Annotated in this window: 68 protein-coding genes and 5 pseudogenes (2 of these 73 cut by a window edge); 65 read left to right on the plus strand and 8 right to left on the minus strand. The window is 27.8% G+C overall.

Going from position 1 to position 57671, the window contains the following annotated elements:
• The 3 genes from LEQ07_RS04695 to LEQ07_RS04705 form a co-directional block, all read left to right on the plus strand.
• Positions 1–682, plus strand: the 3' portion of a protein-coding gene (locus LEQ07_RS04695) for a 5'-3' exonuclease (RefSeq protein WP_263329710.1). Its footprint begins 593 nt before the window's first position; 682 of the gene's 1275 nt are visible here — the last part of the coding sequence; its start codon lies off the left edge, out of view; the stop codon is at positions 680–682.
• Between the two features lie 99 nt (positions 683–781).
• The gene (gene mobA, locus LEQ07_RS04700) at positions 782–1393 is read left to right on the plus strand and encodes a molybdenum cofactor guanylyltransferase (protein WP_046821705.1); all 612 of its coding nucleotides are present in this window, start codon (positions 782–784) and stop codon (positions 1391–1393) included.
• On the plus strand, positions 1384–1539 hold the full coding sequence (locus tag LEQ07_RS04705; RefSeq protein ID WP_332840831.1) for a hypothetical protein: 156 nt from the start codon (positions 1384–1386) through the stop codon (positions 1537–1539). The genes mobA and LEQ07_RS04705 overlap by 10 nt, the downstream gene beginning before the upstream one ends.
• A 142-nt stretch (positions 1540–1681) precedes the next feature.
• On the opposite strand, the gene brnQ is transcribed toward LEQ07_RS04705, so the two are convergent.
• The gene (brnQ, locus tag LEQ07_RS04710) at positions 1682–2965 is read right to left on the minus strand and encodes a branched-chain amino acid transport system II carrier protein (RefSeq protein WP_263329711.1); all 1284 of its coding nucleotides are present in this window, start codon (positions 2963–2965) and stop codon (positions 1682–1684) included.
• 900 nt (positions 2966–3865) lie between these two features.
• Between brnQ and yjeM the strand changes: the two genes are divergently transcribed.
• The 10 genes and pseudogenes from yjeM to LEQ07_RS20050 all read left to right on the plus strand — a co-directional run bounded on the left by yjeM (position 3866) and on the right by LEQ07_RS20050 (position 11954).
• On the plus strand, positions 3866–5410 hold the full coding sequence (yjeM, locus tag LEQ07_RS04715; RefSeq protein WP_046824154.1) for a glutamate/gamma-aminobutyrate family transporter YjeM: 1545 nt from the start codon (positions 3866–3868) through the stop codon (positions 5408–5410).
• 306 nt (positions 5411–5716) lie between these two features.
• Positions 5717–6154 (plus strand): hypothetical protein, encoded by a 438-nt coding sequence (locus LEQ07_RS04720; protein WP_263329712.1) that lies wholly within the window; start codon positions 5717–5719, stop codon positions 6152–6154.
• A 101-nt stretch (positions 6155–6255) separates the two neighbouring features.
• Entirely contained in the window at positions 6256–6453 is a 198-nt protein-coding gene (locus tag LEQ07_RS04725) for a hypothetical protein (RefSeq protein WP_263329713.1), read from the plus strand.
• 117 nt (positions 6454–6570) lie between these two features.
• A complete protein-coding gene (locus LEQ07_RS04730; protein WP_046824152.1) occupies positions 6571–7758 on the plus strand; it encodes a trans-sulfuration enzyme family protein in 1188 nt (395 codons plus the stop codon).
• A gap of 340 nt (positions 7759–8098) precedes the next feature.
• Positions 8099–8521, plus strand: coding sequence for an RNA polymerase sigma factor (locus LEQ07_RS04735; protein WP_442952399.1), 423 nt, complete (start codon positions 8099–8101; stop codon positions 8519–8521).
• A gap of 116 nt (positions 8522–8637) precedes the next feature.
• Positions 8638–9033: pseudogene (locus LEQ07_RS22395) on the plus strand (DUF4179 domain-containing protein); the annotation flags it as partial.
• Between the two features lie 84 nt (positions 9034–9117).
• On the plus strand, positions 9118–9393 hold the full coding sequence (locus tag LEQ07_RS04745) for an RsiV family protein (protein ID WP_263329714.1): 276 nt from the start codon (positions 9118–9120) through the stop codon (positions 9391–9393).
• A gap of 378 nt (positions 9394–9771) precedes the next feature.
• A pseudogene (locus tag LEQ07_RS04750) lies at positions 9772–11219 on the plus strand (phosphoenolpyruvate carboxykinase (ATP)).
• A 197-nt stretch (positions 11220–11416) separates the two neighbouring features.
• Positions 11417–11710 (plus strand): ribosome hibernation-promoting factor, HPF/YfiA family, encoded by a 294-nt coding sequence (hpf, locus tag LEQ07_RS20045; protein ID WP_317852014.1) that lies wholly within the window; start codon positions 11417–11419, stop codon positions 11708–11710.
• A 106-nt stretch (positions 11711–11816) separates the two neighbouring features.
• Complete coding sequence (locus LEQ07_RS20050; protein ID WP_317852015.1) at positions 11817–11954, plus strand: sigma 54 modulation/S30EA ribosomal C-terminal domain-containing protein; 138 nt, start codon at positions 11817–11819, stop codon at positions 11952–11954.
• 425 nt (positions 11955–12379) lie between these two features.
• On the opposite strand, the gene LEQ07_RS04760 is transcribed toward LEQ07_RS20050, so the two are convergent.
• Positions 12380–13186 carry a DUF308 domain-containing protein gene (locus tag LEQ07_RS04760; protein ID WP_263329715.1) on the minus strand — a complete coding sequence of 269 codons (807 nt, stop codon included), beginning with the start codon at positions 13184–13186 and terminating at the stop codon, positions 12380–12382.
• Between the two features lie 307 nt (positions 13187–13493).
• Here LEQ07_RS04760 and LEQ07_RS04765 point away from each other — a divergent pair, with 307 nt between their 5' ends.
• The 12 genes and pseudogenes from LEQ07_RS04765 to LEQ07_RS04820 all read left to right on the plus strand — a co-directional run bounded on the left by LEQ07_RS04765 (position 13494) and on the right by LEQ07_RS04820 (position 22172).
• On the plus strand, positions 13494–13694 hold the full coding sequence (locus LEQ07_RS04765; protein ID WP_263329716.1) for a YjgN family protein: 201 nt from the start codon (positions 13494–13496) through the stop codon (positions 13692–13694).
• Between the two features lie 138 nt (positions 13695–13832).
• On the plus strand, positions 13833–14270 hold the full coding sequence (locus LEQ07_RS04770; protein WP_263329717.1) for a biotin/lipoyl-binding protein: 438 nt from the start codon (positions 13833–13835) through the stop codon (positions 14268–14270).
• A 101-nt stretch (positions 14271–14371) separates the two neighbouring features.
• Positions 14372–14902 carry an efflux RND transporter periplasmic adaptor subunit gene (locus LEQ07_RS04775; RefSeq protein WP_263329718.1) on the plus strand — a complete coding sequence of 177 codons (531 nt, stop codon included), beginning with the start codon at positions 14372–14374 and terminating at the stop codon, positions 14900–14902.
• A gap of 130 nt (positions 14903–15032) precedes the next feature.
• Positions 15033–15506, plus strand: coding sequence for a hypothetical protein (locus tag LEQ07_RS04780; protein ID WP_263329719.1), 474 nt, complete (start codon positions 15033–15035; stop codon positions 15504–15506).
• Positions 15507–15956: 450 nt separating this feature from the next.
• Entirely contained in the window at positions 15957–16649 is a 693-nt protein-coding gene (locus LEQ07_RS04785) for an iron-sulfur cluster assembly scaffold protein (RefSeq protein ID WP_046824144.1), read from the plus strand.
• A gap of 22 nt (positions 16650–16671) precedes the next feature.
• Positions 16672–17669 (plus strand): annotated as a pseudogene (locus LEQ07_RS04790) (GGGtGRT protein).
• A gap of 214 nt (positions 17670–17883) precedes the next feature.
• The gene (locus tag LEQ07_RS04795) at positions 17884–18300 is read left to right on the plus strand and encodes a hypothetical protein (protein WP_052952114.1); all 417 of its coding nucleotides are present in this window, start codon (positions 17884–17886) and stop codon (positions 18298–18300) included.
• Between the two features lie 322 nt (positions 18301–18622).
• The gene (locus LEQ07_RS04800; protein ID WP_263329720.1) at positions 18623–19063 is read left to right on the plus strand and encodes a nitrogenase component 1; all 441 of its coding nucleotides are present in this window, start codon (positions 18623–18625) and stop codon (positions 19061–19063) included.
• A complete protein-coding gene (locus LEQ07_RS04805; RefSeq protein ID WP_263329778.1) occupies positions 19060–19851 on the plus strand; it encodes a nitrogenase component 1 in 792 nt (263 codons plus the stop codon). The genes LEQ07_RS04800 and LEQ07_RS04805 overlap by 4 nt, the downstream gene beginning before the upstream one ends.
• A 116-nt stretch (positions 19852–19967) precedes the next feature.
• A complete protein-coding gene (locus tag LEQ07_RS04810) occupies positions 19968–20492 on the plus strand; it encodes a hypothetical protein (RefSeq protein ID WP_046821735.1) in 525 nt (174 codons plus the stop codon).
• A 134-nt stretch (positions 20493–20626) separates the two neighbouring features.
• Entirely contained in the window at positions 20627–21163 is a 537-nt protein-coding gene (locus LEQ07_RS04815; protein WP_263329721.1) for a hypothetical protein, read from the plus strand.
• Between the two features lie 187 nt (positions 21164–21350).
• Positions 21351–22172, plus strand: a complete 822-nt coding sequence (locus LEQ07_RS04820; protein WP_052951945.1) for an N-acetylmuramoyl-L-alanine amidase — start codon at positions 21351–21353, stop codon at positions 22170–22172.
• Positions 22173–22687: 515 nt separating this feature from the next.
• Here LEQ07_RS04820 and LEQ07_RS04825 read toward each other — a convergent pair.
• On the minus strand, positions 22688–23107 hold the full coding sequence (locus LEQ07_RS04825; protein WP_046821737.1) for a flavodoxin: 420 nt from the start codon (positions 23105–23107) through the stop codon (positions 22688–22690).
• 196 nt (positions 23108–23303) lie between these two features.
• On the opposite strand from LEQ07_RS04825, the gene LEQ07_RS04830 reads away from it, so the two are divergent.
• From LEQ07_RS04830 to LEQ07_RS04845, 4 genes are all read left to right on the plus strand, one after another.
• Positions 23304–24023: a ribonuclease H1 domain-containing protein gene (locus LEQ07_RS04830; RefSeq protein WP_046821738.1), complete on the plus strand. Its 720-nt coding sequence runs from the start codon at positions 23304–23306 to the stop codon at positions 24021–24023.
• A 297-nt stretch (positions 24024–24320) separates the two neighbouring features.
• Positions 24321–25526, plus strand: a complete 1206-nt coding sequence (locus tag LEQ07_RS04835) for an MFS transporter (RefSeq protein WP_263329723.1) — start codon at positions 24321–24323, stop codon at positions 25524–25526.
• 105 nt (positions 25527–25631) lie between these two features.
• On the plus strand, positions 25632–25862 hold the full coding sequence (locus tag LEQ07_RS04840; protein ID WP_263329724.1) for an alpha/beta-type small acid-soluble spore protein: 231 nt from the start codon (positions 25632–25634) through the stop codon (positions 25860–25862).
• Positions 25863–26062: 200 nt separating this feature from the next.
• On the plus strand, positions 26063–27961 hold the full coding sequence (locus LEQ07_RS04845; protein WP_263329726.1) for a sensor histidine kinase: 1899 nt from the start codon (positions 26063–26065) through the stop codon (positions 27959–27961).
• A gap of 52 nt (positions 27962–28013) precedes the next feature.
• Here the strand turns inward: LEQ07_RS04845 and tnpA are convergent, their stop codons facing one another.
• The 5 genes and pseudogenes from tnpA to LEQ07_RS20800 form a co-directional block, all read right to left on the minus strand.
• Positions 28014–28415 carry an IS200/IS605 family transposase gene (tnpA, locus tag LEQ07_RS04850; RefSeq protein WP_263329727.1) on the minus strand — a complete coding sequence of 134 codons (402 nt, stop codon included), beginning with the start codon at positions 28413–28415 and terminating at the stop codon, positions 28014–28016.
• Positions 28416–28858: 443 nt separating this feature from the next.
• On the minus strand, positions 28859–29104 hold the full coding sequence (locus LEQ07_RS04855) for a hypothetical protein (RefSeq protein ID WP_263329728.1): 246 nt from the start codon (positions 29102–29104) through the stop codon (positions 28859–28861).
• Entirely contained in the window at positions 29101–29490 is a 390-nt protein-coding gene (locus tag LEQ07_RS04860) for an aromatic acid exporter family protein (protein WP_263329729.1), read from the minus strand. Before LEQ07_RS04860 ends, LEQ07_RS04855 begins: the two co-directional genes overlap by 4 nt.
• A gap of 123 nt (positions 29491–29613) precedes the next feature.
• A pseudogene (locus tag LEQ07_RS22865) lies at positions 29614–30404 on the minus strand (MATE family efflux transporter).
• A complete protein-coding gene (locus tag LEQ07_RS20800; RefSeq protein WP_332842929.1) occupies positions 30371–30964 on the minus strand; it encodes an MATE family efflux transporter in 594 nt (197 codons plus the stop codon). Before LEQ07_RS20800 ends, LEQ07_RS22865 begins: the two are co-directional and overlap by 34 nt.
• Positions 30965–31248: 284 nt before the next feature.
• On the opposite strand from LEQ07_RS20800, the gene LEQ07_RS04870 reads away from it, so the two are divergent.
• From LEQ07_RS04870 to LEQ07_RS05035, 36 genes and pseudogenes are all read left to right on the plus strand, one after another.
• Complete coding sequence (locus LEQ07_RS04870) at positions 31249–31701, plus strand: accessory gene regulator B family protein (RefSeq protein ID WP_263329730.1); 453 nt, start codon at positions 31249–31251, stop codon at positions 31699–31701.
• Positions 31689–31832, plus strand: a complete 144-nt coding sequence (locus tag LEQ07_RS04875; RefSeq protein ID WP_263329732.1) for a hypothetical protein — start codon at positions 31689–31691, stop codon at positions 31830–31832. The genes LEQ07_RS04870 and LEQ07_RS04875 overlap by 13 nt, the downstream gene beginning before the upstream one ends.
• Positions 31833–32001: 169 nt before the next feature.
• The gene (cax, locus tag LEQ07_RS04880) at positions 32002–33051 is read left to right on the plus strand and encodes a calcium/proton exchanger (RefSeq protein ID WP_263329733.1); all 1050 of its coding nucleotides are present in this window, start codon (positions 32002–32004) and stop codon (positions 33049–33051) included.
• A gap of 112 nt (positions 33052–33163) precedes the next feature.
• Entirely contained in the window at positions 33164–33829 is a 666-nt protein-coding gene (locus tag LEQ07_RS04885) for a response regulator transcription factor (RefSeq protein WP_046823912.1), read from the plus strand.
• A complete protein-coding gene (locus tag LEQ07_RS04890) occupies positions 33813–35270 on the plus strand; it encodes a sensor histidine kinase (RefSeq protein ID WP_052952087.1) in 1458 nt (485 codons plus the stop codon). Before LEQ07_RS04885 ends, LEQ07_RS04890 begins: the two co-directional genes overlap by 17 nt.
• 78 nt (positions 35271–35348) lie before the next feature.
• Positions 35349–35762 (plus strand): hypothetical protein, encoded by a 414-nt coding sequence (locus LEQ07_RS04895; RefSeq protein WP_046823913.1) that lies wholly within the window; start codon positions 35349–35351, stop codon positions 35760–35762.
• A gap of 720 nt (positions 35763–36482) precedes the next feature.
• Positions 36483–37412, plus strand: coding sequence for an SH3 domain-containing protein (locus LEQ07_RS04900; RefSeq protein ID WP_052952088.1), 930 nt, complete (start codon positions 36483–36485; stop codon positions 37410–37412).
• Between the two features lie 359 nt (positions 37413–37771).
• Positions 37772–38200 carry a hypothetical protein gene (locus LEQ07_RS04905; protein WP_263329737.1) on the plus strand — a complete coding sequence of 143 codons (429 nt, stop codon included), beginning with the start codon at positions 37772–37774 and terminating at the stop codon, positions 38198–38200.
• Positions 38191–38610 (plus strand): DUF2520 domain-containing protein, encoded by a 420-nt coding sequence (locus LEQ07_RS04910; RefSeq protein ID WP_263329738.1) that lies wholly within the window; start codon positions 38191–38193, stop codon positions 38608–38610. Before LEQ07_RS04905 ends, LEQ07_RS04910 begins: the two co-directional genes overlap by 10 nt.
• Positions 38585–39412: a 3-methyl-2-oxobutanoate hydroxymethyltransferase gene (gene panB, locus LEQ07_RS04915; RefSeq protein ID WP_046823915.1), complete on the plus strand. Its 828-nt coding sequence runs from the start codon at positions 38585–38587 to the stop codon at positions 39410–39412. Before LEQ07_RS04910 ends, panB begins: the two co-directional genes overlap by 26 nt.
• 99 nt (positions 39413–39511) lie before the next feature.
• Positions 39512–40265, plus strand: a pseudogene (gene panC / locus LEQ07_RS04920) (pantoate--beta-alanine ligase).
• Between the two features lie 154 nt (positions 40266–40419).
• Positions 40420–41532 (plus strand): FtsW/RodA/SpoVE family cell cycle protein, encoded by a 1113-nt coding sequence (locus LEQ07_RS04925; protein ID WP_263329740.1) that lies wholly within the window; start codon positions 40420–40422, stop codon positions 41530–41532.
• Positions 41533–41560: 28 nt separating this feature from the next.
• Complete coding sequence (locus LEQ07_RS04930; RefSeq protein WP_332842930.1) at positions 41561–42100, plus strand: response regulator transcription factor; 540 nt, start codon at positions 41561–41563, stop codon at positions 42098–42100.
• Positions 42076–42249 carry a winged helix-turn-helix domain-containing protein gene (locus tag LEQ07_RS22400; RefSeq protein ID WP_334307499.1) on the plus strand — a complete coding sequence of 58 codons (174 nt, stop codon included), beginning with the start codon at positions 42076–42078 and terminating at the stop codon, positions 42247–42249. The genes LEQ07_RS04930 and LEQ07_RS22400 overlap by 25 nt, the downstream gene beginning before the upstream one ends.
• Positions 42236–43261: a histidine kinase dimerization/phospho-acceptor domain-containing protein gene (locus tag LEQ07_RS04935; protein WP_263329742.1), complete on the plus strand. Its 1026-nt coding sequence runs from the start codon at positions 42236–42238 to the stop codon at positions 43259–43261. The genes LEQ07_RS22400 and LEQ07_RS04935 overlap by 14 nt, the downstream gene beginning before the upstream one ends.
• An 85-nt stretch (positions 43262–43346) precedes the next feature.
• The gene (locus LEQ07_RS22870; RefSeq protein WP_263329779.1) at positions 43347–43634 is read left to right on the plus strand and encodes a sensor histidine kinase; all 288 of its coding nucleotides are present in this window, start codon (positions 43347–43349) and stop codon (positions 43632–43634) included.
• A gap of 249 nt (positions 43635–43883) precedes the next feature.
• Positions 43884–44006: a hypothetical protein gene (locus tag LEQ07_RS20805; protein ID WP_332842489.1), complete on the plus strand. Its 123-nt coding sequence runs from the start codon at positions 43884–43886 to the stop codon at positions 44004–44006.
• Between the two features lie 47 nt (positions 44007–44053).
• Positions 44054–44908 (plus strand): iron-containing alcohol dehydrogenase, encoded by an 855-nt coding sequence (locus LEQ07_RS04945; RefSeq protein ID WP_332842938.1) that lies wholly within the window; start codon positions 44054–44056, stop codon positions 44906–44908.
• A gap of 187 nt (positions 44909–45095) precedes the next feature.
• Positions 45096–45446 (plus strand): ethanolamine utilization microcompartment protein EutS, encoded by a 351-nt coding sequence (gene eutS, locus LEQ07_RS04950; RefSeq protein WP_142730291.1) that lies wholly within the window; start codon positions 45096–45098, stop codon positions 45444–45446.
• Between the two features lie 3 nt (positions 45447–45449).
• Positions 45450–45875: a EutP/PduV family microcompartment system protein gene (locus tag LEQ07_RS04955; RefSeq protein WP_046823920.1), complete on the plus strand. Its 426-nt coding sequence runs from the start codon at positions 45450–45452 to the stop codon at positions 45873–45875.
• 20 nt (positions 45876–45895) lie between these two features.
• Complete coding sequence (locus LEQ07_RS04960; protein WP_263329743.1) at positions 45896–46183, plus strand: response regulator; 288 nt, start codon at positions 45896–45898, stop codon at positions 46181–46183.
• Between the two features lie 17 nt (positions 46184–46200).
• Positions 46201–46470, plus strand: a complete 270-nt coding sequence (locus LEQ07_RS04965) for an ANTAR domain-containing response regulator (RefSeq protein WP_263329744.1) — start codon at positions 46201–46203, stop codon at positions 46468–46470.
• A 4-nt stretch (positions 46471–46474) separates the two neighbouring features.
• On the plus strand, positions 46475–47317 hold the full coding sequence (locus tag LEQ07_RS04970; RefSeq protein ID WP_263329746.1) for a histidine kinase N-terminal domain-containing protein: 843 nt from the start codon (positions 46475–46477) through the stop codon (positions 47315–47317).
• Between the two features lie 5 nt (positions 47318–47322).
• A complete protein-coding gene (locus tag LEQ07_RS04975; RefSeq protein WP_263329747.1) occupies positions 47323–47850 on the plus strand; it encodes an ATP-binding protein in 528 nt (175 codons plus the stop codon).
• Between the two features lie 160 nt (positions 47851–48010).
• Positions 48011–49444 carry an ethanolamine ammonia-lyase reactivating factor EutA gene (gene eutA / locus LEQ07_RS04980; protein WP_263329748.1) on the plus strand — a complete coding sequence of 478 codons (1434 nt, stop codon included), beginning with the start codon at positions 48011–48013 and terminating at the stop codon, positions 49442–49444.
• A 17-nt stretch (positions 49445–49461) separates the two neighbouring features.
• Complete coding sequence (locus LEQ07_RS04985; RefSeq protein WP_021429282.1) at positions 49462–50826, plus strand: ethanolamine ammonia-lyase subunit EutB; 1365 nt, start codon at positions 49462–49464, stop codon at positions 50824–50826.
• 11 nt (positions 50827–50837) lie between these two features.
• On the plus strand, positions 50838–51719 hold the full coding sequence (eutC, locus tag LEQ07_RS04990) for an ethanolamine ammonia-lyase subunit EutC (protein ID WP_046823923.1): 882 nt from the start codon (positions 50838–50840) through the stop codon (positions 51717–51719).
• A gap of 22 nt (positions 51720–51741) precedes the next feature.
• Entirely contained in the window at positions 51742–52395 is a 654-nt protein-coding gene (gene eutL / locus LEQ07_RS04995) for an ethanolamine utilization microcompartment protein EutL (protein WP_046823924.1), read from the plus strand.
• Between the two features lie 9 nt (positions 52396–52404).
• Positions 52405–52977, plus strand: a complete 573-nt coding sequence (locus LEQ07_RS20055) for a BMC domain-containing protein (RefSeq protein WP_317852016.1) — start codon at positions 52405–52407, stop codon at positions 52975–52977.
• Between the two features lie 2 nt (positions 52978–52979).
• The gene (locus LEQ07_RS05005; protein ID WP_046823926.1) at positions 52980–54449 is read left to right on the plus strand and encodes an acetaldehyde dehydrogenase (acetylating); all 1470 of its coding nucleotides are present in this window, start codon (positions 52980–52982) and stop codon (positions 54447–54449) included.
• Between the two features lie 60 nt (positions 54450–54509).
• On the plus strand, positions 54510–54797 hold the full coding sequence (eutM, locus tag LEQ07_RS05010) for an ethanolamine utilization microcompartment protein EutM (RefSeq protein WP_021429341.1): 288 nt from the start codon (positions 54510–54512) through the stop codon (positions 54795–54797).
• Between the two features lie 334 nt (positions 54798–55131).
• A complete protein-coding gene (locus LEQ07_RS05015) occupies positions 55132–55629 on the plus strand; it encodes a hypothetical protein (RefSeq protein WP_263329749.1) in 498 nt (165 codons plus the stop codon).
• 12 nt (positions 55630–55641) lie between these two features.
• Positions 55642–56274: an ethanolamine utilization phosphate acetyltransferase EutD gene (gene eutD, locus LEQ07_RS05020; RefSeq protein ID WP_046823928.1), complete on the plus strand. Its 633-nt coding sequence runs from the start codon at positions 55642–55644 to the stop codon at positions 56272–56274.
• A gap of 14 nt (positions 56275–56288) precedes the next feature.
• On the plus strand, positions 56289–56969 hold the full coding sequence (locus LEQ07_RS05025) for a TIGR02536 family ethanolamine utilization protein (protein WP_263329750.1): 681 nt from the start codon (positions 56289–56291) through the stop codon (positions 56967–56969).
• 13 nt (positions 56970–56982) lie between these two features.
• Complete coding sequence (locus tag LEQ07_RS05030; protein WP_021429325.1) at positions 56983–57255, plus strand: EutN/CcmL family microcompartment protein; 273 nt, start codon at positions 56983–56985, stop codon at positions 57253–57255.
• A protein-coding gene (locus LEQ07_RS05035) for a BMC domain-containing protein (RefSeq protein ID WP_046823930.1) crosses the window boundary here: on the plus strand, positions 57248–57671 show its 5' portion. The gene runs 134 nt beyond the window's last position; the window shows 424 of its 558 coding nt (coding positions 1–424); the start codon lies at positions 57248–57250; the stop codon falls past the right edge of the window. The genes LEQ07_RS05030 and LEQ07_RS05035 overlap by 8 nt, the downstream gene beginning before the upstream one ends.

A 57671-nucleotide genomic window follows, 5' to 3' on the forward strand; every position in this document is an offset into this window, starting at 1 on the left:
TGAAACTATAGGGGTTAAGGTTTTAATTTCAACTCCAAGTGAAGACTATAGCAATGTATTTGAAGCTGATGACTTTGCAGGAAGTTTATCAAAGCAATTCCAAGATCAAATTCCAGTTGCTCTATACACTAAAGATGAAGATTATTTACAATTAGTTGATCACAATACAGTTGTATGGATGAACACATCAAAAGCAACTGACATAGCTAAAACTTGTGATATAAACTTAAAAGAGTGTAACTTACCAAACAATACTTTTGAGTATACAGTTGATTTATTAAAGCAAGTTAAAAACTTAAAACCTCATCAAATAATTGACTATAAAGCTATATCTGGGGATTCTTCAGATAACATTCCAGGTATAAAAGGATTAGGAGATACAACAAGTATACCTCTACTTCAAAAATATAATACACTAGAAGATATATATAAAGATATAGAAGGCTTAGATGATAAAGGGTTAAAGTTAAAAGCAACAGATTGGAAAAATGAATTAGGAATAAGAAATCCTATGAAAAAGTTAGTTGCAGAAAAAGACAATGCATTCATGTCTAAACAGTTAGCAACAATAAAAACTGATATAGATGTAGGTTTAACTTTAGATGACCTAAAAATAAATATAGACAAAGATATATTAAGAGAACAACTAGATAAGTACGAAATGAAAAGTATAAAATTATAAAAAACAAAACCTCAAAATCGTAGAATGAATAGCGAAGGGTAGAGTTGTAAATTTTAGAGACCTTTAAAGCATCTTTCTAGCTTTGGGAGGGAAGGTATTATGAGCGTATGTAAAAGTGCAGTTATATTAGCTGGTGGGAAGAGTAGTAGGATGAAATTTGATAAGCAGCTTTTAGTAATAGATGAAAAAAGGCTTATATACGATTTAGCCAATAAATTAGAAAATCATTTTAATGAAATTATAATTGTTACAAACAAACCTGAATTTTACAATGATTGTAGTTATAAAGTTGTTGTAGATGAGATAAAAGAATGTGGACCTTTAAGTGGGATACATATAGGTCTTAAAAGTGCTAGTAGCGAATATGTTTACTTCTTAGCGTGTGATATGCCTAATATTGATAACAATTATATTAAGTTTTTAAAAGAAAACATAAGTACATTATATGATGTTTATATCACTAAGGTAGATAAATTTGCAGAACCATTTCATGGAGTTTACAAAAAAAGCTTATATGAAGATATAGAAAAATTTCTATTAATGAGTGAGAAAAAATCTATAAATAGATTTTTAGATAATAAAGTTGTTTTTTATTTAAATGAAGATGATTTTAATAGAAATCATTTTGATTTAAATATTTTTACTAATTTAAATAATCAGGAAGACTTAAAAAATTTTATAAATGAAGTTGGTTTAAATAGATGTTACTAAGAAATAGGTGGAAAAAGTGTCATGCAGGATGTGCTATAAAAAATCAAGTAGGAGATTGTGTAATGCCTAGAGAAGGTATATTTACAAAAATTATTAAAGGTGGAGAAGTAAGACCTGGAGATACAATAGAAGTAATAGAAGAATAATTATAAGGGTAAGTTTTAAATATTAAGACGCGTAAGACAAATATATAAGTTTTGCTTCCAAAGCTGAAAAGATGCTTTGAAGGTCGCTAAAACTTATACATTTATCTTTTGCTATCTATTTAAAACCTACCCTTATTTTATGTTAAAGAGATGGGGTAGTGGTAGCTTTTGATTTAGTTGGAATGAAGCTAAATACTATTCCTCCTATTATAGCTGGTAAAATCCAGTTAAATCCTAAGCTTGCAAGTGGAATTTGATGAACAAATTGTATGCTTAATCCTAAGCTATCTATAACATTAAGTAAACTTATTAAAAGTGTTGCATAAGCTGCACCTTTTAATGTCATATCATTAGGAATAATCTTTTTAAATATATTCATAACTACTAAAACTATAGTTACAGGATAGATTAAACTTAATATAGGTATTGCTATTTGTATAATTTTATCAACACCAAAGTTTGAAACTATTGCACTGAATACACAAATAAATATAACTATATGCTCATATTTTAACTTTTGATTAGTAAAATCTTCGAAAAACTTACCTGTAACAGAAGTTAAGCCTATTGAAGTCGTAAGACATGCAAATCCAACTACAACAGCTAACATAATAGTTCCGGTACTTCCTAATAACTGATGAGTAATATTTATAAGTAAAGCTGTTTGAGATATATTTGTATCGTATAAGCTAGAAGCTGTAGCCCCTAAGTATGTTAATCCTCCGTAAACAACTGTAAGTCCAACACATGCTATTAAAGCAGATTTTATTGCTAGTGATATATTTTCATTTTTATCTGTATAACCTTTACTAACAAGAGAAGTCATAATTAAGGCTACTATTCCGCCTATTCCTAAGGCATCCATTGTTTGGTATCCTTGAGTAACTCCTGTTATAAAAAGATCTGAAGAATTAACATCTTCTAAATTTCCTATAGGAGATACTATGCCCTTTACTATTAAAAATGCAAGTGATAGTAATAAAATTGGAGTTAAAAATTTACCTATTATATCCATAACTTTAGTAGGTTTTATTGTAAGTAAAAGTGTTATAGAGAAAAATATCACAGAGAATAAAACAGGGTTAAAATTTTTTGTAAGTGGTAATACACTCATTTCAAATGTTGTTGCTCCAGTTCTTGGAATAACTAATATAGGACCAAGGCATAACATCATTAAAAATTCCAAGGTAATTCCAAACTTCTTACCAGCTCTACCTATTACATTTTGAAGACTTCCAGCTTTAGAAATTGCAATTATTGATAATAAAATTATTCCAACATCAGCGAATATGAAACCTAAAAAGCTTATTAACCAGCTACTTCCAGAGGAAATACCTATATATGGTGGGAATATTAAATTTCCTGCTCCAAAGAACATCGAGAATAGAGCAAATCCTATTATTAAAATATCTTTATTTTTATTCATAATTAAACCTCTTTTCTTAATAATTTATAAAGTATATGCAAAAGGCCACATAGTGGATACTATGCAGCCTTTTTTGCCTAGGATTAAAAAAGCCACATAGTATATCTATGTGGCCTAAGTACAAGCTAAATTTAGCCATCATAGATACAAACAATTTTCCGTTTGTACCTATGATTTTCGATTTATATCATAAATACAAACTTAACTATAATAGCTAAAATAAAATTTATTAAATTGTAAGTTGTTAGTTAAGTTTATATTAATCATTTTCATTTAATCTCCTCATTAAAATTTGTTTTTGTTAGAACTAATTATATGAGTTAATTATAAAAAATGCAATAGTGAATTTAAAAAAATTAAAAAATTAAAAAACTTTAAAAACTTTAAAAAATAAGAATTAAAAGAAAAATAAAAATTAAAAAAACTTTAAAAAATTTTAATACTAAGTTTAGAGAAATTTGAAGGAAAGAAATTAAAAATCTATAAAATTGATTAAAAATAATATAGAACTAGTACATTAAAAATAAAAAATCGTCTAAAAATTAAAAGTAAAAATTTGAACATGATAAATTTAAATAAAAAATATAATTTTATGAAAAGTATAATAGAAATATGTAGAAAAATGAAAAAAACACTAGTTTTTTATTAAAATCACTCAATATATAGTCGAAAACAATAAAAAATAACGAAATTTGGGATATAAATGTTTTAAAGAAACATTTTCAAATGTCGTATTTTTTAGAATAGTAGAAAAAATTACAATATTTAAACAAAACTAAAATCTATTGAAAAGCAAAAATAATGATGATAATCTAACAATAAATAAGGGGCTGATAAACTAATGACATAAGTGTTATTAATTTGTCAAAAATAAAGAAAACATATTTAAGGGGGATTTACATGTCACAACCAAGCAATAATAATGTTAAAAAGCTTACGCTAGTACCATTAATACTTATGATATTTACATCAGTATTTGGATTTAGTAATATGCCAAGAGCATTTTACCTAATGGGCTACGCAGCTATACCATGGTACGTATTAAGTGCTGTACTATTTTTTATTCCATATGCATTTATGATGGCGGAATATGGGTCTGCATTTAAAAAAGAAAGTGGAGGTATGTATTCATGGATGGAAAAATCTGTAGGAGCTAAGTATGCTTTTATAGGTACATTTATGTGGTATGCTTCTTATGTAATTTGGATGGTGAGTGTTTCTTCAAGTTTATGGATACCATTGTCAAATGCTATATTTGGAACAGATGTTACAGGAAGTTGGAGTTTATTTGGATTAACATCAGTTCAAACTTTAGGGATATTAGGGGTAATATGGATAGCCGTTGTTACATTTATAGGGGCTAAAGGTGTTGATAAAATAAGTAAAATAACTTCTATAGGTGGAACAGCTGTTGCATTACTTAATATAGTATTACTTGTTGGAGGAGTTTTAGTAGTTGTTTTAACAGGAGAATTAGCACAACCGATAAGTAATGTAGCTCAATCCTTTACTGTATCACCAAGTCCTGATTACCAAGGATTTATACCTGTTTTATCATTCTTAACATTTGCAGTATTTGCATTTGGAGGGCTAGAAGTTTTAGGAGGACTTGTTGATCAAACTGAAAATGCTGAAAAAACTTTCCCTAAAGGCCTTGCAATATCTGCAGTAGTTATTTCTGTAGGATATGCAATAGGTATATTTGCATGTGGTATGTTTACGAACTGGAGTGAAGTATTATCTGGAGAAAATGTAAATATGGCAAACGCTACATATGTATTAATGGCAAACTTAGGATATAAAATGGGTATAGGGTTTGGATTATCTGAAAGTATATCTTTAACAATGGGAGCTTGGATTGCTAGATTTGTTGGACTTTCAATGTTCTTAGCATTAACAGGAGCATTCTTTACATTAACTTATTCTCCGCTTAAAACTTTAATACAAGGAGCACCAAAAGAGTTATGGCCTGGTAAATTAGGAGAATTGAAAAATGGTATGCCTGTAAATGCTATGAAAGTTCAAGCTATTATAGTAATATGTATTATTTTATTAGTATCTTTTGGCGGAAGTAATGCAAAACAATTCTTTACAATATTAACTTTAATGACAAATGTTGCAATGACCATAACATATATGTTCTTATCAGCAGCATTCCCAGCATTTAAGAAAAAGCAATTAAAGGGAGAAATACCAAAGGAATATGTTGTGTTTAAAACTCAAGCTAGTGCTACTATATCAGCTATAATAGTAACTGGAATAGTAGGATTTGCTAATGTATTTACTATAATAGAACCTTTAATGGATTCTCCTGCAAGAGTAAGTGATACATTAACTATGGTAGGTGGACCATTAGTATTTGCATTGATAGGATTTGTATTGTTTACAGTGTATGAGAGAAAACATAGTTTAAAAGAAAGTAAAAACGAAAAAGTTGTAGGATAGATAAAAAAGGAGAGGTGATTACTCTCCTTTTTCTACGCTTAATAAAATTACACACACTAAGGAATTGTTGATAATTTATTAAACCTAGTTAGAACAATAGATTGTACTTTAGCAACGGTTGAAGTATCTCAAGCAAAGCAAATTTTTTGTAAATAGTTTTAGAAAATTTAAAATTATTGTATAATAAATTGAAACTATAATTTAGTATTTAAGGATGTGTGTAAATGAGTGTAAAAATATATGATAAGGATAACCCGAGTTTAGTGAACTCTATGGTATGTGCAATAGACATACTTGGATTTCTCAATGATAGTAGATTCTTGTGAAGAAGGATATGGAGATAAACTACTTAAAGAAATCAATTATCTTATAAATAAAAATAAACAATGCATAATCCCTAATAAATATAGTAAAGGAAAGATTAAAATATTTACTGATAATATGGTTGTTGCATATCCTATAAATGGAGATGGAGAAGAAGAATTAGATGAGATATTAGAAAATGTATCAGAGTATCAGTTTAACTTATCTTTAGAAGGTTTATTTGTAAGAGGCGGAGTTAGCGTTGGAGATTTTTATATAAATGATGATATAGTATTTGGCCCAGCTCTTCTTGATGCACATAATACAGAAAGTAAGGTATCTTGTTATCCAAGGATAGTATTAGATGATAAGACTGTAAAAAGGCTACAAAAATATATAAACTATTATGATGTAGCTCCACAAAAAATAAGATACTTATAGATAGTGATGGGCAGTGGTTTTTAAATTACTTAAATACTATATTTAAATATTACACAGAGTGTAGTAATGAATATGAATTTGAGAGAGTTCAACAAGAGCTATTGTTTAGACATAAAAAGAAGCTTGAAGAACTATTAAACAAGCATAAAACAAATATAGTAGTTTGGGATAAGTATGTTTGGACAGCTAATTATCATAATTACTTCTGTGATTTACATTTCCCAGAGGAAAAATGGCTTAAAATAGCTAAAAAAGATTTATTATCATGGCCAAGACAAATTTTAAATAGCGATATATAATATAAAAATAGCTGTATTTAGTATAAAATGGACTAAATACAGCTATTTTTAATTTTTAAAAGGATATGCACATAAATGCATCAAACTTTATAAATAAGTTTGTTTAGGAGGGGTTTTATGAGAGAAAGTAATTACTATGAAACTATGCTTTTGCACTATGGTGAGGATAAAAAAGATTATGAAGGAGCAGTAGTACCACCTATCTATCAAAATAGTTTATTTACTTTTGAGGACTGGGATTCTATAGATAAAGCTTTCGATGATCCTGTAAATAATTGCATATATACAAGAGGAAAAAATCCTACTGTATCAATTGTTGAAGAAAAGCTATCTAAATTGGCAGGTGGAGAAAAAGCAAAGCTATTTACATCAGGAATGGCGGCCATATCTTCTGCCATTATGCACTTTGTAAAACCAAATGGACATATAATTACATTAAAAAATATATATGGACCTGCGAATAACTTCATGGGGAGTTATTTAAAAGAAAAAATGAATATAGAAATTACATACATATCAGGAAAAGACATAAATGAGTTTAGGGAAAATATAAAAGAAAATACTTGTTTAATATACCTAGAAAGCCCTTCAAGTGTAGTCTTTAGTTTACAAGATATAAATGAAATTTCAAAACTTGCAAAAGAACATAATATAAAAACTATTATAGATAACACTTGGGCCACACCTATATATCAAAAACCTTTAAAAATGGGAATAGATTTAGAGGTTCATTCTTGTTCTAAATATATAGGAGGACACAGTGATATAGTAGCAGGAGTTGTAATAGGGAGTAAAAAAGATATAAAAGATATATTTGAAAAGGAACATGCTTTGTATGGTGGGAAAATAGCTCCATTCGAAGCATGGTTAATAATGAGAAGTTTAAGGACATTGCCTATAAGATTAGCTAAACATCAAGAAAATGCACTACAAGTTGCAAAATTTTTAGAAAGTCATCCAAAAGTAAAAAAAGTATATTATCCAGGAATTAAAAGTTTTGAGCAATATGAATTAGGAAAAAAACAAATGGATGGATATACAGGACTAATGGCTATAGATTTAGATTGTAAAGACCTTGATAAGATAAAAGGATTTGTAAATAGATTAGAGTATTTTTACATAGGCGTAAGTTGGGGAGGATTTGAAAGCTTAGTTTATGCTCCGGCTATAAGTTATTTAAAAGAGATGACTCCGGACAAGTTTGATGCTATGGGAATTAGTTTAGGAAGCATAAGACTTTCTATAGGATTAGAAAATTATAATGACTTAATATGTGATTTAGAAAAAGCGCTTAGCATATTATAAATTAAAATTAGAAAAACTATTAAAAATGAAAGTGAAGTTTTTAGAGTATCATTACATAATGATACTTTTTACGCAACGGACGGAGTCGTTGGCGACATAAAGTGGTTCCCAGACGTAGTCGCTCAAGGAAGCAAATTTTTTATTGATGAAAACTAAGCTAAATAACAAATTATATATTAAATTAAAAAAATTAAAACTTTTTAGTATGTATAAAGCGTCTATATATATGTAAGGTGAAAGGAGGTCTATAGATTTAGATGAAATTATTGAGCTCAAATAAAAAATTAAAGAAAAGAAAGTTAAAGACTATATAGTAAATAATCAAGAAGGTTTTTACAAGATAGCATATAGTTATGTAAAAAATCAAGATGATGCATTAGATATAGTACATGATTCTATATGCAAAGCACTTTCAAAATTAGATTCTCTTAAAGATGAAGAAGCTATTAAACCATGGTTTTATAAAATTTTAATAAATAGTTCTATAGACTACATAAGAAAAAATAGTAAGTATGTAACTTTAGAAGAAGAGTTGTTATTTGATGAACGCAATTCAAATGACACATATACGGATATAGATCTTCAAAGAGCATTAGAAAAACTGCCAGAAGAATATAGAGTTATTATAGTTTTAAGATACTTTGAAGATATGAAAATAGATGAGATAGCAAATGTACTGTCACAAAATACAAATACAATAAAAACTAAACTTTATACTGGACTTAGAAGACTTAAGATGAAAATAAAAACAGAAGATTATTAAGGAGTGAAGTTTATGAAGGATATAGATAAAATAAAAAATTAAAACAAAATTATAATGATATAAAAATACCTGAAAATTTAAATGAAGTTGTAAATGATGCTATAAATTCAAAACACATAAATAAGAGGTTTAATAAAAAATGGATAGTAGCTGTAGCATCTGTATGTGTTGTTATAGGAGCAGTTAATATAAATAAATCATTTGCACAAAACTTAGAAGAAATACCTGTAATAGGCAGTGTAATAAAGATAATAAACTTTTCTAATTATCAAATAAAAGAAGATGGATACGAGGCATCTATAAAAGTACCAAAAATTGAAGGTTTAGATAATAAAGATTTAGAGTATAAATTAAATAAAGAATTTGAATCGGAAGGTAAAAAATTATACGATCAATATCTACAAGAGGTTAAATCTTTAAAAGATTCTAACTCAGCAGGTCATAAAGCAGCAGAATCATGGTATGAAGTTAAAACGGATAATGATAAAATACTATCTTTAGTAATATACAATTATGAAGCACAAGGTTCTTCTAACACTACAAGAAAATTCTATAATATAGACAAGAAAAATCAGGTTATATTAACACTAGAAGGTATGTTTAAAAATGACAAATATATAGATGCTATAAGCGATAATATAAAAGAGCAAATGAAAAATCAAATGAAGCAAGATGAAAATAAAATATATTGGTTAGATGATAAAGAAATGGGAGATGAAAATTTTAAATCTATAAATAAGAATCAAGATTTTTATATAAACAAAGATGGAGAGCTTGTTATTTGCTTTGATAAATACGAAGTAGCACCAGGGTACATGGGATTAGTTGAATTTACAATTCCAAATGATATTGTACAGCCACTGATGAATTAGGGAGGATAATAATGGAAACGAGAGCTTATATTAGGGTTTTGTTTATTATAGGGTGTATAGGACTATTTTTAACCATATTTATGATGGTTCCTAGTTTAACTATTTAAAATTAAGGTATTAATATGTAAAGGGTCTATTAAGGAATGGGCTCTTTTTTTATGTAAAATAATAGTTAGAAAATAAATTGTATGAAAGAATATAAAAAATATGTAAAATTAGTAGACATTTTGGAAAAAATGATATACTAATAATGTAAAAAAGATACACTAATTAAAGGTGGAGGGGACGTATGTTTAGTATAAATAATATAATGATGGGTTATTTGGAAAGGTTATAGTAAATCCAACTAGAAAAGAATTAAGAGATTTAGCAAAAGATATGGAAAAAACAACAGAGTTTAAAAGTGCTAGTTATATAAGTGAAGTTAGAAGTAGAAGTGCTAAAAATACTTATATAGTGGATGAAATAAAAACTGGCGTAGATCAACAAGAAATAAGTAAAGCTAAAGCTGATGAAATTGCAGCTAAAGTATTTGAATATATAAAAGATAAAGAAATGATAAGAGTAGATAGAAAAATGGGTATGAGCGATAAATTTTCATATAACTGTAGATTATATATATCTAAAAAATATGCAAGAATAGCTCACATGTGGAACAATACATTATTTAATCCAACTGATAGTGAAAATCCAGATTTAGTAAGTATATATGTTCCAGAATGGCCAGAAAGAATAATGTTTGCATACCCAGAAAGTGGAGTTACGTTTATACTAGGAAGTGACTACTTTGGAGAATCTAAAAAATCTTTCTTAAGAATGGCTATGTATAAGGTAAAACAAGCTGGAGGATTAGGATTCCATGCAGGTAGTAAAGTCCTTAGAGTATATGATAAAAACAAAAAATTAAAAGATGTTGGTTTCATAATGTTTGGACTAAGTGGAACAGGAAAAACAACATTAACTATACATGATCATGAATTAACTGGAGAAGAAAAAGCTATAGTAAGACAAGATGACGTTGTATTCATGGATGAAAAAGGATATTGCGTAGGAACTGAAAATGGATTTTATATAAAAACTGAAGGATTAAATCCAGAACAACAAAGTGTTTTATACAAAGCCGCTACTAGTGAAAATGCAGCATTGGAGAATATTAAAGTTTATGAAGATGGAAAAGTAGATTTTTATGATACAAGTTTAACTTCAATGGTAGAGGAGTTATATTAAGAGAAGAAATAGATACAACAGATGACACTGTTAATTTAGAAAAGGCAAATAAGATAATATTTATAACTAGAAGAAAAGATGTAGTACCGCCTGTAGTTAAGTTAGATCCAAAACAAGCTTTAGATACATTTATGTTAGGAGAGTCTATAGAAACTTCAGCAGGAGATCCAACAAAAGCAGGTCAATCAAAAAGATGTGTTGGAACAAATCCATTTATAATGGGACCTGAAATAGAAGAAGGTATAAAACTTAGAGAAATATTACAAAACAACCCTGATATGGAATGTTTCATACTAAATACAGGAAGTGTAGGAGCTAAAGGTGATTTTGATGGTGAAAAATTAACTATCAAAGTATCTACTACTATAATGAAAGAAATAGCAAGAGATAACATAGATTGGGTAGAAGATGAAGAATGGGGTTATATGGTTCCTTCAAAAGTAGATGGAATAGATATAAATAAATATAATCCAAGAAATTATTACACTAAAGAAGAATATGATAAAATTGCAAATAAATTAAAATTAGAAAGAAAAGTGTGGTTAGCTAAATACGAAGGGTCTCCAGAAGAAAAAATAGCTGCTACTGTTTCAATATAATAAAGAAAGAGCTGTCTTTTTAAGATAGCTCTTTTTACATTTGGTAAAATACCCCACAATTAATATTATACCACGAAAAAATATAAAATATAGAATGGAAATCTGGAAGAAGTTGCTATAGAATTAAGGTAAGTTAAATATAAAACCTTACAAAAGATTAAGTATTTAACAATTGTTTATACAAGGAGGTACTACTTATGAATATAAGAGTAATCGGTAAAAATATAAATCCAACAGAAAGCATCAACGCTAAGATTGAGAGTAAGATGGAGAAATTACAACAGTACCTAAACGTAGATACAGATGTAAAAGTTACTATAAGCACTGAAAAAGAAAAACAAACAGTTGAAGTAACTGTATTACCAATAAAAGGACCTATAATAAGAGCAGAAGAAGGTCAAAAAGATTTATACTCAGCTATAGATGGAGTTTATGATAAGTTATATAAACAACTTAGAAAGTATAAAACTAGATCAAAAATAGAAAAATAGTCATCAAAGTATAAGATTTGAAAACATAGAAGATTATAATTTTGAAAGTAATATAGATGAAAAAGATATTCACATAGAAAGAGTTAAAAAGTTTTCAATAAAACCTATGAGTAGTGAAGAAGCAATACTTCAAATGGAATTGCTAGGACATGATTTCTATATGTTTAGAAATTCAGAAACTGATAAAATAAACACTGTATATAAAAGACATGGATTAGGATATGGAATAATTGAGGAACAATAAAATAAAAATCGATTGCTTTATTGCAATCGATTTTTTTTATGCTTAAGAAAATTGTACTTAACTAATTTTGTGGATAACTTATGTAAAATAATGATACAAATATTTGACATTAAAGTAAAAATAAGTAATATTAATAACATAAAAATTTAAAAGTAGATTTTATATTAAGCTATTTTCTTATAAGCAGTTATTTAACTGTAGTTTTAATTTTCCCAAAAGAGTTTACTCATCATATATATGTAGGATTAATTGGTATGTTGGTTTGCTGCTATTTAAATATAAAAACATTAAAAACATTAATAGCAAATCCGGCTAATATTAAATCTATAAAAAAGAAGATAATGGATACTCTAGAATTATTATTGCATCTATACTTCTACTGATAATGTTAATTATAAATTTATATTTAATTATTTGTATATTTTTTATAAATTTTTCTTTTCTATTACAATAGTGTTTTTTCTTCTAAATAAAATTTCTAAGTAATTATAATATGTTCCAGGAGTTATGATTCCATTAACTGCTATTAAATCCAGGCCAGCTGAACCTACAATTGTATCAGCTAATCTAACACAATTTGCAGTTAAAGTAAAATAAGTTTTAAAATATCCAGATTTAAATTTATAGTACTTACAATTTGCCTCAAGATACATTATATTTGTCTCATCTGGATAATATTCATTTGGACTGAGTTGAGCTGGACATTTACACAAATAACAATTAGATTTAATTTTATTTATTCTATTTTTTATTAACTCATGTTGAGCTTTAGTTAAAGCTAATGTAAAACCAATTAATGATCTATTAAATTGCGTATTCAAAATTTCGATATATTTATCAGTTTCAACTTCAATTAAAACACCATCACTTACAAGTGTAAATAACCTATTAGAGCTACTGTCATAAGTTCCATATGAGTATGTAGTGTTTAAAAATGCATAGATACCTATTATTCTAATTGCTGAAATCCTAAAAAATTCAGGATAAAACTTTATAGATAGTGAAAGTATTATATACAATATACCTAAACTAAGCTTGCTTAACATCGTATTTTTTCTATTAAATATATAAGATAGTATATGTAAAACTCCTATAATTAAAAGATATATTGATACCATATTTAAAGTTAAATTACTTATAAATCTTATATTAAAAAGAACTACTATTCCAAATATAAATACAGATATAGAAGATAATAATATCGTAAATGGCGAAATAGTTTTTACTTTCATGAAAACCTCCTAAATTAAATTATGTAAATTTGTATAAAAGAATTACACCATTAAATATAGACAAGTAAAAAATAGAGTTAATTTAGATAATTCATAAAAAAATTTAAATTTAAGATTTAATTAAGATTAATTTAAAGTTTAGTTTATAGACTATAATTTCACATAAGTATATAATATAGACATAGACAACGAAGGAGGAAAATTAGATGAAATCAAGATTTGAAGGTAATATTTTAGGTTTTATAGGAGTTAATATTTTAGCAGCAATTATAATTTTTTTACAATAGGAATAGCAACTCCATGGGCAATGTGCATTAAGTATAGATGGGAAATAGATAACACTACAATAGATGGGAAAAGATTACAGTTTGTAGGAAGTGGAACTGATTTATTTGTACATTATATAAAGTGGTGGATACTTACTATAATAACTTTTGGGATATATGGATTTTGGCTATATATAAACTTAATCAAATGGAGAGTTGAAAATACAGAGTTTATAAATTAATGAGGATTTTATCCTCATTTTTTGTGTTTAAAGTTAAAAACTTGTAACCTAATTTAGAGCACAATTTGAATGACAAATTATACCAAACTACTATATAATAAACATATAAAAGACAAAATATACTTTGGGGGGATTTCTTTGAAAAAAAGCATAAATCTAAATAAAAAGAAAGCTATTATAGGTGGAGTGGTAGTAATAGCTGTTTTTATGGTGGTTTTTTTAGGAATTAAAATAAAAAATAATATGAGTAATGTAAATGAAACAGCTCAAATTCCTGAAATATACACTGTTCCGGAAAAAGAAAAGATTATTATAGATGGAAAGGTTATGCCAGGAAAGTCAAAAGATTTTTTTGCTGAACCTAGTAAAGGAGACATAGAAAATATAGCAGTAGAAGATGGGCAAAAGGTTGATCAAGGGCAGGTATTATTTACTTATAAAAATGAAAATATTTCTCCAGAAATTGATAATTTAAAAGAACAAGTAACAATGAAAGAAGATCAACTAAAAGTTATTCAAGATGAAATTTTAAAAAAAAGCATTGAGGAAGAAATAACTAAATTAATGATAAGATAAAAACAATTGAAGATAAAGCTAGTTACTCAGTAGAAGCTCCTTTTGCAGGTAAGGTATATTTAACTCATCAAAATAGCAGTGAAAATGAACCTGCTCCAATTATGACGTTAGACTCTGAAGATCTTTATGTAAAAGGACAAGCCAGTGAACAAGATTTATCAAAGATAAATTTAAACCAAGAAGTACAAGTAATGGTAAACTCCACTAAAGAAAAGGTAAAAGGAAAAGTTACTTTTATAGGAGAGAGACCATCAGTTGATAAAATTGCATCTAAGAAGGATTCAAAACAAAGTCTATCTTACTATGATATAAAGGTTAATTTTTTAGAAAATCAAGATTTAAAAAATATCAAAAATGGATTCCATGTTCAAACTACTATAGAAGTGCTTAATAATCCTATAAAAGTTCCATATACTTCATTGTTACAACAGGATGAAAAGAGATTTGTATATAAGGTTATAGATGGAATTGTATATAAACAAGAAGTTAAAACTGGGGAAACTAATAATGAATTTGCGGTAATAACTGAAGGTGTGGGAGAAAAAGATAAAATAATCAAATCTTCAAATAATAAAAACATAAAAGAGGGAGAAAATATTTATCCTAGTAAAGAAAATACAATTGAAGATTAGATGATTTTATGAAAATAAATATAAAAAAATGATTATTTGTATAACATTTTGTAGAAAACATGCATATATATTATTAAGATGTTGATATTTATATATCGCATTTAATAACATAAAAAGGGTGAATAATTTTATGACATGTAACTACAAAAATAAGTTTAATAAATGTAATCCAGGTTGTAATGAGGAATGCTTAAATGACTGTAGTGAGTGTAGTAAGTACCAACAATTAGCTCATGAAAAATGTGAACAAGCTAACTGTATGATAAACAAAGCTAGTAAAGTTGCTCAGCAAGCTAAACAAGCAGAACAAAGAGCTGATTGTTTAAAACAACAAGCACTAGAAGAATGTGCAAGAGCAAATTGCTTATGGGAAGAATATAGAAGATTAGCTAAACAAGGTGAATCTTTAATGAATGAAGCTAAAAACTGTATGGAAGCAAGTGTAAAATGCTATAAAGATTGTTACAAAGAAGATTTTGGGTGTAATATGGCGGACTATGGATATAAACCATGTTTAAATGAAAATCATGGATGTAATCATGAGTGCAATCACGATTGTAGTCATGTAAATAAGTGTAGTCACAATGATAGTTGCGAATGCTAATAAATAAAATGTATTAATTAAGAGCAACACTATTTAAAATATAGTGTTGCTTTTGATTTGTTACAAAGGTTAAATAAGAAAAGTAAGAAAAATAAGAATATTAGGTATTATATATCTAATATTGATTTAATTTTAACATAGTCATATAATAAATTCATAATAAATTTTCAAAAATTTTACTTTTAATATTTAGTTTGTATGGAAATCCTAAGTATGAGGTGATTTAATATGAAGGAAAATAATATCAAAAAAAATATTAAAAGTAAAACTTACAAAAAAAAAGACGAAAAGAATTAACTCTGTTGTAAACTCTGTATTAAGTGAAAGTACTAGCAAGTCAGACCCAGATGGACACTATACAGGATGTCCTAAAGGAGAAGCGACTAGACCAATACAAGATGTAGATGATTTATAACAAGAGAAAAATTACACCGAGGAAGGAGATTTCTTATGATTTACACAACAGAAATCACAAATATGTGTAAAATAAACAAAGGACCAAACCATGGACCAGCTCCAATACCAGAAGAAGGTAAATGGGTAAAAGCAACTCAAATTACAGATATATCAGGATTAACACATGGGGTAGGATGGTGTGCCCCTCAACAAGGTGCATGTAAACTAACATTAAATGTTAAAGAGGGTATAATTCAAGAAGCCTTAGTTGAAACAATAGGATGTTCAGGTATGACACACTCAGCAGCAATGGCGTCTGAAATTCTTCCAGGAAAAACTATACTAGAAGCATTAAATACAGACTTAGTATGCGATGCTATAAATACTGCTATGAGAGAATTATTTTTACAAATAGTATATGGGAGAAGCCAAACTGCGTTTTCAGAAGGTGGATTGCCTGTAGGAGCTGGACTTGAAGACCTTGGAAAAGGACTTAGAAGTCAAGTTGGAACTATGTATGGAAGTCTTGAAAAAGGACCTAGATATTTAGAGATAGCAGAAGGATATATTACTAAATTAGCATTAGATGAAGATAACGAAATAATAGGATATGAATATGTTCACCTAGGAAAAATGATGGAAATGGTGGCTAAGGGAATTGAAGCAAATGAAGCTCTAGAAAAAGCTAAGTCTAATTATGGTAGATTTGATGAAGGTGCTAAATTTGTTGACCCAAGACATGAATAAATAATAAGGAAGGTGAACTATAATGGCTTTATTTGAAAGTTATGAAAGAAGAATAAATCAAATAACTCCAGTATTAGAAAAATACGGAATTAATTCTATAGAAGAATGTAGAGAACTTTGTAAATCAAAAGGATTTGATCCTTATCAAATAGTTAAAGATACTCAAAACATAGCTTTTGAAAATGCATGCTGGGCATATACGTTAGGGGCAGCTATAGCTATAAAAAAAGAGTGCAAAAAAGCAGCAGAAGCGGCAGAATCAATAGGAGAAGGATTACAAGCGTTTTGTATTCCAGGTTCTGTTGCAGATGATAGAAAAGTTGGTCTAGGACATGGAAACTTAGGTGGAATGCTTTTAAGAGATGAAACTAAATGTTTTGCATTTTTAGCAGGACACGAGTCTTTTGCAGCAGCTGAAGGGGCTATAAAAATAGCTGAAAAAGCTAATAAAGTAAGAAAAGAAGATTTAAGAGTTATATTAAACGGACTTGGAAAAGATGCTGCATATATAATATCAAGAATAAATGGATTTACATATGTACAAACTGAGTTTGATTATTATACAGGTGAATTAAAAGTAGTAAAAGAGAAGGCTTTTTCAAAGGGTGAAAGAAGTAAAGTAAAATGTTATGGATGCGATGATGTTAGAGAAGGAGTTGCAATTATGCACCATGAGGGAGTGGATGTATCTATAACTGGTAACTCAACTAATCCAACAAGATTCCAACATCCAGTAGCAGGAACTTATAAAAAGGAATGCTACCAAGGGGGTAAAAAATATTTTCAGTAGCTTCAGGAGGAGGAACAGGAAGAACTCTTCATCCTGATAATATGGGGGCTGGACCGGCATCTTATGGTATGACTGATACTATGGGAAGAATGCATTCTGATGCACAGTTTGCTGGATCTTCATCTGTACCAGCTCATGTTGAAATGATGGGACTTATAGGTATGGGAAATAATCCTATGGTTGGAGCTACAGTTGCAATTGCAGTTGCCGTAGAGGAAAGTTTTAAATAAATTTTAGTGGGTGTAAAATAAAAAGGTAGTGATTAAAATTTTTAATCACTACCTTTTTATTTTAAAATATTACAATTTCACATTTTATTATAAAAATATATAATAGTATTTAATGATTCATATAAGTACTTTAATAGAAAAAAACTATACTAAGAGACTATCGTTCATAAATACAAATCAACTTGATATAATAGAAGAAAAGGGGGGGGTTATTGTGAATTTAAATTCAATGGATTGCAGATTAGAAGAACAAAAGAAAAAGGTTATACAAGAATATAGATTACATTTAAACTCTAATTGTAATTGGGAATATATACACCCGAAAGGAAAGTATCAGCCTATTGAATATTTTTCACAGAAATTTGTGGAAAAACATTCTGCACTTGCTATGGTGTTTCAAATACATAAACTTTGCTTTGCTAAGATTAAATATTTTGAAAATAACGTAGATGATTTTATACCATATTCATACTCCTTTAAAGATGGATTTCAAAGATGTGAAATGCATAAAGTTCAATTTTTATACCACATATATAGTCACTATATGATTGGAATTGCTGAACTTCAAAATATAAAAGATATAGAAGAATTTAAAAAATTATGTGCTTATTTAGAAAGCTTTAAAAATTAATTTTAAAAAATAAAAAAATATGATAGAAATTAAAAAATGGGTATAAACAAAATAAACTCTTAAATAAGTAGTATTAAATGTAAAAGCTTATATATGGGACAATCCAATTATTGCTTTTGAAAATTGTGAATTTTTAAATGATTTAATAAAATTATATAGATAAAATTAAGAATATAAGATAGTATATAAATTATTTAAAGTAAATCTTTTCCAAAATAAAATTCCTATATGTAAGCTAAAAACAGCTTTTAACTTATTTATACAATCTGTATTTAGTGATTGGATAAAAACTTTATGTTGGCACCATTGGAGGAATTATATTATGGATGAAGAATTTAAATATTTAAAAATACCTGATGATAAAATAGGGATGATATGGACGCTATCTTGCATAAGTGATATATGTGTTATTGAATTTGGAACACATATAAAGACTCATCATGTTGTAGAAAATATAAACAAAATATGCGATGATAATAAATGTAAGATATATTCTATACATATTGACGAAGAAGAAAATGTTTGCAATGTATTTGAGAAATTGAAAGATACTATTATAAATTTAGCTAATGAGGTTAAACCTAAATATATTTTTATAGTAGAATCTTCTCAGCCATGTATGATTGGTGAAAAGATATTAGATGTATGCAAAGATTTAAAAGAAGTTGCAAATTGCAAGTTACTACCTATAAATATGAGCAATTTAAATTATGACTATAATATAGGGCGAGAATTTGCATTAGAATTTTTAGCTAAAAAATAGTAAAGCATAATGAAAAAGATATGAATAAATACAACATAATAGGATTTAGTATTGATAAATACAATTATTTAGCAGATATAAAAGAGTTACAAAGGATGATGAAAGAATTATTTAACAAAGAAGTAAACACTATGTTTACAATTAACGCTAGCATTGAGGAAATCGAAAATGCATCAAAAGCATCACTTAATATAGTGGTTAGAAAAGATGCATTAAAAGCTGCTAAATATATGGAAGAAGAGTATGGAATTCCATATATTTATGTAAATTTATATGGATTTAAAAATGCTATAAAATTTATAGAATCTATAAAGAAGATAGATGGATATAAATTAGATGAAGAAAAATACACTTATGAAATGGATCAAGTAAAAAAGAGATTACTTCAAGTAAAAAAGAAATTTTACTTTTATAAAGGAAGTAAAGACTGCGCTATATTTGGGGATTTTGATACTGTTTTAGGAATTAGTGAGATGTTAAAAGAATTAGGCTTTAATGTTGATAAAAAAGAAATTATTTATAAGACTTGTGATGATGCAAATATTGTAAATGAGAAGGCATATCTAGAAACAACAAAATACTTAAGCGATAAAGAGCTATTGATACTTTTAGGGGATAGAGTTAGTATCGATATGAGACATAAATCTAAAAAAGATTTACAAATAAGCAATACTAGTTTAGATTTAGTTGATAAATGCATTGATACACCTTATATTGGGTTCAAGGGATGCATGTATATAATTAATCAGATTTTAAATATAGATATAAATAGTGAAATAGAAGCTTAAATAGCTTCTATTTTTGTTTTAAAATAGAAGAAAATGTTAACAAATATATTATTTAGGCATATTATATAGTACAGATAAAAAATCTGTAGAATAAATAAAAGGGTGTGTATTTATCTATGAGTTGTAAAAAAAATATATGGAATAACTGCGAAAGTAATAAATGGGACAACGTATGCTATTACAAATGTAAAAATGGATGCTCTAAAAATTGTAATAAAGATATAGCTAAAACAAAATGTATTATAGATGATATAAGAGCTAAAAATAATTTATTAGGTAAAGACTTAAAAGATGCTAAGGAAAATCAAAAAGTTGTTAAATGTGCTTTAGATAATATAGATGATAATGTAGCTAATTTAGTTAAAGATATAGGGAATATAGAAGATGCCTTAATTAATGCTGTAAAGAGCTTAAATTGTATAATAAAAGATTTAGACAAAGCTATACCAGCACAAAATGCAGCATTAGAAGACATAAGAGATGCACAAAATAAACAAAAAGATTTAAAAGATTTAATAGACAACTTAGAATATGCCTTTGATAATACAGTAGAATGTTTAAAAGAAAAAGATGGAAACCCAATATTAATACCTTGGGATGATTGTAATGAAGAAAAACCAGACTGGGGTTGCGGTTGCTAGTTATACAATACTTTAGGAATGTAAATATATTTACATTCCTTTTTTGTGGGGTCAAAAAGTAAACAAAAGTATGTGTTAGGCATAATATGGATTACAGGCTAAAAGCTTAAAAATTTGTAAGGGGGATTTTAAAGATGAGTTATAAACAAAATGGTTGGAATGAATGTGAAAATATAAATAAATGGGAAAATGTATGTTATTACAAATGTAAGGATCATGGTTGTGATGGAGAAAATTGTAAAAAAGATATAGAGAGAACAGAAAATATTATAGATAGTATAAAAGTAAGAAATGAAGAATTAGGAAATGACTTAAGAAATGCTAAGGAAAACCAAAAAGAAGTAAAATCAGCCCTAGTGGCAATTAATGATAATGTTGGAAATTTAGCCAATAATTTAGGTGAAATAGAAGCTGCATTATCACAAGCCGCTTGTGAGTTAAAGTCTATAATGGATGAACTAGAAAAAGCTGTTCCAGCGCAAAATGCAGCTGTTAAAGATATAAAAGATGCACAAGATAAACAAAAACATATAAGTGAATTAGCTGATGAGCTAGAAAAATCATTTGGAAAAACTGTTAATTGTTTAAAGAAAAGAGATAAACCACCAGTATTAATACCTTGGGATGATTGCGAGGATGAATCTGAAGGATCTGGATGCGAGTGTGACTAATAACTAAAATAAAAAAGGTGTATTCAAATTTACTTGAATACGCCTTTTTTATTTTAGTTATTAGTTTAATAAAACTTGAGAACAACACTCATAAAATGTCAAAAAATAAGGGTGTTGAAAAAATGAAAAATTATGTATAATAGTTTGTGTAGTAAAAATTACACAAAAGTTAAAAAGGAGGAATATTTTGAAAATTACGACAATAAGAAAAGGTGTAGTAGCTGTAGTTTTATCAACAGCATTTATGTCGACAATGACAGTTTCTCACGCAAATAATTATAAGGTGTTCATAGATGCAGGCCATGGTGGAAATGATAATGGATCTGCTTATAATAATAGAATCGAAGATAATTTAAATCTTCAAATAGCTAATAAAGTTGAAACAAAGCTAGAAAAACGTGGAATAGATGTTATGACTAGTAGAAAAAGTGATGAATATGTGTCACTAAGAGAAAGAACAAATAAGTCAAACTTAGCAGATGTTGATATGTTTGTATCTATTCATCAAAATGCAGCAGAAGATACAACTACAAAAGGTATAGAAACTTTTTATTATAACGATGAAAATAAAGAGTTTGCAGATGTAGTTCAAAGAAGTTTATTAAGTAGCACTAATGGACTTAATAGAGGAGTTAAAAAAGGAAACTTACAAGTTTTAAGAGACAATGAAGCTCCAGCAGTACTTGTAGAGTGTGGGTTTATATCTAATGAGGATGAAGGAAATAAGTTAACAACTAATGAATATCAAGAAAAGGTAGCTAATGGTATAGTCGACGGAGTTATTTCTAATTTAGGATTTAAAGATGAAAAAGGTATTAAGGTTAATAAGAATGTAGCTATATCTTTATCTGATGGAGTTTGTGTAAGAAGCGGAAGAGGTAGTATGTTTAACACAATAGGATACTTATCAAAGGGCGAAAAAGTTGAAGTTTTAGACACTAAGTTTGATTGGCATAAAATAAAGTTTAATGGACAATGTGGATATGTATCTAATGTTTATGTAAAATAATAAATAGCATTTAAAAGGTTATCTAAGAAATTAGATAACCTTTTTTTGAGTCAACAAATTATATGCATGATTATTTTACATCGATGAGATGAATTATAATCATGCATATAGTTTTACAAAAATAAGTTCTATAGGAAACAAGAATGGAAGGACATTTGCAGGATTTTATATAAATAATAGTTTCATGAATATACAATAACTGAAATTGGGTAGGCTACAAATTAAATTACGAAAAACAAAAAGGACTGTTACAATTGATAAATTGGGGAACAGTCCTCTTTGAAATTTGTTTGTTTTAGGAAATATACAATATTTTAAAATATAGGCTTACTTATGAGCTGAGTGAAATGATATTAATTATCATTGTTCTAATAAAATGATAATTGTTTTCAATTAAAAAGTCAATATTAAATTGAATAAATTTTAAAAACTTAATATAAAAAATAGAGCTAACTTTTTAGCTCTATTTTTATGAACATAATAATTTTAGGATAAATTTATTGACTTTAAAAAATTTATAATTTAGCTATATTTTCTCCGAATTTAATACAAAGGTCTTTGTCATCACCTTCGGGAGCTTCGTTTACTATTACTGATTCTAATGGAAGTTCAAACCCGTATGAATCCATTTGTTCTTCCCATTTTTTCATCCATTCACCATCGCCCCATCCATAAGATCCGAATAAGCATACTTTCTTACCTGCACCTAGACCTTTTAAAGATTCGATGAAAGGCTCAAAGTCAACCTCTTCTAGATTTTCATCACCCATTGATGGGCAACCTAGTATTAATATATTTTCATTTTTTAAATCATCTACATTTACTGACTCTACTCTTAAAAGTTCAGCTGACTTACCTTGATTAGATAAACCACTACTTATAAGATTTGCCATAGTTTCTGTATTACCAGTACCACTCCAATATATAATTTTCATAGTTTTACCTCCTAAATGGAATTGATAATTAATATCAATTGCTTAACTTAATGATAATTGTTTTCGATTACTGTGTCAATATAAAAAGTTAAAATATAGCAAAAAAGTTTATAAAGTTTATAAAATATTTGAAAAATTAATAGATTCATAATAATATTAAGTTAGAGATAGGAAACTAAAGATAGGAGAGTATGCTGTGAGTAAAAAATTTTATGCAGTTAAAGTAGGAAAAAAACCGGGAGTTTATACAACTTGGGATGAATGTAAAGAACAGGTTAATAAATTTCCAGGTTCTATATATAAGAGTTTTAAAACGTTAGAAGAAGCTGAAAAGTTTGCAGGAATAAAGGTAGAAAATATATCAAAGAAATCTAAAACTAATGTTAAAAGTAAATCAACATCAGAATCTAAAGACAAAGAATTAAAGCCAATAAAAAGTAAAGCAAATGTAGATTACTTTGAAAACTACATTGAACCAGAAGATATAAAATGTAATTATGATATGATAGCTTTCGTCGATGGAAGTTATGATAGAGTATCAAAAACTTTTGGATCAGGTATTGCAGTAATTGATATTGAAAAAGATTTAATTCAAGAATATAAAACAGCAGGACATGATAAGTGGGATCAATGGAATATAGTAGGTGAAATAGAGGCTGCTAAATATGCTATAAAATTAGCCCATGATAAAGGACTAAAAAAGTTATGTATATATCATGATTTAAAAAATATTTCACTTTGGGCGGCTGGAGCTTGGCAGGCTAAAAATGAATACACTCAATCATATGTTAGATTTGTAGAAGATTACAGCAAAGATTTATCAATAACATTTATAAAAGTTAAAGGACATAGTTGTAATAAATATAATGATATAGCAGATAGATTAGCTAGAGAAGCAATAGAAGAATATTTATAAATAATAAAAACATAACTAGAAAGGATTACTTTTAGGTAGTCCTTTTTTATTTGTATTTTATTATACTTTAATAAATAATATAAAATTTAAAAATGGAATATTAGAATTGAAAATATTAATAAAATATATTAAATTAAAAATATTGGAAATGAAATTAAATATTTTAATCAAATTAGTGACAAATATTATTCTCATGTATATACTTATATTAAATAAAAAATTAAAAGGCGGGTTAATTGTGGAGAGTATAAAAAACTTTGAAAAACCTAAAAATTTATGGAATAAAAACTTTTTTTATTGTGGCAAGGTCAGTTAGTATCTTGTCTTGGAGATGCATTTTACTCTATCGCTTTAGGGTTTTGGGTTCTAGATAAAACAGGATCGTCATCTATAATGGGAATACTAATGGCAGCTATAAGTTTACCTAGGATTATAATTGGGCCTTTTGCAGGAGTTATAGTAGATAGATTTGATAGAAAAAAGATGATAATTTTAGGAGATCTAATAAGAGGGATTGGGATTTTATTTGTAGGTTATGCAGCATATAAAAACATATTAGAAGTTTGGATGGTTATTTTAATTGGAGTAATATGTGGTATATGTTCTGCATTTTTCAATCCGGCAATAAGTTCAGTTATTCCAGATTTAGTTTCTAATGATAACATAGTAAAAGCAAACTCAGCACAGCAAATGGCAGTGTCAACAACAAGTCTAGTAGGTAGCCTTTCAGGTGGGTTTATATATTCAATTCTGGGAGCTTCAGTAATGTTTATATTTAATGGAATAAGTTATATTATATCAACTGTAACTGAAATGTTTATAAGTATACCTAAAGTAGAGCAAAAAGAATCAAAATTGACATTTAGAGAAGATTTTAAAGAAGGACTAAACTTTACATTTGGATTCAGGGGTTTAGTTGTATTGCTTGCTGTATGTTTTGCGTTAAATTTTTTCTTTGCTATTTTTTCGATACTTTTAAGACCATGGTTTATGATGGAAGAATCTTTGGGAGTGGCAAGATATGGAGTTATATCTGCTTTCCAAAGTATAGGGATGATTGTAGCAAGTATATTACTTACAAATATAAATATAAAAGCTGAAAATAGAGCTAAAACAATGCTTATATCATTATTTTTAACAATTATATTTTTCTTTTTAGGAGTACTTATAAATAAATTTTATGTAATGTGCGTATGCTTCTCTTTTGGGTTATTTTTTAATACAATATCAAATACCGTTATGATGGCATCAATGATGGTTACTGTGCCACAAGATATGAGAGGTAAAGTGATGAGTATAGTGATGACTTGTTCTATAGCTATACAACCAATAGGAACATTAATAGGTGGATTTCTTGGAGATATTTTTTATCCAAGAAGTATTATGTTAGGGTGTTTTTTAATTTGTATAATAGGATGTATACCTTTATTTCTTAGCAGTAGTACCAAGAAAGTTTTAAACTATAATCCTGAGATTCAAAACTTAGAAGATATAAAGATGTGAGATATTAATAAATTTTAATGTGTAGTTGATTAACATAAAATGCATAATAATACTTTTAAAAACTGTAAAAATTATAGATAATTACAGTTTAAGGAGGTAATTTTTATGACAAATAAACCGTTAGTAAGTAATGCAAAAAAAGCTTTAAATCAAATGAAGTTAGAAATGGCTGGAGAATTAGGAATACAAAGTGAACATGTTAATGGAGCGAATAAGACATCGTATGAAGCTGGATTTATGGGTGGAAATTTAGGTGGAATGATGAGTAAAAAATTAGTTGAATTAGGAGAAAGAGAACTAATTAGAGAATATAATAATAAAAATATAACTAATTAGGCTGAAATTAATGCCCAATTTTCAAATTGTTTTTTTATGTTTAAATTTGGAAATTATAAGCGAGATAAGAGAAAACTTGATATAATATTACTTGATAGGGCAAATTCATATAAAAGATACTAAACAAGTAAGGGTTGGGGGAGAATGATACAAAAAACAAAATAAATATATTATGTATTTTAGTTGGATTAGCATGGTTTTTGCTTTTTAATATAACATATGCATCTGAAAAAGAAAAGCATGTTCTATTTATAAGTTCTTATAATCCTAATGTTGAAACGTTTTCAGACCAAATTGAAGGAATACAATCTGGAATAAGTGAAGATGTAAATCTTCAAATTGAATATATGGATTCAAGAACATTTTTAGGAGAAGAAAATAAAGAAAAATTTTATGAATTATTGAAACAAAAGCTAATAGGTAAAAAAGGATATGATGCTGTTATTTTAGGAGATGACCAAGCTTTTGGGTTTGGAATGGAACATAGAGATGAACTATTTAAAAACACTCCAATAATATTTTTAGGAGTAAGCTCTAATAATAGTATTGAATTAGCAAAAAAATCAAAATTAGTTTATGGTATAACAGAACCACAATCTATAAAAGGAAATATAGACTTAATAAGAAAACTTCATAAAAATAAAGACATAACAATTGTAACTGATGCATATTCAAATTCTCTAAATTTAGATTATAACCTAGATGTATTAAAAAAAGAATTTAAAGACACAAAATTTAATTTGATTTCTTTAAAAGATATTAGCTTTGAAGAACTTAAAAAGAAATTAAAAACTTTAGGAGATAATGATGTATTGTTTGTAATGTATGCATATAGAGACAAATTTGGAAATGTAAAGTCTATAAAAGGTTCGTACAAGCTAATTAGTGAAAGTACAAATGTACCTATATATTCAACTATGAATTATGGTATTGAATGTGGATTTGTTGGAGGGAAGGTAGTTAGTCATATTGAACAAGGAAAAGAAGCTGGTAAGATAGTTAAGGAAATACTAAATGGAGAAGAACCAAAAGAAAAAATTATTGATGGTAATAAGATAGATAATTATATATTTGATTATAATAAGTTGAAATTTTATAATATAAACATAAAAAAGCTACCAAGTGAGTCTCAGGTAGTTAATAGTCCAATTGATACTCTTTATAAATATAAAGACATGGTATATGGGTATTTATCATTAACAATAAGTTTGTTGATTGTTATAGCTTCATTAATATTATATACTATAAAAAAAATAAACTATCAGAAAGAGTTAATAAAAGCAAAAGAAACAGCAGAGAGTATGCATAAATCACAAAGTAATTTTATATCTAATATTAGTCATGAGTTAAGGACTCCCGTTGCTGTTATAATGTCTGCAAATCAAATATTAGATATTAATATACAAAAAGTTAATAACAGTTACTCGGAAAGTAATTTGAATAAAATAAATATAATAAAACAAAATTGTAATAGGCTTTTAAGACTTACTAATAATATTATTGATATAGCTAAAGTTGATTCTGGATTTATGAACTTAAAATTAAAAAATGTAGATATAATATTTTTACTAGAAAGTATAGTAACATCTGTTATACCATATGCTGATTGTAAGAGTATAGATATAATATTTGACACTAATTGTGAAGAATTAATTATGAGTGTAGATCCAGATAAAATAGAACGAATAGTATTGAATCTAATATCAAATGCTATTAAATTTTCAAAAGACAATACAAAAGTATATATAAATGTAAACGTAGATGAATATAAAGATATTCTTGAATTTTCAGTAAGAGACACTGGAATTGGAATGAAATCTAAAGACTTGGAAAGAATATTTGATAGGTTTACGCAAGTTGATGATATTATGGTCAGAAAAAACGAAGGAAGTGGAATAGGTCTATCACTTGTTAAGATATTTACAAATATGCATAAAGGTGATGTTATTGTAAATTCAAAACTGGGAGAAGGTAGTGAGTTTATAGTAATGTTACCTATACAAGTTATTGAAGCTGGCGAAGATGATGATTTTGAGATAAATTCTTATAGTTCAAGAAACTCAAAAACTGCAGTAGAATTTTCGGATATAAATTTCTAGATATATTAAAGAATGGCATGTATATAATTTAAATTATATCATGCCATTAATCTTAACCTCTTTTTTTCTGAAGTTCTAAGTACTCATTTAAAACATCATCATAAATTTCATCTTCTGTAGTTACAAAAGAAGCTCTAGTCCAAAGGCTTTCTAAATGATTAAGGTGATCAAACTCACTTCTCAAAACTTTGGAAGAACTTATCTTAAATTTGACAATAATATCATGTGGACTTATATCAGAAAGAGCATTAACTTGAAGTTTACAGTAATCATCTCCACAATATATAGATAAGATTTTTATATTTAAAAGTTCTGCTTCAGACTTTATTACATCATAAAATATTTTTTTCACCTCATCATTCTCAAAAATCTTTCTTCTATATCTAGGACAAAATATGTAGTTATACTTCAAATAACTTATTCTTTTTTTATCTATTCTATATTTTTCTCTCATATAAATATATTACATATTAAATTTAAAAACTTCAACACTCTGGAAAGTATTATTTGGATTAATACTATCAATAGATTCTTTTAATTCAATTAAAGATTTCCTATATTCTAAAATTCTTCCTAATAATAAAATACTTAGAGAGTTATGTAATTCAAATTTACTATGGTCTATATCTATAAGCTCAAAAACTTGAATGTGATTATTATTTAATATACTATCTAATAAATATTTATGTTGTATATTAAAATTAGATAAAAGTTCTTTTATATATAATTTTTCTTCAATAGATAAATTATTAAATTCATATATATTATTAGCAATTAAATTTAAAAAATTATAATAATTTTCACAAACAATTCCTAGGTAATCTAGAGTATTAATTTTAAATTTATAATGTTTTAAATGATTTTTAAGTGAATTAATTTTTGATTCTTTATCTAAAATTAATAAGTTGGTTTTATAGATTGATTATATAGATTTAAATTTTTAATATTTAAAACATCTAAAATTGTAATATTTAAAAGCATATAATCAGTAATTTTAAAGGCTTCTTTAGAAAAATTAAATATTAATTCTTCAACTTTAAAGCCTTGGTTAATAGGTAAAATTAACTCATTTATGGTAATTGCTATAAGTGATCCCAATAGAATCGATGAAAGCCTTACTAGTATTTGTGATGGATCACTCATAGTAAAAATAAAATTAGACTACCTGAAACTAAGCTCATTAAACTGAGTTTGGTTTTATGTAAGTTGAATTTATAAAAAATAAATACATCTGAAGAACAAACTAATGCAAGTGAATATATATTCCATCTGAAAATAATACCTATACAAAAGGTTAGTATAGCTCCTAATATATTTGCGAAAAACCTTTGTAAGCAATAAGTTCTAGCACCTGAAACAGTTGGAAGCATTGCAAATACAATTCCTACAGTTATTACAGTAGTTGATACTTTAAAATAATTAGTTAAATTACATAAATAAATACCTATTATAGCTGATAAAAGAATTTTTAGCGCTCTAGTTTCATCTTTTATTGATAATCTTTGTAATATAAATTTATTATGATTCATAATGAGTCCTCCGATTAAATTATATTACAATATAGTATCAGTTAGATGAATTAATTGCAACAAAAGTATCAGTTTAATATAAAAACTGATACTAAAAACAGTCTTAAAATAATTTTAAGACTGTTAAATATGAATAGATAAAACTTCAGACTCAGTTAATGTATTTATTTTTTTTATATAATCAAGTATTAAAGGGATACAAGCTGCAATCCAAGCCATAGGTCCTGCTAAGCAAACTCCAAAATATCCTAAGAATAAAGGGAGTGTAAATGCAACGATCGTCCTAGCTAATAACTCACAAACTCCAGCTAACATAGGAACAAAAGTGTAGCCCATTCCTTGAAGTGCATTTCTATATATGAATATTAAGCTAAGTGGTATAAAGAAAAATGCAACTGTAGTTAGATATTTCATAGAGTAAGCAACTACATCTGGATCAGAACCTGATACAAACAGCTTAACAAATTGATCACCAAATAAAAATAGTATAAGACCTCCCACAAGACCTATAGCAATATTTATAATAGTGCATTTTTTACACCTTCTTTTATTCTCTCTATGTTTCCAGCCCCTAGGTTTTGAGCACAATAAGTTGCCATAGTAACTCCAAATGTTATACTAGGTTGCATAACTAATTGCTCTACTTTAGACGCAGCAGTATGAGCTGCTACTACTGTTGACCCAAATGCATTAACAGCACCTTGGAGTACAATTGCGCCTATAGCAGTTATAGAAAATTGCATAGCCATTGGAATCCCAATGCTTAAATGTTTTTTTAAATAGAAACTGTCAAATTTAAAATGTTTTTTCTCAAGTTTTAATATAGGGAATTTTTTAGCCATATAAAATAAACATAAAATTCCGGAAACGCCTTGAGCAATTACTGTTGCATAAGCTGCACCAGCAACTCCCATAGATAAGTTATTATAAAAAATAAATCAAGAATGATATTTAAAATTGATGCTACTATTAAAAAATATAGAGGTGTTTTGCTATCACCAAGAGCACGGAGTATACTAGATATCATATTATAGAAAAAAGTAGCAAATACTCCTCCATAGATAACCACTATATAAGATTGAGCGTCCTCTATAATATCAATAGGTGTATTTATTAAGTGTAAAATTGATTTTGATGTAACAACACTTATAACTGTTATTAAAATTGACATAATAATAGATAGAACAATTGCACTGGCAACTGCTTTTTTTACTCCATCAATATCGTTAGCTCCAAACTTTTGAGACACTAAAACAGAAAAGCCTGAAGTAAGACCTAATACGAATCCTATTATTAGGAAATTCATGGATCCTGTTGATCCAACTGCAGCAAGAGCCTTAACCCCTAAAAATCTTCCTACTATTATAGTATCAACCATACTATAAAACTGTTGAAATATATTACCTATTAAAAGTGGTATAGAAAAGTATAAAATTAGTTTTACTGGATTACCAGCTGTCATATCTTTTGTCATAAAATCCCCCTTTGTAAAAAATATATGCTTGCATATGATATCATTATTTAAAAATTCCAACAATACATTATATTAGAATTATCAAAAAAGGATAGTAAATTATATAAATAGTTAAACCATCTTAAAGACTGTTTTCAAAACAGTCTTTTTTTTTATTCTAAAATGTCAGTTTTTGCATTAAAAAATGGTAAATATAAACATTTAATGACTAGTTTTTTAATTTGTATTGAATAAACAAATATAAGGTGGTAATTTAAAATAAAAAGGTAAAAAGGGAGGACTTAATGATTGAATCACTTACCGACAGACTTGTGTCATTTCTTGTGCTAAAAAATATAATAGACACAGAAAAATTTGAAAAATATAGAGATAAAATAAAATCTTTAATATTTTTTGGAATGAGCTTTGTAAGTGTAATTTTAGTTGGTACTATCTTCGGCAAAGTTACTCAAGGAATAATACTTTTAATATGTTATTTGATAATAAGAAGATTTGCCTGTGGATACAGGGCTAAAAATTACATTATACGATTGTTAATGTTTATGGGGATATACATATTTACTATATTTTCTAGTAGTTATGAGGATTTAACAACATATAAGTTTTTAATTGTTTTATTTACGGTATTAAGTTGGGGATGTATATATGCTTTAGCGCCTGTAGATAATATAAAAGATAAAATGGACTTTAAGGATATATTAAAAATAAAATTATATCTAGAACAATGGCCACGATAATTACTTTTTTAACAATTATACTATTAAAGATAGAAATTATAAATGAATATGCGGCATTTACTTGTAGTGCTTTATATTGGAGTGCATTTATGCTAGTTCTAGGAACTATAAAAAATTACATAAACAATTAGGTGAAAAAGCATTTATGGGGAGATTTACAAATGAGTAAATCCTTACCTATTAAATGTTTTTTTATTTGTTAGTAGTTATTTTTAGATAAAATAAGGTAGATAATATATTATACGAATAAAATAAGCTAGAAAAAATACTATAAAAATTACACGTATAAGAGGTGAACATATGAAAATATTAAAATACTTGCTTATATTTATACCGGTAAGTATAATTGCCGAATTTATGAAGTTGCCACCAACAGTAATGTTTTTATTAGCCGCACTATCAATTGTACCGCTAGCAGGACTTATGGGAGAAGCTACAGAAGAAATAGCTTTTTATACAGGATCTAAAATAGGGGGGTTTTTAAATGCTACATTTGGAAATGCAACAGAACTTATTATTTCATTCTTTGCTTTAAAAGCAGGCTTATTTGATGTAGTAAAAGCATCTATCGCAGGATCGGTAATAGGAAATATATTACTTGTACTAGGAGCTAGCATGTTGTTGGGCGGACTAAAGCATAAAAATCAGAAATTTAATAAAAAAGTTATAGAAGTATCATCAAGTATGCTTTTATTTGCAGTTATAGGACTTTGTGTACCTGCGATTTTTACTCATACAATTAATTCTAACTTACTAAATACAAAATATGAGGGATTAAGCATTATTGTAGCTGTAATAATGTTTATAATATACATATTAAGTTTAGTATTTTCGTTTTATACACATAAAGATATATATTCATCAGAGCATGAGGAAAATGGAGAGGCTAAGTGGACACTTAAAAAATCTATATTTGTTTTAGCTATAGCTACTATATTAATAGCTATCGAAAGCGAATTTTTAGTTAGTGGTGTAGACTCATTAACGGCAACATTAGGATTAAGTGAATTTTTTGTAGGGATAATAATAATACCTATAATAGGAAATGCAGCAGAACATTCGACTGCTGTCGTAATGGCGATGAAAAATAAGATGGATGTTGCTGTAGAAATTGCAGTTGGATCTAGTTTACAAATAATATTACTTGTTGCTCCTGTATTAATATTTTTAAGCTTACTTTTTACTCCTATGAGTATTGTATTTAATCCGTTTGAATTAGTAGCACTAATCGTTTCTGTTCTTATTGTAAACAGAGTTGCAAGTGATGGAGAGTCAAATTGGCTAGAAGGGGTACAATTATTATCTGTTTATTTCATTATTGGAGCAGGATTTTTTATATCAAACCTTTAAGTGTTAAAGAATTAGAAAAATTTAAATTATTTAAATAGAAAACAAGCTCTAGTGTTTAACCAGAGTTTGTTTTATGTTAACATAAAACAAAAAGTATTAAGGAGAATGGGAAATGGTTAATATATTAGTTGCTGATGATGATTTAAGAATACTAAGATTAATAAATGATTTCTTAAAATTAGAAGAATTTAATGTATATAAAGCTGAGAATGGAAAAGAAGCAATTGAGTTGTTTGAAAAAGAAAATATATCACTAGCTATATTAGATATAATGATGCCTATTGTAGATGGATGGGATGTATGTAAGCATATAAAGTCAAAATCAGATATTCCTGTACTTATATTAACAGCAAAAGATAGTGATATAGATGAACTATTTGGCTTTGATATAGGTGCAGATGAGTATATCTCTAAGCCATTTAATCCGAAGTTACTAATTGCTAGAGTAAAAAATTTATTAAAAAGAGTTAACTCATTGAAAGAAAAGCAAATCTTTAAATATGAAGATATAGTTCTTCAATTAAATAATAATGTAATAAGAATTAGAGAAAAAGAAATTGAACTTACACCAATAGAATATGAATTAATGTTTATATTTTTAAATAATATAGGCATATCTCTAAAAAAAGAGAAATTATTAGATCTAGTATGGGGTTATGACTATTATGGTGATCCAAGGACATTAGATACGCATATAACAAGATTAAGAAAAAAACTAGGTTCTCAATCAGAGTTAATTAAAAATATAAGAGGTTTTGGTTATGTTTTTGGGCGTTAGTATGAAATCCATAAAAAATAAATTATTAACAGGTATAATACTTATAAACTCAATGATGCTAGTTGGAATATTAATATTTACTATCACCTTTAAAGATATATATATAAAGTATACTAGTTTACAATTAGATAAATTCTCAAATGAAATAAAAGTAATATTGAATGAAAATTTAGATGAAAATACATCAAATAAGCTTTTAGAATTAACCGAAAGTAAGGGTTTAAATCTAGATATATATAATAAAGAAGGAAACTTAGTATTTAAGAATAGAATGAGTATGAATAATCACATGATGGGTAAGATGAAAAACAAATATGAAGTAGTAGATAAATACTATATAAATAGAAATTTAACTTCATATATAATACATGAAAACTCAGAAAATATTGAGTTTTTATCAATCATATCGAGTACAAATGATAACTTATATACTACAGTTATTAAAACACCTATAAGTTCAATTGAAAATAGCATAAAGATAGCTTCTACTTTTTTAATAATTATTTTTATTCCGATAATAATTATTTCTATTATAATGGCTATAATTTTTTCAATTAAGTTTACAAAACCTATAAGAAAACTAAATGAAGTAACTGATAAAATTTCAAATTTAGATTTTAATGAAAGCGTAGATATAAAAACTAATGATGAGATTGAGAAATTAGGACAAAGTATAAATAAATTGTCTGACAAGATAAATAGTAGCTTAAGTGATTTAAAATATAAAAATGATGAATTAGAAGTCCTTATTAAAAATAAAGAAAAACAAGAAAATCTTAGAAAAGAATTTGTATCGAGTGTGTCACATGAGCTAAAAACTCCTATAACTGTTATAAATGGATATGCTTTAGGTTTAAAAAGTAATGTAGCTAAAAGTTATGAGGATCGAGAATACTATATAGATGTAATATATGAAGAAAGTGAAAAAATGGGCGTATTAGTTAAAGACTTATTAGATTTATATAAGCTAGAGTCTAAGACGTTTAGTATAAAAAAAGAGAATTTAAATATAAAAGACTTAATAATAGAAACTATTAGAAATTTTGAAATAAAGATAAAAGAAAAACATATAAATGTAACCTTAAATATAAATGATATCTTTATATATGCAGATAAAATTAGAATTCAACAAGTTTTATATAATTTTATAGATAATGCTATACATCATATAGATGATAACCGTATTTTAAATATAACTACATATATATGTAAGGAGAATTTAAAAGTATCTATATATAATAGTGGAGAAAATATAGAAGATGAATATTTAGATGATATATGGGACTCTTTTATGAGAATTAACAAATCAAGAACATATAGTGACAATAGAGTGGGATTAGGATTATCTATTATAAGAGAAATAATAAAGCTTCATGACGGTAAATGTGGTGTTTTGAATAAAAAAGATGGTGTCGAATTTTGGTTTGAATTAAAATTGTAAAAAATTTTTGCTTGTAACTAAGTTGTAACAATCGATAGTCATAATGATATTAAAGATAATTTAATAGGAGGTAGTTTTATGAAGTTAAAAAAAATAATATTATCACTTAGTGTTATATCAGCTATTGGATTTGGATCTATGGGAGTTATAGCAAATGCAAATGAAAAATCATCTACAGATAATTCACTTAGTTACAGATCGCAAAATAGACAAGAATGCAGACTTACGGATGATCAACAAAAACTTATAGACAAAGGTTACAACGAACTTACAAAAGATGAAAAATTAATATTTGATAAGTACTATAAGCAACCAAAAAGTAATTTAAGTGATGAAGAATTAAACAAATACTTTGAAATTCATGATAAAGTATATAAGTATTTAGGAAATGATTTTTTAGAAAATATGAAGCAAAACAGATCTGAAAGATTAAACAATAGACATATGAGAAATGGTCAAGGACAAGGTAGAGGTATGTGTAATCAACAATAAAAATTAATATAAATAAAAAATAAGGTTAGTTTTACTAACCTTATTTTTTATTTATATGAGGAAATGATAAATATTTATCGTTATAGAATAAGTAGACAAATTGCATCTATGCAATAACTTAACATTAAATTAACATAGAAAAAATCTATAACAAATATACAATGGATATAAAACAATTAACAAACTACAATTTTAGTATTGTGTCGAAATTAAAAAATTAAGATTTATATTAATTTGAGTATAAATTTATAAACTTATAATATGATTTTTTAATTAGTAACAAAATAACTATTAAAAATGAGTGAATTTATGTGTAAAAGCTAAAAGTTACAAAGTGAATTTATAATATTTAAAATAGAAAATGTAATTAAGCTATAATTTATGCTACTTTTACAATGATTATTATATAAAACAAGCAAAAAATAGCAATAAATTATAATTGTTACAAAAAAAATTTAAAAAAATTTTAAGTGAATTCACATACCTATGAATCCTTGTAATTTCAATAGATAAACATTGTTGCCAATTGTAACTCTTTTGTAACCAAATTTGATTTTTTTTGGTTCTAGGTGTTTACAAAAATAAAAAAGTATATTAACATTAATAACAAGTTAAAAAAAGTTACGAAAAAGTAACAAATACACACAATATGAATTTAAAAAGACATTAAGGTCAATAATATATAATTTTTAATTTTATTTAATTGAATGGAGGAATTTTATGAGTATGAATAAAAGAGCAAAGAAATCAATAGTATTAACATTAGGATTAGTAGTTGGAGGAATGTATGCTTCAACTAACAGCATATACGCTGCAGAGAAAGAAATAGTTACACCAGAAAAATTAAATGTAAGAAAAGGACCATCTGTAGAAAATGATAAAATAGGATCATTAGACAGAGGAATGGTTGTTGAAATATTAGAAACTAGCAATGGATGGAATAAAGTTAAACTTTCAGACGGAAATGAAGGATGGGTAAGTGGAGATTACACTGAAAAAGAAAAAGGAACTGTAACAGCTACTGAACTAAACGTAAGAAAAGGACCATCTATAGAAAATGATAAAATAGGATCATTAGCAAATGGAACTATTGTAGAAGTATTAGAGCATGAAAATGATTGGTATAAAATTAAACTTGATGATAAAAAAGAGGGTTGGATATCTGGAGATTATGTTTTAACTGAATCTCAAGCTATGGAGCAAGCTAAAAATACTAAGGTAAAAGCTGCTACAACAAATACAGTAGAGCAAAAAAATGATTCAGCTGTTAAAGAAGAGAAGTCGGAAGAAGCAGTTTCAAACAATACACAAAATAACACTCAAAATAATACTTCAAATGAATCATCAAAAACTGAAGAAACAACTTCATCAAACAACAATAGTGGAAGATTAATGACTGTAAATGCAAGTGCATATTCAGGTCATACTATAACTGCTACAGGAACAACTCCTAAGTGGGGAACTATAGCTGTAGACCCTTCAGTTATACCGTATGGAACAAAGGTTTATATACCTAAGTTTGACATGGTATTTACTGCAGAGGACTGTGGAGGAGCTATAAAAGGAAATAAAATAGATATATTCATGAATAGTGAATCTGAGTGTACAACTTTCGGAAGACAAAACATAGAAATACAAATATTAGGATAATAAACAAGAGAAGTCTCGATGGAGGCTTCTTTTTTATATGCCTTAAAAGCTGTTTAAATCGATTTTAAGAGCTTTGTTGGCGCTTTGAGAGTAACTATGCTTAAGGGATGAAAGAAAACGTAAATTTGAATAGATATGAGGACGGAAAAAAGTGGGCTTTTTAAGTCCACTTTTTTATTGACATGGCACAAAAATGAAGTTACATTTATCATGGGTGGTATTTTAATTAAACTGCACCAATTGGATATTAAGAATTTTATTATAGGAAGCTCATATCTTTTTAGAATGAGACTGATTAGTAGTATCACACTCGTTAGGAGGTGGTAACTATAAACTTTGGAATTATTGGAGCGGGGAAGATGGGATTTTCCCTGGGAAAATATTTAAAAGAAAATAATATAAATTTAGTGGGGTATTATAGTAAAAGTGAGCATTCTTCTAAAGAAGCATCAACTTTCACAAATACCAAACAATATGTTAAATTAGAAAATTTAGTACAAGATAGTGATGTTATATTAATCACTACTCAAGACTCACAAATAAAAACTGTGTGGGATAATCTAATTAGCTTTCCTATTAATAATAAAATAATATGTCATTTAAGTGGAGCAAAATCCTCAGAAATCTTTTCGAATATAAACCAATATGGTGCATATGGTTATTCAATTCACCCAATATTAGCAATTTCAGATAAATATAATTCTTATAAAAATATTTCTAAAGCATTTATTACAATTGAAGGAGACAAAAAATACATAAATTATTTAAAAAATATATTTTGTCAATAGGTAACAAGGTTTTATTAATCAATAAAGAAAATAAATCCTTATATCATGAAGCCTGTGTAAGCGCTAGTAACTTAATAGTTCCTATAATTGATCAAAGTATAAAACATCTTGAAAAATGCGGATTTGAAAAAAATATAGCTATTGAAGCTTTATATCCGCTGATTGAATTTAATATAAAAAACATAAAGGAAAAAGGTGTTTTGAACAGTTTAACAGGGCCTATAGAAAGATGTGATTTAGAAACTATAAAAGATCACTATTACGCTTTAGATGATGAAGATAAAGAATTATATACTATTTTATCTAGACACTTATTAAAAATAACTAAAATTAAAAATTGTGAAAAAGATTATTCTAAAATTGAAAAATACTTGGGGGAACAATATGAAAAATACAGTTGTAACTTTTAAAGAAGCTAAAGAAAGAAATGAAAAACTAACTATGCTTACAGCTTATGATTATTCAACTGCAAAGTTAATTGACAGTTGTGGAATCAATGGAATATTAGTTGGAGACTCATTAGGAATGGTGTGTTTAGGTTATGAAGATACACTATCTGTAACTATGGAAGATATGATACACCATACAAAAGCAGTATCAAGAGGAGGTACAAATACTTTAATAGTTGCAGATATGCCTTTTATGTCTTATCAAACATCTACATATGATGCGGTGGTAAATGCAGGTAGACTTATAAAAGAAGGAAGAGCACATGCGGTAAAATTAGAAGGCGGAGTAGACATTTTTAACCAAATACAATCGATAGTTAACTCTTCTATACCGGTTATGGGGCATATTGGACTGACTCCACAATCTGTAAATGCTTTTGGTGGATTTAAGGTGCAAGGTAGGGATGAATTAGCAGCAAAAAAGCTTATTGAAGATGCACTAGCAGTAGAAGATGCAGGTGCATTTGCTGTTGTATTAGAAGGAGTGCCATCAAAGTTAGCATCACTTATAACTAAAAAGCTAAATATACCTACTATTGGAATTGGAGCAGGTGCTGGTTGTGATGGCCAAGTACTTGTATATCAAGATATGTTGGGGATGTTTAGTGATTTTACACCTAAATTTGTGAAAAAGTATGAAAATATAGGAGAAAAGATGAAAAATGCATTTTCAAATTATATAGATGAAGTAAAAACAGAAGTTTTTCCAAGTGAAGAACATAGTTTTAAGATAAATGAAGATATAATAGAAAAACTATATTAAAGGGGATTTGGGCATGAAGATTATAAATAACATAAAAGAAATAAGAAAACAAGTTAAGGATTGGAAAATGATGGATTAAGTGTAGCACTTGTACCCACTATGGGATACCTACATGAAGGACATGAAAGCTTAATAAAAAAGGCTAGTGAGGATAATGATAGAGTAATTGTAAGTATATTTGTAAATCCAATGCAATTTGGAATAAATGAAGATTTATCTACATATCCAAGGAATATAGATAGGGATAGTGATATATGTGAAAAAATGGAGCTAGTTTAATATTTAATCCAAGTGTTGAAGAAATGTATACAGACGAATTTAGCACTTTTGTAGACTTGAATAATTTAACTTCTGGATTATGCGGGAAAAGCAGACCAACTCATTTTAGAGGAGTTTGTACGGTTGTGAGTAAGCTATTTAATATAGTAAATCCAGATAAAGCATATTTTGGACAAAAAGATGCTCAACAACTTTCTATAATAAAGCAATGGTAATAGATTTAAATTTTGATATTGAAATTGTAAGTTGTGCTATAGTTAGAGAAGCTGATGGATTAGCTAAGAGTTCAAGAAATACATATTTAAGCAAAGAAGAAAGACAAGCTGCAACTATAATAAATAAATCATTAAAGAAAGCAAAATCTTTAATAAAAGGTGGAGAAAGAGATTCTAAAAAAATAATTAATTTTATAAAAAATGAAATTAGTAAAGAACCTTTAGCCAAAATTGATTATATAAGTACAGTTGATAATAAAAGTATAAAAAGTGTAAGAACTATTGAGGAGGGTTCGTTGATTGCAGTAGCTGTTTTTATTGGAAATACAAGATTAATAGATAATTTTATTTATGAATAAATAGAGTAAATATAAAAGGGATATTTTAAAATATCCCTTTTATATTTACTCTCAAATAATCTCCATAATTTCTCCATAATTAATTTTTATAATCCTTTTATAAATTTGTAGTTTATATAACTAGAAAATAGAAACGAGAAAGAGGATTAGGATTATGGAAAAATTAACACCTAAGCATATAAAAAATTTAAACTGGAAATTAATATTAAATGTTACACTTATATTTATATTTGGACTTGTAATGCTAACAACTGCAACTCATGCAAATATAACCGGTAACTATAGAGAAATAATGAAACAATTATTGGCATTTGGAATAGGGGTTGCTTTAATAATTTTCACTATAAAAATTGACTATATTAAAATAGGTAAATCTCATAAGCTTTTTTATATATTTACTATAATATTATTATTAAGTATATGGGTACCTGGATTAGGAGTAGTACAAGAAGGGTCTAGAAGATGGATAAAATTAGGGCCACTATATCTTCAAACATCAGAAATTGCCAAGCTTACTTTCATAGTAAGTTACGCTAAAATTGCAGAAGGATATAAAGGCAAACTAAATAATATAAAACAAATAATACCAGCAGTATTAAAAGCTATGCCAGTTCTACTTTTAATGTTGCTGCAGCCAGACTTAGGAGGAACTATAGTTTTTATATGTATAATGTTTGGAATGTTATTTGTATCAGGACTTAATGGTAAAATAATAAGAAATACTATTTTAATAGGCGTATTATTATTACCATTAATTTATACATGTTTAGCTCCGCATCAAAAAGTTAGAATAGAAGCTTTCTTAAATCCTAATGATTTAAGTTATAAAGGAAATTATCAAGTTGTCCAATCTATGATAGCTATAGGATCAGGTGGTGTAAAGGGGAAAGGGCTTTATGAAGGAACACAAAGTCAAAATGGTTTCTTACCAGTACCAGACAGTGACTTTATATTTGCTGTTATAGGAGAAGAATTGGGGCTAATAGGAATGGGAGCTTTAGTGATATTATATGGAGCATTTTTATTAACAATGCTAAAGGATGCAAAAGAGTCAAAGGATTTTTATGGAACTTTAATTATAATTGGAGTAACTAGTATGTTTGCATACCAAATTATTCAAAATATAGGTATGACTATGGCATTAATACCTGTTACAGGAATAACACTTCCATTTATTAGTTATGGAGCAAGTTCCTTGGTTGGTTCATTATCAGCACTAGGTTTAGTGCTTAATGTTGGAATGAGAAAAAGAAAAATTAATTTTTAAGTAAAGTTAATAAGAGATGGGGTAGGCGATGATAAATATACTACTTGTAGATGATGAAAAAAAGATTTGTGAGTTTGTAAAAGCTTATTTAGATAAAGAAGGATATAAAACTGATGTAGCATACAATGGAAATGATGCTATCAATTATCTTGACAACAATCAGTATGATATAGTTTTATTAGACAGGATGTTACCTGATATAAGTGGCGAAGAAATTTGTAATTATATACGAAATAATTGTAAATTGATGAATGTAGCTATAATTATGTTAAGTGCAAAAACAGAAGACGATGATAGAATTGAAGGTTTTGAATTAGGTTGTGATGATTATATATGCAAACCATTTAATGTGAAAGAATTAATTTTAAGAATAAAATCTGTATTAAAACGAAGTCATGAGTTAGAGAATAGTGAAAATATAAAATTTAAAAATCAAATTGAAATAAATACAAAAAACCATGAAGTAAAAGTTAGGGGAAAAAGTGTTATTTTAACTAACACAGAATACAAATTATTATTGGTGATGGCCTCGAATCCTAAAAAATATATACTAGAGAAGAACTTTTAGAAAATGTAGTAGAAGACCATTTAGAAAAATTTGATAGGGTTATAGATAGTCATATAAAAAATTTAAGGCAAAAGATAGAGATTGATTCTAGAGACTGCAAAATAATAAAAACTGTATATGGAGTAGGATATAAATTTGAAGAAGAATAAAAAATATATTTCTCTAAATAGTCAAATTTTAATAGCATTTTCAGTTATAGTTACTTTAATAACAATTATTATTTCTATATTCATAAACTCGTCATTCAAAAGTGTCTTCAGCAAATATGTTGATGAAAATAATAAGGATGAGGTAAACCACCTTGTATTTGATTTACAAAATGTATATGACAACGATATATGGGATGTAGAAAATATAAAACTTTTAGGTGAAGATGCAATAAGAAAAGGGATAGCTCTAGAGGTGTATGACAAAAATGGAAAATTGGTTTGGAGTGTTTTTGAAGATGAAAAACTATTATCAAATCAAAGGCTAAATACAATAAAAAAGAATATGAAAAGTATTAATCAAAATTGGAATGGTAAACTTAAAGAATATAAATTTGACATATATGATAATAAGCAGTTAGTAGGGTATGAAAGGATAATACATTATGATTCTATTTATTACATGGAAGATGATCTTGAATTTTTAAATATTATGAATAAATTTATGATATTTATAAGTATAGTAGCTGTAATAAGCGTTATAATAATATCTGTAATAATTTCAAAGTCTATTTCCAACCCTATAAAAAATGTATCTAAAATTGCTAAAGTTATAGGAAGTGGAAACTATAAAAATAGATTGAATTATAAAAGCAATATAAAAGAAGTTAATGAACTTACAAAGTCTATAGATATGTTAGCTGAGGAACTAAACAAGCAAGAACTTTTAAGAAAACAGTTAACAACTGATATAGCGCATGAACTTAGGACTCCTGTAACAAATATTCAAGGACATTTAGATGCTATTATTGATGGAATTTGGGATCCAACGCCAGAGAGACTTACAAGTATAAGAGAAGAAGTTCAAAGGTTAGGAAAGTTAATAGGTTCAATTAAAAATTTATCTACATTTGATAGTTCGGTAAATGAGTTGAATAAAACTAAAACTAACTTAAGTGATTTTATAAAAAATATAACATATACTTATGAATCAAAAGCTTTAGAAAAAATATAAAAATTGAATATGAATTAAATAAAGTTTTGCATATGTAGATAAAGAAAAATTTTCTCAAGTTATAGTCAATATTTTAGTTAATGCAATAAAATACACAAACTATGGAGGAAACATTTTAATTAAAGTAGAAAATTATGATGATAGCATAAATATATCTATAAAAGACAATGGAATTGGAATACCTGAAGATGAATTAAACTATATATTTGAAAGATTTTATAGGGTTGACAAGTCAAGGTCTAAAGACACAGGAGGTATAGGAGTTGGACTTGCTATATCAAAAGCTATAGTAGCTGAGCATGGAGGAAATATTTTAGTATATAGTGAATTAGGTAAAGGAAGCGAGTTTGTAATTAAGCTTCCAGTTATGTAAATAAAATATAACTTATTTATTGACAATGATAAATTTTATATAGTATATTTAAAATAGCACAAAGAGGTGCATTAGGAAGCAACGAAGCTCCATAGATTAATCTATGGAGCTTTTTTGTACTTAAAAAAGAAAAGGGGAAATACAAATGTACAACTTTGAAATAAAGACAAAAATAAGCTGCGGTATAGGAGCTTTAGAATCATTAAAAGATATAACAAATAAAAAATATTTATAATAACAGACCCATTTATGATTGAATCTAAAACAATAGACAAAATATTAATCAATCTAGAAGGAAATGATTGTAATATATTTAGTGAAATTGTGCCAGATCCTCCAATCGAAATAGTTGTAAAAGGTATGGAAAAATAAAAGATTACTCTCCGGACATAATTATTGCCTTAGGTGGAGGATCAGCAATTGATGCAGCTAAAGCAATAATGGATTTTTCAAAACAAATATTTAAGATAAATGAAATTGAGTTTATTGCAATACCTACAACTAGTGGTACTGGGTCAGAAGTAACATCTTTCTCTGTAATAACAGATGCACAAAAAGGTACAAAGTACCCGCTTGTTTCAGCTGATTTAATACCTAATAAAGCTATATTAGACCCAGAACTAGTAAAAACTGTTCCAAACTTTATAACAGCAGACACTGGTATGGATGTATTAACTCATGCTATAGAGGCTTATGTATCAACAGATAGTAATGATTTCTCTGATGCATTAGCAGAAAAGGCAATAAAACTTGTACACGAATATTTAATTGATGCATATAAAGATGGATCAAATTTAGAGGCTAGAGAAAAAATGCACAATGCATCATGTATGGCGGGATTAGCATTTAACCAAGCTTCATTAGGATTAAATCATGGAATAGCACATATAGTAGGTGCAAAGTTCCATATACCTCATGGAAGAACTAATTCAATATTACTTCCTTATGTTATAGAATATAATGCTAATATTTCAGGATACAATAATGCATCTTACTCAGACACTGCTAAAAAATATGCACAAATAGCTAAAATGTTAGGGCTAGAATCTTCTAATGTTAGATTAGGTGTGAAAAATTTAGTAAATGAAATTAAGAAAATGCAAAAAAATATGAATATGCCGATGAAGTTAACAGATTGTAAAGTGAATAAAGTTGATGTGGAAAATTTATTACCAGAAATTGCTCAACTTGCTTTAAAAGATGGATGCACTAAGACAAACCCTAGAATTCCGAATGATTCGGGAATAATCGACATATTAAAACAAATAATTTAATAAAAACTTAATAAAATGGTTTTTTAAATATTTTGAAATAAATATTGACAAGTGGAAAACGTATATCTATAATTAAATTATCACAAGGGCGTGATAATTGATTAAAAAGCAACGGAGCTTCTTAAAGATATATTGATAGTATATATTTTTAAGGAGCTTTATTTGATTTAAGAAAGAAGGTTTCAAAATGACAGAAGAAACTAAAAACAGAGTCATTCAGGAATACGTTCCTGGAAAACAAGTTACATTAGCACATGTAATAGCGAATCCAAATGAAGATATATACAAGAAATTAGGACTTATAATAGATAAAAAAGATGCAATAGGCATACTTACAATAACTCCAAGTGAAGCATCGATTATAGCTGCAGATGTAGCAACAAAAGCATCAGGTGTACAATTAGGATTTATAGATAGATTTAGTGGATCTGTAGTTGTCACAGGAGATATAAGTTCTGTTGAATCAGCTCTTAATGAAGTTGTAGAAGTGCTAGGAAATATGTTAAACTTTACATCAACAAAGATAACGAGGACTTAAATTATGAAAAATATAATATTTATGGGTAAAACAGGTAGTGGAAAGACAACACTATGCCAAAAGCTTGATGATTTAGAAATAAAGTATAATAAAACTCAATCAGTTGAATTATACAATCAATCAATAGATACACCTGGAGAATATATTGAAAATAGAAGTTTGTATAGCGCACTTATAACTACAGCTGTAGATGCAAAAACTATAGCATTAGTATACGACCCTACACAAAGTGAAGGATATATTGCACCAGGATTTGCTAGTATGTTTGCTAAAAATGTAATAGGTATAATTACAAAAATAGATATAGCAAACAAAGATGAAATTGAGCTAGCAAAAGAAAAGCTTAAAATGGCAGGTGTTAATGAAATATTTTTAGTAGATACTATCAAAGGCATAGGTATTGAAGAGTTATTTGAATATTTAAGTTAGCTAAAGTGAGGTGGCAACATATGAAAGGAAATATATTGGTAGTCGATGATGAACCAATAATCAGAATGGATATAAAAGACATTCTAACTGATAGAGGATATAATGTTGTTGGAGAAGCATGTGATGGATTTGAAGCTGTTGAAGCATGCAAAAAGTATAATCCAGATTTAGTTATAATGGATATAGATATGCCAATGTTAGATGGACTTAAAGCTGGTAAGATAATAACAAAAGATAACTTAGCAGGAGGAATACTTTTATCAACTTCTTTTGAAGGGGATGAGTATTTAAAAAAGCAAAAGAAATAGGTGCCTTTGGATACCTAGTGAAACCTATTAATGAGAAGATATTTATACCAACAATTGAAATGTGTATAGGTAAAGTAAGAGAATTTGAAAAGATGAAAAAAGACCTCGATAAGATAAGCAATAAGTTGACTGAAAGGAAGTTAGTAGAAAGAGCCAAAGGGATACTTATAAGAGAATTTGAAATTGATGAGGAAGAAGCATATACAAGAATAAGAAAACTTAGTATGGATAAAAGAACTTCTATGCTTGAAATTGCAAAAACTATTATTATAGGTTACGAGGAATAATCATATGATAAAAGCGTTATGTCAAGAGTATTCTAACTTAAATAGTGAAGAAATTGACAAAGTAATTGATATTTCAAAATCCTTAGATCTAATGGCTAACTTTTATGAAAGCGATGTCTTTATAGACATATTAACGAAAAACCAAGAAGAGGCTATTGTAGTGGCTCATGGAAAAGCTAAAAATAATTCTATTTACAAAAATAATGTAGTAGGAAAAAAAGCTTTGAGTATAAATGAACCAGGAGTTATAAATACGCTACTAACAGGAATTACCTCAAAAGATATAAAAGCTTTGACACAAGAGTATAAACTTGTGAGGCAAAGCATACAACCTATAGAACTAAATGATAAAACAATTGCAGTGTTGATTGTAGAAAAAGACATAAGCAAAGAGTTAAAAGACGAATTTGATACAAATAAAAAAGAATCAAAAGAATTAATAAACTTAATAAAGCAAAACAGTTTTATAACTGATAATTTAAATGCTGCTATACTTGTGTTTGATAAATACGGAAATCTAAAATTTAAGAATAAAAACACTACAAAGATATATGAAGCTATAGGCATGAAAAAAGATTTAGAAGATGTTAAATATGATGATATATCATTAGAAAGTGAAAAATTTATTGATATTATAAGTAGTCATAAAATAGAACAAGTACGAGAAGTAAATATAAATTATAGCTTCTTTGAAGTAAAAACAATAGTTAGAAAATCTGAAGAACTTAGAGTTATTCAAATAATACAAGATATAACTGAATTGAAAGAAAAAGAAGCTGAATTAGTTTTTAAATCAATTGCAGTTAAAGAAACTCATCATAGAGTAAAAATAATCTTCAAACAGTAATTTCCTTGCTTAGAAAACAGAGTAGACTAACAGATAACGAAGAAGTTAAGATGTGTCTAGACAATGTAACTAACAGGGTGTTTGCAATACTATCTAATCATCACTTGCTATCAAAGCAAATGGATAATAGTATAAGCATTTTACAAGCTATAAATTTATTAATTAGTAATATCCAAGGCGGATATTGTGATGATAAAAATATAAATATATATGTTACAGGTGAAGATTTTAAAATAAATGGAGAAAAATCCAGTGCATTGCTATTAGCTATAAATGAAGCTATTCAAAATTGCTATGATCATGCTTTTGAAGGTAAAGATAGTGGGAATATACAAGTACTAGTAAATGAAGAAGAAAATAAAAATATCATAGCTATCGTTGATGATGGAATTGGATTTGAAAATGATGATAAATTAAAAACTAATTTAGGGACATTTATAATCGATAGTTATATAAAACAGGTTCTAAAAGGGGATGTTGAAAAAATATCTACTGATAAAGGAACAAAAATAATTTTTAAAATTCCAAAATAATTTAATATATGTATTAATAACTATATCTACAAGGTGGTAGTATTAATTAAGCAAAGGGGCTTAAGGTTATTGATAAGTTAGGTAAATATATGCCTAAACTTATTATAACTTTAAGCCTCTTTGCTTGTTTAAAACACACTTTGTGTATGGAGGTGAATAAATGAAAGAAGAGTTATTAAGTGTTGGAATTGATATAGGAACAAGTACTACACAACTTATATTTTCAAAGTTAATAGTAGAAAACATGGCTTCAAGTTTTTCTGTTCCAAGAATTAGTATTGTAGATAAAGAAATTATTTACAAGAGTGAAGTTTATTTTACTCCACTTATTTCTAACACTGAAATTGACAGAGATAAAATTAAAGAATTAGTAGAACTAGAGTACAAAAAAGCTAATATTTGTAAATCAGATATACAAACTGGAGCAGTTATTATAACAGGTGAAACTGCTAGAAAAGAAAATGCAAATGATGTACTTCATTCATTAAGTGGTTTTGCAGGAGACTTTGTAGTTGCAACAGCTGGGCCTGACTTAGAAAGTATTATTTCTGGAAAAGGAGCAGGAGCACATATATATTCAAAAGAGCACTCAACGAGTGTTGTGAATCTAGACATAGGAGGAGGAACAACAAACTTAGCGCTTTTTAAAAGAGGCGAAGTTTGTGACACTGGATGTTTAGACATAGGTGGAAGGCTTATAAAAATTGATAAGTCAACAAAAGAAATTATATATATATCACCTAAAATCAAAGAGATTATAAAAAATAACAAATTAAATTTAGATTTAGGAACTATTGCTACAGTTGAAAATTTAAAGCCTGTTATAGATATAATGGTTAAACTGTTGCTTGAAAGTGTAGGCATAAGACCTAAAAGTGAACTATTTGATTATATAGTTACCAACAAAAATATTAAATTAGATGAAGATATAAAATGTATATCTTTCTCTGGTGGAGTTGCAGATTATGTTTATTATGATGGCGAAATTGATGACTACTTCAAATATGGAGACATAGGTATTTTACTTGGTCAAGCTATTAAAAACTGTGAAGAATTCAAAAACCTTAAAATTATAAGATCTATAGAAACTATAAGAGCAACTGTTGTAGGAGCAGGGTCTCATACAACTGAGGTTAGTGGAAGCACTATAACATACACTAGCGAAAGTTTTCCTCTTAAAAATTTACCAGTTTTAAAATTATCAAAGGAAGATGAAATAGGAGATAGTCAACACATAAGTAAAGCAATAAAAAATAAATTAAATTGGTTTAAATTAGAAAATGATCTTCAAAATATTGTAATTGCTATTGAAGGTAAATCAAATCCTAGTTTCTCAGACATACAAACATATGCAGATGGACTAGTAGATGGAATGCAAGAAATAATCGATAGAGATTTAGAATTTATAGTTATTGTTGAATGTGATATGGCTAAAGTTTTAGGTCAAAGTATGTATTCCAAATTGAACTTTAAAAAGAATTTAATATGCCTAGATAGCGTTAAAGTTGAAAATGGAGATTATATAGATATTGGAAAGCCAATAGCACAAGGTCAAGTATTACCAGTAGTAATAAAGACACTGGTTTTTAACTAATAAAAGGAGGAAAGTCAATGATTTTACAAACGAAACTATTTGGACATACGTATAAGTTTAATGGGTTATACGATGTAATGGCTAAGGCTAATGAAGAAAAATCAGGAGATAAGTTAGCAGGCGTTGCAGCTACTTCTTCAGAAGAAAGAGTTGCAGCTAAGGTTGTTTTATCTAATATAAAGTTAGAAGATATAAAAAATAACCCAGCGGTACCTTATGAAATAGATGAAGTTACAAGAATAATAATGGATGACTTAAATGAAAAAATATATGAGGAAATAAAAGATTGGACAGTATCAGACTTAAGGGAATGGTTACTAGATTCAAACACTACAGGTGATGATATAAGCAGAATTTCAAGAGGATTAACTTCTGAAATGATAGCTGCAGTTGCAAAATTAATGTCTAATATGGATTTAGTTTATGCTGCTAAAAAAATAATAGTAAAAGCACATTGTAACACAACAATAGGAGAACCAGGAACTTTATCGGCAAGACTTCAACCAAACCATCCAACAGATGATCCAGATGGAATATTAGCATCACTTTTAGAAGGATTAACTTATGGAATAGGAGATGCAGTACTTGGGTTAAACCCTGTTGATGATTCAGTTGAGAGTGTAACTAAAGTTTTAAAAAGATTTGAAGAAGTAAAACAAAAGTTTGATATACCTACTCAAATTTGTGTACTTGCACACGTTACTACTCAAATGGAAGCTGTTAGAAAAGGTGCTCCAACAGACCTTATATTCCAATCAATTGCAGGTTCTCAAAAGGGAAATGAAGCATTTGGATTTGATGCTGCAACAATTGAAGAAGCAAGACAATTAGTTTTAAAACAAGGAACTTGCACAGGACCAAATGTAATGTACTTTGAAACAGGACAAGGTTCAGAACTTTCATCAGAAGCTCACCATGGAATAGATCAGGTTACTATGGAAGCTAGATGTTATGGATTTGCAAAGAGATTTAATCCATTCTTAGTAAACACAGTTGTTGGTTTTATAGGGCCTGAATACTTATACGATGCAAAAGAAGTTATAAGAGCGGGACTTGAAGATCACTTTATGGGTAAATTAAGTGGATTACCAATGGGCGTTGATGCTTGTTACACAAACCATATGAAAGCAGATCAAAATGATATAGAAAATTTAGCTATTTTATTAACAGCAGCAGGATGTACATACTTTATGGGAATACCTCATGGAGATGACGTAATGCTTAACTATCAAACAACAGGATACCATGAAACAGCTGCTCTTAGAGAAATGTTTGGATTAACAGCAATTAAGAAGTTTGACAGCTGGTTAGAAAATATGGAATTTAGTAAAGATGGTAAGTTATTAGAAAAAGCAGGAGATGGATCTATATTATTAGGATAGGGGGCTAAGTTATGAACGAAAAAGATTTAAAAACATTAGTAGAGCAACTAGTTGGCCAAATGGTTGGACAAATTGATGCAAACTCAATAAACGAGGTAACAAAGCAAGTTACTACACAAATAGATGGAAATGATGAATTTATAGAAGATATAACAACAGTAGATATAAAGAAACAATTATTAGTTGAAAATCCAAAGGATAAAGATGCTTACTTAGATATGAAAGCAAAAACTCCTGCAAGATTAGGAACTGGAAGATGTGGAGCAAGATATAAAACAGCTACTGCACTAAGATTTAGAGCAGACCATGCTGCGGCACAAGACTCTGTTTTCTCATATGTTTCTGATGAATTTATAAAAGAAAATAACTTATTCGAAGTTGAAACACTTTGTGAAAGTAAAGATGAATATATCACAAGACCAGATCTTGGAAGAAGATTTTCAAAAGAAACTATGGATAAAATAAAATCTAAGTTTGGAACTAATCAAAAAGTATTATTAATGGCAGGAGATGGATTAAGTTCAGCAGCAATAGAAGCTAACTTAAAAGATATAGTACCAGCTATAAAGCAAGGTTTAAAAATGTATGGAATAGATTCTAGTGAAATATTATTTGTTAAACATTGTAGAGTTGGAGCTATGGATCATCTAGGAGAAGAATTAGGAAGCGAAGTTATATGTATGTTAGTAGGAGAAAGACCAGGTCTTGTAACTGCAGAATCTATGTCAGCATACATTGCATACAAACCATATATAGGAATGGCAGAAGCTAAGAGAACTGTTATATCAAATATCCACAAAGGTGGAACTACAGCAGTTGAGGCTGGTGCACACATAGCAGAATTAATAAAAACTATGTTAGAGAAAAAAGTTTCAGGAATAGATCTTAAGTAATCTATATAGGAGGAGTTAAACTATGAAAAATGATGCAATACGCCCTAATGTCCTAGGAGTAAAGATAATTTCAAATGTAAGTTTGGAAATGGCTAAAAAATTAAATTTAGAACAACATCATAAAAGTTTAGGATTAATAACAGCTGATTGTGATGATGTAACATATACTGCTCTTGATGAAGCAACAAAAGCTGCTGAAGTAGATGTAGTTTATGCAAAATCAATGTATGCAGGAGCGGCAAACGCTTCAACAAAATTAGCTGGAGAAGTAATCGGGATTATAGCAGGACCAAGTCCAGCAGAAGTAAGAAGTGGATTAAATGCAGTTTTAGATTTTATGGAATATGGAGCAACTTTTATAAGTGCTAATGATGATGATTCAATAGCATATTATGCTCACTGTGTTTCAAGAACAGGAACTTACCTTTCAAAGGTAGCAAACATAAGAGAAGGAGAGGCGTTAGCTTATCTAGTAGCACCTCCGCTTGAAGCAATGTATGCTTTAGATGCAGCACTTAAAGCAGCAGACGTTTCTTTATGTGAGTTATTTGAACCACCTACAGAAACAAACTTTGCAGGAGCACTTCTTACAGGTTCGCAGTCAGCTTGTAAGGCAGCGTGTGATGCTTTTGCACAAGCTGTTATAGCTGTAGCAGACAACCCAACAGGATTTTAAGGTTAGATAATGAATGCTTTAGGATTAGTTGAAACAATTGGTTATGTTGCTGCGATAGAAGCTCTAGATGTTTGTTTAAAATCTGCAAGCGTAGAAGTTGTTGGAATACAAAAGGTAGGACAAGGCATAGTTACAATTGAAGTAAGTGGAGATGTTGGAGCCGTAAAGTCAGCAGTAGAAGCTGCTAAATATGCTGCTGAGAAAGTAGGCGTATTAAGAGCTACACATGTTATACCAAGATTACATGCAGATGTACATGATGCTTTATTTAAAAAAGAATATATTAAAAGTGTAGAAGAAGAAACTGTACATGAAATAGAAGAAAAAGAAGTAGAAAAAGAAGTTGAAATAAAAGAAGTAGAAGATATTCAAGAAGAGATAGAAATAGATAGTGTAGAGGTAGAAAAACACAATGAGAAGAAAGATGAGTTAGAAAAACCTAATTTATCAAATCTTAGTGTAAAAGAACTTAAAAACTTAGCTAAGTCATTGGGATCAAAGAAGACATATAAAGAATTAAATGCTTTAAAGAAAGAAGAATTAATTTCTTTAGTAGATAAGTTTTATAGAGAGGATGAGTAAAAATGACACTTTTAGATAAAGATTTAGTATCAATACAAGAAGTTAGAACTCTTGTGAAAAATGCTAAAGCTGCACAGCAAAAACTAGAATCTATGAATCAAGAACAAATAGATAAAATAGTAAAAGCTATTGCAGATGCAGGATTTGAAAATGCTGAAAAGCTAGCTAAAATGGCTAATGAAGAAACTGGATTTGGAAAATATGAAGACAAAATAATTAAAAATGTATTTGCATCTAAGATGGTTTATGAAACTTTAAAAGATACAAAAACAGTTGGGATAATAGGTGAAGATAGAGAAAACAAAACAATAGATATAGCAACACCGGTTGGAGTAGTAGCTGGACTTATACCATCAACTAACCCAACGTCTACTGTAATATATAAAGCTATGATTGCTTTAAAAGGTGGAAATGCTATAGTATTTTCTCCACATCCAAATGCTAAAAAGTGTATCCTTGAAACTGTAGAAATAATAAGAAATGCAGCAGTTAATGCAGGATGCCCAAAAGATGCAATAGGATGTATAACAATACCTAGTTTACAAGGTACAAGTGAATTAATGAAGCATAAATTAACTTCATTAATACTTGCAACAGGTGGAGAAGCAATGGTTAAAGCTGCATACTCATCAGGAACACCAGCTATAGGAGTTGGACCTGGAAATGGACCAGCCTTTATAGATAAAAGTGCAGATATAAAGGTAGCTATTAAAAGAATAATAGATTCTAAAACATTTGACAATGGAACTATATGTGCATCAGAACAATCTATAGTAATAGAAGAATCTATTGAAAATGAAGTTGTAAGTGAACTTAAAAATCAAGGAGCTTACTTATTAAATGAAGAGGAAAGCCAAAAACTTTCAAAATTCATAATGAGAGCTAATGGAACTATGAATCCTCAAATAGTTGGGAAAAGTGTTGAAACTATTTGTAAATTAGCAAATTTAAACAATGTACCAAGTACAGCTAAAGTTTTAGTGGCAAGAGAAACAAAAGTAGGACCGGATGTAGCTTACTCTAGAGAAAAGCTTACACCAATACTTGCATTCTATGTAGAAAAAAATATAGATTCTGTAATAACTAGATGTAGAGAAATACTATTAAATGAAGGTGCTGGGCATACATTCTCAATGCATGCTAACAATGAAGAACTAGTAAAAATATTTGCTCTTCATATGCCAGTATCTAGAGTTTTAGTAAACACTCCATCTACTCTTGGAGGAATAGGAGCTTCAACAAACTTAACTCCAGCTCTAACATTAGGATGTGGAGCTATAGGTGGAAGTTCAACATCAAACAATATAGGCCCACTTGATTTAATAAACATTAAAAAAGTAGCTTATGGAGTTAAAGAAATGGAAGAAATAAGAGGAGATAGACCTCAAAATACAAATGCAAACATATCTTTAGGTGATAACGAAGATTTAATAAATATTTTAGTGAAAAGAATAATTGAAGAATTAAGATAATTAAAAAGTATACTAAATAAAAAATTAAAATAAACTATAAAAATTTTGGAGGATAAGATTATGGCAAACGCAAATGCATTAGGAATGATAGAAACTAAAGGATTAGTAGGAGCAATAGAAGCAGCAGATGCAATGGTTAAAGCAGCAAACGTTCAATTAGTTGGAAAAGAACAAGTTGGTGGAGGATTAGTTACAGTAATGGTAAGAGGAGATGTTGGAGCTGTTAAAGCTGCAACAGATGCAGGAGCAGCTGCAGCTGAAAGAGTAGGAGAATTAGTATCAGTACACGTTATACCAAGACCACACTTTGAAGTAGACGCTATATTACCAAAAGTTAGCGAAAAGTAATAAAAATTTAAGTAAATAGGGGTTGTTTCAATTGAGACACCCCCTTTTTACACATCCGATAGGAGTTGTGAGGATATGGGTGTTTTAACAGAAAGTGAAGTAAGAAAAAAATAGGACATACAGATGTAAAAGAGTTTTATATAGAAAAGGGACAAATTATAACTCCTTCAGCAAAATCGTATTTAACTGATAAAAATATAGCTTTAAAATACGTAAACTCATTAGATGAAATAGAAAAAATAAAACTAGTGAAGATAAAGCTGATGTAAAACAAGAAAAAAGATATAAGTATGTTACTGTATTTGGAGCTAACTTAGACGAAAAACCTGAACATATGACTTCTTTAAACGGTAATTTACTTGTATTTAAAGATCATAAAAGAATTATTTTAAGAGGTAAGGTAGATTCCTTAGAAGCTAGAATTTTACAAGCTCAGATTTTATGTCAAAAGCATGAAATGAAAAAGTTACTAAAAGATCTTCAGGAAGTTTTAGTGTTTGTTAGAACTATAATGAGATATGAAGTTTTAGAAGAAAAATTAGAAGAATTTAAACTTTTAGGATTGACACCTGAAGAACTAAGAGAACAATCTCATTATCCTAAAAAATACTTTGGAATAGGTCATGAGTTTCCAAATTATGAAATGGGAGAAATGGTAGTTGAGATAAATAGTATAAGAACACTAACAAGAGAGGTTGAACTTGCTGCATATGAAGCTTTCAAAGGAGAATATGGACAAGTTGAAAGAGAAGATTTAATAAAAGCTTTAAACCGATTATCCTCAGTATTTTGGATTATGATCTATAAAATTAGAACAAATAAATATAAATAGTTGGAGGATAGCATGAATATAGCATTAGATAATATCGTAGATGAAGTTGTAAAAAGAGTAAAAAAAGAAGCGTTTATAGAAGTTGAAGCATCTGGAAGACATATTCATTTAAGTAGAGCGGATATAGATAAATTATTTGGAGTAGGTTATCAACTTACAAAGATAAAGGATTTATCTCAACCAGGGCAATATGCTTGTAAAGAAAGAGTTTGTATAAGTGGACCTAAAGGCGAATTTAAAAATGTTATAGTACTTGGACCAGAAAGAGCACAAACTCAAGTTGAAGTATCTTTAACTGATTGTTCTCAATTAGGATTAAAAGCCCCTATAAAGCAAAGTGGAGATTTAAACGGGACATTAGGGATAAAAATATACACAGAAAAAGATAGCATTGAATTAGAAAAAGGTCTTATGGTAGCAAAAAGACATGTGCATATGAATGAAGAAGATGCTAAAAAGTTCAACGTTTCTGACAATGAAGTTGTAAAGGTTAAGGTATTTGGAAAAAGACCATTAATATTTGATGATGTTGTTATAAGAGTTAACAAAAACTTTGAGACATTTATGCATATTGATTATGATGAAGCCAATGCATGTGGATTTAGCAAAGGATGTTTAGCTAGAATAATAAAAAATAATCTATAAGGTAGGTGATATGTATGGATTATGATAAGCTTATAGAATTTATAGTAGATGAAATATATAAAAAACTTGAAAATCAAGCTATAAAAGACAATAATGATCTTCCTAAGTGTGTATTAATGTGGGAAAGAGATGAAGAAAAATATAAATTCTTAAATGATAAATTTAAAGTTTTAAATTATAACAAAGATATAAAAGATTGTGATGTTTTAGTAATATCAAGGCTTTGTTTGAGAGGGCTTTGTAATTTAGCTATGGGAAATAGCGTATCAGATGAAGAACGTTTTATATTAAAGATGATTATGAGCGGAAAAAAAGTTTATGTAATGGAAGATGGACTTGAATATAAAAGGTACAAGCAAACAGCACCTAAGACTTTATATAATAAATATTTAAACTTTGAAAAAGAAATTAAGAGCTATGGAGTAGAAATTATAAATAACCCTAAAAGCATATTAAATGAAACTAAGGTTAACTACAAAGAGGAATATGTAAAAGACAATACAGAAATTAAAGTAAATGTAAATTTAACTGAGAATACACTTGATTTGAGAAGTAAAAAACTTATATCAGAATCTGATTTAAGAAAACCTCAAATAAATGGTATAGATAAAATTTTATTAGGGAAGAGAAGTTTAGTAACCCCACTAGCTAATGATTTTATAAGAATACACAACTTAAAAGTAGATAAAGAGTAAAGGAGATATTCTTATGGAAATTGGAAAAGTAGTTGGAAACGTTTGGGCAACAAGAAAAGATGAGAAATTATGTGGACAAAAACTATTAGTTTTAAAACTTTTAAAAGATAACGATTCATATTGTGATGGATTTTTAGTTGCAGCTGATAATGCAGGAGCAGGCAATGGAGATTTAGTATTAGTAACAAGAGGATCTGGAGCTAGAGAATCTTTGGAGGATAGATCTATACCAGTTGATGCTACTATAGTTGGCGTTGTAGATTCACTAGAGGTACATGATGAATAAAAGCATAGGCTCTATAGAGTTTAGAAGTATTGCAAAGGGAATTGAAGTATCTAATGAAATGGTCAAAAAATCTTATGTTGATATATTATACTTAAAAAGTATTTGCCCTGGAAAGTTTATAATAATTATAAGCGGTGATACAGGAGAAGTTAATACCGCTATTGAGTATGGACTTAGTATATCACAAGGGTTTGTCGTAGATAGTTTTGTTATAAACTCAGTACACGAAAGTATAATAGGTGCATTAAAAAACAAGTATGAACCTATAAATGAAGTTAATTGTATAGGGGTTATGGAAACTAGCAAAGTATGTGCAGGATTAAAAGCATTAGACAAAACATTAAAAAGTAGCGATACAACCATAATTAAACTTCAATTGTCATTTGCAATAGGTGGAAAACTTGTATATATAGTTT

Origin of the sequence: Paraclostridium sp. AKS73, assembly GCF_025671395.1 — a bacterium.
Lineage (GTDB): Bacteria > Bacillota > Clostridia > Peptostreptococcales > Peptostreptococcaceae > Paraclostridium > Paraclostridium benzoelyticum.

What these genes read in the sequence shown, in the direction of transcription:
- mobA (WP_046821705.1), top strand. Translation starts at nt 782, where the DNA reads ATGAGCGTATGTAAAAGTGCAGTTATATTAGCTGGTGGGAAGAGTAGT.
- LEQ07_RS04705 (WP_332840831.1), top strand. Translation starts at nt 1,384, where the DNA reads ATGTTACTAAGAAATAGGTGGAAAAAGTGTCATGCAGGATGTGCTATA.
- brnQ (WP_263329711.1), bottom strand. Translation starts at nt 2,965, where the DNA reads ATGAATAAAAATAAAGATATTTTAATAATAGGATTTGCTCTATTCTCG.
- yjeM (WP_046824154.1), top strand. Translation starts at nt 3,866, where the DNA reads ATGTCACAACCAAGCAATAATAATGTTAAAAAGCTTACGCTAGTACCA.
- LEQ07_RS04720 (WP_263329712.1), top strand. Translation starts at nt 5,717, where the DNA reads ATGATAGTAGATTCTTGTGAAGAAGGATATGGAGATAAACTACTTAAA.
- LEQ07_RS04730 (WP_046824152.1), top strand. Translation starts at nt 6,571, where the DNA reads ATGAGAGAAAGTAATTACTATGAAACTATGCTTTTGCACTATGGTGAG.
- LEQ07_RS04745 (WP_263329714.1), top strand. Translation starts at nt 9,118, where the DNA reads ATGTTTAAAAATGACAAATATATAGATGCTATAAGCGATAATATAAAA.
- hpf (WP_317852014.1), top strand. Translation starts at nt 11,417, where the DNA reads ATGAATATAAGAGTAATCGGTAAAAATATAAATCCAACAGAAAGCATC.
- LEQ07_RS20050 (WP_317852015.1), top strand. Translation starts at nt 11,817, where the DNA reads ATGAGTAGTGAAGAAGCAATACTTCAAATGGAATTGCTAGGACATGAT.
- LEQ07_RS04760 (WP_263329715.1), bottom strand. Translation starts at nt 13,186, where the DNA reads ATGAAAGTAAAAACTATTTCGCCATTTACGATATTATTATCTTCTATA.
- LEQ07_RS04765 (WP_263329716.1), top strand. Translation starts at nt 13,494, where the DNA reads ATGTGCATTAAGTATAGATGGGAAATAGATAACACTACAATAGATGGG.
- LEQ07_RS04775 (WP_263329718.1), top strand. Translation starts at nt 14,372, where the DNA reads ATGACGTTAGACTCTGAAGATCTTTATGTAAAAGGACAAGCCAGTGAA.
- LEQ07_RS04780 (WP_263329719.1), top strand. Translation starts at nt 15,033, where the DNA reads ATGACATGTAACTACAAAAATAAGTTTAATAAATGTAATCCAGGTTGT.
- LEQ07_RS04785 (WP_046824144.1), top strand. Translation starts at nt 15,957, where the DNA reads ATGATTTACACAACAGAAATCACAAATATGTGTAAAATAAACAAAGGA.
- LEQ07_RS04800 (WP_263329720.1), top strand. Translation starts at nt 18,623, where the DNA reads ATGGATGAAGAATTTAAATATTTAAAAATACCTGATGATAAAATAGGG.
- LEQ07_RS04810 (WP_046821735.1), top strand. Translation starts at nt 19,968, where the DNA reads ATGAGTTGTAAAAAAAATATATGGAATAACTGCGAAAGTAATAAATGG.
- LEQ07_RS04815 (WP_263329721.1), top strand. Translation starts at nt 20,627, where the DNA reads ATGAGTTATAAACAAAATGGTTGGAATGAATGTGAAAATATAAATAAA.
- LEQ07_RS04825 (WP_046821737.1), bottom strand. Translation starts at nt 23,107, where the DNA reads ATGAAAATTATATATTGGAGTGGTACTGGTAATACAGAAACTATGGCA.
- LEQ07_RS04840 (WP_263329724.1), top strand. Translation starts at nt 25,632, where the DNA reads ATGACAAATAAACCGTTAGTAAGTAATGCAAAAAAAGCTTTAAATCAA.
- tnpA (WP_263329727.1), bottom strand. Translation starts at nt 28,415, where the DNA reads ATGAGAGAAAAATATAGAATAGATAAAAAAAGAATAAGTTATTTGAAG.
- LEQ07_RS04855 (WP_263329728.1), bottom strand. Translation starts at nt 29,104, where the DNA reads ATGAGTGATCCATCACAAATACTAGTAAGGCTTTCATCGATTCTATTG.
- LEQ07_RS04860 (WP_263329729.1), bottom strand. Translation starts at nt 29,490, where the DNA reads ATGAATCATAATAAATTTATATTACAAAGATTATCAATAAAAGATGAA.
- LEQ07_RS20800 (WP_332842929.1), bottom strand. Translation starts at nt 30,964, where the DNA reads ATGACAAAAGATATGACAGCTGGTAATCCAGTAAAACTAATTTTATAC.
- LEQ07_RS04870 (WP_263329730.1), top strand. Translation starts at nt 31,249, where the DNA reads ATGATTGAATCACTTACCGACAGACTTGTGTCATTTCTTGTGCTAAAA.
- LEQ07_RS04875 (WP_263329732.1), top strand. Translation starts at nt 31,689, where the DNA reads ATGGCCACGATAATTACTTTTTTAACAATTATACTATTAAAGATAGAA.
- cax (WP_263329733.1), top strand. Translation starts at nt 32,002, where the DNA reads ATGAAAATATTAAAATACTTGCTTATATTTATACCGGTAAGTATAATT.
- LEQ07_RS04885 (WP_046823912.1), top strand. Translation starts at nt 33,164, where the DNA reads ATGGTTAATATATTAGTTGCTGATGATGATTTAAGAATACTAAGATTA.
- LEQ07_RS04890 (WP_052952087.1), top strand. Translation starts at nt 33,813, where the DNA reads ATGTTTTTGGGCGTTAGTATGAAATCCATAAAAAATAAATTATTAACA.
- LEQ07_RS04895 (WP_046823913.1), top strand. Translation starts at nt 35,349, where the DNA reads ATGAAGTTAAAAAAAATAATATTATCACTTAGTGTTATATCAGCTATT.
- LEQ07_RS04900 (WP_052952088.1), top strand. Translation starts at nt 36,483, where the DNA reads ATGAGTATGAATAAAAGAGCAAAGAAATCAATAGTATTAACATTAGGA.
- LEQ07_RS04905 (WP_263329737.1), top strand. Translation starts at nt 37,772, where the DNA reads ATGGGATTTTCCCTGGGAAAATATTTAAAAGAAAATAATATAAATTTA.
- panB (WP_046823915.1), top strand. Translation starts at nt 38,585, where the DNA reads ATGAAAAATACAGTTGTAACTTTTAAAGAAGCTAAAGAAAGAAATGAA.
- LEQ07_RS04925 (WP_263329740.1), top strand. Translation starts at nt 40,420, where the DNA reads ATGGAAAAATTAACACCTAAGCATATAAAAAATTTAAACTGGAAATTA.
- LEQ07_RS04930 (WP_332842930.1), top strand. Translation starts at nt 41,561, where the DNA reads ATGATAAATATACTACTTGTAGATGATGAAAAAAAGATTTGTGAGTTT.
- LEQ07_RS20805 (WP_332842489.1), top strand. Translation starts at nt 43,884, where the DNA reads ATGATTGAATCTAAAACAATAGACAAAATATTAATCAATCTAGAAGGA.
- eutS (WP_142730291.1), top strand. Translation starts at nt 45,096, where the DNA reads ATGACAGAAGAAACTAAAAACAGAGTCATTCAGGAATACGTTCCTGGA.
- LEQ07_RS04955 (WP_046823920.1), top strand. Translation starts at nt 45,450, where the DNA reads ATGAAAAATATAATATTTATGGGTAAAACAGGTAGTGGAAAGACAACA.
- LEQ07_RS04960 (WP_263329743.1), top strand. Translation starts at nt 45,896, where the DNA reads ATGAAAGGAAATATATTGGTAGTCGATGATGAACCAATAATCAGAATG.
- LEQ07_RS04970 (WP_263329746.1), top strand. Translation starts at nt 46,475, where the DNA reads ATGATAAAAGCGTTATGTCAAGAGTATTCTAACTTAAATAGTGAAGAA.
- eutA (WP_263329748.1), top strand. Translation starts at nt 48,011, where the DNA reads ATGAAAGAAGAGTTATTAAGTGTTGGAATTGATATAGGAACAAGTACT.
- LEQ07_RS04985 (WP_021429282.1), top strand. Translation starts at nt 49,462, where the DNA reads ATGATTTTACAAACGAAACTATTTGGACATACGTATAAGTTTAATGGG.
- eutC (WP_046823923.1), top strand. Translation starts at nt 50,838, where the DNA reads ATGAACGAAAAAGATTTAAAAACATTAGTAGAGCAACTAGTTGGCCAA.
- eutL (WP_046823924.1), top strand. Translation starts at nt 51,742, where the DNA reads ATGAAAAATGATGCAATACGCCCTAATGTCCTAGGAGTAAAGATAATT.
- LEQ07_RS20055 (WP_317852016.1), top strand. Translation starts at nt 52,405, where the DNA reads ATGAATGCTTTAGGATTAGTTGAAACAATTGGTTATGTTGCTGCGATA.
- LEQ07_RS05005 (WP_046823926.1), top strand. Translation starts at nt 52,980, where the DNA reads ATGACACTTTTAGATAAAGATTTAGTATCAATACAAGAAGTTAGAACT.
- eutM (WP_021429341.1), top strand. Translation starts at nt 54,510, where the DNA reads ATGGCAAACGCAAATGCATTAGGAATGATAGAAACTAAAGGATTAGTA.
- LEQ07_RS05015 (WP_263329749.1), top strand. Translation starts at nt 55,132, where the DNA reads ATGACTTCTTTAAACGGTAATTTACTTGTATTTAAAGATCATAAAAGA.
- eutD (WP_046823928.1), top strand. Translation starts at nt 55,642, where the DNA reads ATGAATATAGCATTAGATAATATCGTAGATGAAGTTGTAAAAAGAGTA.
- LEQ07_RS05025 (WP_263329750.1), top strand. Translation starts at nt 56,289, where the DNA reads ATGGATTATGATAAGCTTATAGAATTTATAGTAGATGAAATATATAAA.
- LEQ07_RS05030 (WP_021429325.1), top strand. Translation starts at nt 56,983, where the DNA reads ATGGAAATTGGAAAAGTAGTTGGAAACGTTTGGGCAACAAGAAAAGAT.